Annotated in this window: 42 protein-coding genes, 1 tRNA gene and 1 riboswitch (1 of these 44 only partly in view); of the genes, 35 read left to right on the forward strand and 8 right to left on the reverse strand. The window is 53.8% G+C overall.

Annotation, left to right across the window (positions count from 1 at the left end; genetic code table 11):
• From HPY71_04230 to HPY71_04350, 25 genes are all read left to right on the forward strand, one after another.
• Positions 1-320 carry the final stretch of a glutamyl-tRNA reductase gene (locus tag HPY71_04230; GenBank protein NPV52714.1) on the forward strand. 1,075 nt of this gene lie to the left of the window's left edge, so 320 of the gene's 1,395 nt are visible here — the last part of the coding sequence; its start codon lies off the left edge, out of view; it ends in the stop codon at positions 318-320.
• Complete coding sequence (locus HPY71_04235) at positions 320-829, forward strand: bifunctional precorrin-2 dehydrogenase/sirohydrochlorin ferrochelatase (GenBank protein NPV52715.1); 510 nt, start codon at positions 320-322, stop codon at positions 827-829. The genes HPY71_04230 and HPY71_04235 overlap by 1 nt, the downstream gene beginning before the upstream one ends.
• Positions 789-1,727 (forward strand): hydroxymethylbilane synthase, encoded by a 939-nt coding sequence (gene hemC, locus HPY71_04240; GenBank protein NPV52716.1) that lies wholly within the window; start codon positions 789-791, stop codon positions 1,725-1,727. The genes HPY71_04235 and hemC overlap by 41 nt, the downstream gene beginning before the upstream one ends.
• Positions 1,728-1,744: 17 nt before the next feature.
• Positions 1,745-3,316 (forward strand): uroporphyrinogen-III C-methyltransferase, encoded by a 1,572-nt coding sequence (gene cobA, locus HPY71_04245; protein ID NPV52717.1) that lies wholly within the window; start codon positions 1,745-1,747, stop codon positions 3,314-3,316.
• The gene (gene hemB / locus HPY71_04250; GenBank protein ID NPV52718.1) at positions 3,309-4,280 is read left to right on the forward strand and encodes a porphobilinogen synthase; all 972 of its coding nucleotides are present in this window, start codon (positions 3,309-3,311) and stop codon (positions 4,278-4,280) included. Before cobA ends, hemB begins: the two co-directional genes overlap by 8 nt.
• A gap of 60 nt (positions 4,281-4,340) precedes the next feature.
• On the forward strand, positions 4,341-5,666 hold the full coding sequence (gene hemL / locus HPY71_04255; GenBank protein ID NPV52719.1) for a glutamate-1-semialdehyde 2,1-aminomutase: 1,326 nt from the start codon (positions 4,341-4,343) through the stop codon (positions 5,664-5,666).
• Between the two features lie 62 nt (positions 5,667-5,728).
• On the forward strand, positions 5,729-7,651 hold the full coding sequence (cbiD, locus tag HPY71_04260; protein ID NPV52720.1) for a cobalamin biosynthesis protein CbiD: 1,923 nt from the start codon (positions 5,729-5,731) through the stop codon (positions 7,649-7,651).
• A gap of 15 nt (positions 7,652-7,666) precedes the next feature.
• Complete coding sequence (gene cbiT, locus HPY71_04265) at positions 7,667-8,284, forward strand: precorrin-6Y C5,15-methyltransferase (decarboxylating) subunit CbiT (GenBank protein ID NPV52721.1); 618 nt, start codon at positions 7,667-7,669, stop codon at positions 8,282-8,284.
• Between the two features lie 43 nt (positions 8,285-8,327).
• A complete protein-coding gene (cobI, locus tag HPY71_04270; protein ID NPV52722.1) occupies positions 8,328-9,077 on the forward strand; it encodes a precorrin-2 C(20)-methyltransferase in 750 nt (249 codons plus the stop codon).
• 42 nt (positions 9,078-9,119) lie between these two features.
• A complete protein-coding gene (gene cobM / locus HPY71_04275) occupies positions 9,120-9,908 on the forward strand; it encodes a precorrin-4 C(11)-methyltransferase (protein NPV52723.1) in 789 nt (262 codons plus the stop codon).
• 27 nt (positions 9,909-9,935) lie between these two features.
• Positions 9,936-11,168 (forward strand): cobalt-precorrin 5A hydrolase, encoded by a 1,233-nt coding sequence (locus tag HPY71_04280; GenBank protein ID NPV52724.1) that lies wholly within the window; start codon positions 9,936-9,938, stop codon positions 11,166-11,168.
• Complete coding sequence (gene cobJ / locus HPY71_04285) at positions 11,165-11,848, forward strand: precorrin-3B C(17)-methyltransferase (protein NPV52725.1); 684 nt, start codon at positions 11,165-11,167, stop codon at positions 11,846-11,848. The genes HPY71_04280 and cobJ overlap by 4 nt, the downstream gene beginning before the upstream one ends.
• 26 nt (positions 11,849-11,874) lie before the next feature.
• Positions 11,875-12,732, forward strand: a complete 858-nt coding sequence (gene cobK / locus HPY71_04290; protein ID NPV52726.1) for a precorrin-6A reductase — start codon at positions 11,875-11,877, stop codon at positions 12,730-12,732.
• A gap of 37 nt (positions 12,733-12,769) precedes the next feature.
• Positions 12,770-13,402, forward strand: a complete 633-nt coding sequence (locus HPY71_04295) for a precorrin-8X methylmutase (GenBank protein ID NPV52727.1) — start codon at positions 12,770-12,772, stop codon at positions 13,400-13,402.
• A gap of 99 nt (positions 13,403-13,501) precedes the next feature.
• Positions 13,502-14,893: a cobyrinate a,c-diamide synthase gene (locus HPY71_04300; protein NPV52728.1), complete on the forward strand. Its 1,392-nt coding sequence runs from the start codon at positions 13,502-13,504 to the stop codon at positions 14,891-14,893.
• Between the two features lie 249 nt (positions 14,894-15,142).
• Positions 15,143-15,610, forward strand: coding sequence for a QueT transporter family protein (locus tag HPY71_04305; protein ID NPV52729.1), 468 nt, complete (start codon positions 15,143-15,145; stop codon positions 15,608-15,610).
• On the forward strand, positions 15,607-16,011 hold the full coding sequence (queF, locus tag HPY71_04310) for an NADPH-dependent 7-cyano-7-deazaguanine reductase QueF (protein ID NPV52730.1): 405 nt from the start codon (positions 15,607-15,609) through the stop codon (positions 16,009-16,011). Before HPY71_04305 ends, queF begins: the two co-directional genes overlap by 4 nt.
• Positions 16,012-16,256: 245 nt before the next feature.
• Positions 16,257-16,982, forward strand: coding sequence for a DtxR family transcriptional regulator (locus HPY71_04315; GenBank protein NPV52731.1), 726 nt, complete (start codon positions 16,257-16,259; stop codon positions 16,980-16,982).
• 82 nt (positions 16,983-17,064) lie between these two features.
• On the forward strand, positions 17,065-17,334 hold the full coding sequence (locus HPY71_04320) for a ferrous iron transport protein A (protein NPV52732.1): 270 nt from the start codon (positions 17,065-17,067) through the stop codon (positions 17,332-17,334).
• A 91-nt stretch (positions 17,335-17,425) separates the two neighbouring features.
• Positions 17,426-18,034, forward strand: a complete 609-nt coding sequence (locus tag HPY71_04325; protein NPV52733.1) for a GTP-binding protein — start codon at positions 17,426-17,428, stop codon at positions 18,032-18,034.
• A 260-nt stretch (positions 18,035-18,294) separates the two neighbouring features.
• The gene (locus HPY71_04330) at positions 18,295-19,212 is read left to right on the forward strand and encodes an aldo/keto reductase (GenBank protein NPV52734.1); all 918 of its coding nucleotides are present in this window, start codon (positions 18,295-18,297) and stop codon (positions 19,210-19,212) included.
• 515 nt (positions 19,213-19,727) lie between these two features.
• Complete coding sequence (locus HPY71_04335; protein ID NPV52735.1) at positions 19,728-20,255, forward strand: transcriptional repressor; 528 nt, start codon at positions 19,728-19,730, stop codon at positions 20,253-20,255.
• 64 nt (positions 20,256-20,319) lie between these two features.
• Entirely contained in the window at positions 20,320-20,493 is a 174-nt protein-coding gene (locus HPY71_04340) for a 4Fe-4S binding protein (protein ID NPV52736.1), read from the forward strand.
• Positions 20,494-20,697: 204 nt separating this feature from the next.
• On the forward strand, positions 20,698-22,830 hold the full coding sequence (locus HPY71_04345; GenBank protein NPV52737.1) for a ribonucleoside triphosphate reductase: 2,133 nt from the start codon (positions 20,698-20,700) through the stop codon (positions 22,828-22,830).
• 118 nt (positions 22,831-22,948) lie between these two features.
• The gene (locus tag HPY71_04350) at positions 22,949-23,641 is read left to right on the forward strand and encodes an anaerobic ribonucleoside-triphosphate reductase activating protein (GenBank protein NPV52738.1); all 693 of its coding nucleotides are present in this window, start codon (positions 22,949-22,951) and stop codon (positions 23,639-23,641) included.
• Positions 23,642-23,846: 205 nt separating this feature from the next.
• Here the strand turns inward: HPY71_04350 and HPY71_04355 are convergent, their stop codons facing one another.
• The 4 genes from HPY71_04355 to ribD are packed head-to-tail and all read right to left on the reverse strand — an operon-like array spanning position 23,847 to position 27,425.
• Positions 23,847-24,314, reverse strand: a complete 468-nt coding sequence (locus HPY71_04355) for a 6,7-dimethyl-8-ribityllumazine synthase (protein NPV52739.1) — start codon at positions 24,312-24,314, stop codon at positions 23,847-23,849.
• The gene (locus HPY71_04360; protein NPV52740.1) at positions 24,298-25,530 is read right to left on the reverse strand and encodes a bifunctional 3,4-dihydroxy-2-butanone-4-phosphate synthase/GTP cyclohydrolase II; all 1,233 of its coding nucleotides are present in this window, start codon (positions 25,528-25,530) and stop codon (positions 24,298-24,300) included. The genes HPY71_04355 and HPY71_04360 overlap by 17 nt, the downstream gene beginning before the upstream one ends.
• Before the next feature lie 16 nt (positions 25,531-25,546).
• Positions 25,547-26,233, reverse strand: a complete 687-nt coding sequence (locus HPY71_04365) for a riboflavin synthase (GenBank protein NPV52741.1) — start codon at positions 26,231-26,233, stop codon at positions 25,547-25,549.
• A 13-nt stretch (positions 26,234-26,246) separates the two neighbouring features.
• The gene (gene ribD, locus HPY71_04370) at positions 26,247-27,425 is read right to left on the reverse strand and encodes a bifunctional diaminohydroxyphosphoribosylaminopyrimidine deaminase/5-amino-6-(5-phosphoribosylamino)uracil reductase RibD (GenBank protein NPV52742.1); all 1,179 of its coding nucleotides are present in this window, start codon (positions 27,423-27,425) and stop codon (positions 26,247-26,249) included.
• A gap of 206 nt (positions 27,426-27,631) precedes the next feature.
• A riboswitch (FMN riboswitch) is annotated at positions 27,632-27,777 on the reverse strand.
• A gap of 214 nt (positions 27,778-27,991) precedes the next feature.
• Between ribD and scfB the strand changes: the two genes are divergently transcribed.
• The 3 genes from scfB (at position 27,992) to HPY71_04385 (ending at position 31,841) form a co-directional block, all read left to right on the forward strand.
• Positions 27,992-29,416 (forward strand): thioether cross-link-forming SCIFF peptide maturase, encoded by a 1,425-nt coding sequence (gene scfB, locus HPY71_04375; protein NPV52743.1) that lies wholly within the window; start codon positions 27,992-27,994, stop codon positions 29,414-29,416.
• A gap of 132 nt (positions 29,417-29,548) precedes the next feature.
• Positions 29,549-30,442 (forward strand): hypothetical protein, encoded by an 894-nt coding sequence (locus HPY71_04380; GenBank protein ID NPV52744.1) that lies wholly within the window; start codon positions 29,549-29,551, stop codon positions 30,440-30,442.
• Positions 30,443-30,530: 88 nt separating this feature from the next.
• Complete coding sequence (locus HPY71_04385; protein ID NPV52745.1) at positions 30,531-31,841, forward strand: glycosyltransferase family 4 protein; 1,311 nt, start codon at positions 30,531-30,533, stop codon at positions 31,839-31,841.
• On the opposite strand, the gene HPY71_04390 is transcribed toward HPY71_04385, so the two are convergent.
• Entirely contained in the window at positions 31,831-31,977 is a 147-nt protein-coding gene (locus tag HPY71_04390; GenBank protein NPV52746.1) for a hypothetical protein, read from the reverse strand. The genes HPY71_04385 and HPY71_04390 overlap by 11 nt on opposite strands.
• A gap of 7 nt (positions 31,978-31,984) precedes the next feature.
• On the opposite strand from HPY71_04390, the gene HPY71_04395 reads away from it, so the two are divergent.
• From HPY71_04395 to HPY71_04425, 7 genes are all read left to right on the forward strand, one after another.
• Entirely contained in the window at positions 31,985-34,222 is a 2,238-nt protein-coding gene (locus HPY71_04395) for a hypothetical protein (protein ID NPV52747.1), read from the forward strand.
• Between the two features lie 155 nt (positions 34,223-34,377).
• A tRNA-Pro gene (locus tag HPY71_04400) sits at positions 34,378-34,454 on the forward strand.
• Positions 34,455-34,814: 360 nt separating this feature from the next.
• The gene (locus HPY71_04405) at positions 34,815-35,186 is read left to right on the forward strand and encodes a TIGR04086 family membrane protein (protein ID NPV52748.1); all 372 of its coding nucleotides are present in this window, start codon (positions 34,815-34,817) and stop codon (positions 35,184-35,186) included.
• A gap of 629 nt (positions 35,187-35,815) precedes the next feature.
• The gene (locus HPY71_04410; GenBank protein NPV52749.1) at positions 35,816-36,187 is read left to right on the forward strand and encodes a hypothetical protein; all 372 of its coding nucleotides are present in this window, start codon (positions 35,816-35,818) and stop codon (positions 36,185-36,187) included.
• A gap of 358 nt (positions 36,188-36,545) precedes the next feature.
• Complete coding sequence (locus HPY71_04415) at positions 36,546-38,177, forward strand: extracellular solute-binding protein (GenBank protein NPV52750.1); 1,632 nt, start codon at positions 36,546-36,548, stop codon at positions 38,175-38,177.
• 93 nt (positions 38,178-38,270) lie between these two features.
• The gene (locus HPY71_04420; GenBank protein ID NPV52751.1) at positions 38,271-39,146 is read left to right on the forward strand and encodes a sugar ABC transporter permease; all 876 of its coding nucleotides are present in this window, start codon (positions 38,271-38,273) and stop codon (positions 39,144-39,146) included.
• Between the two features lie 68 nt (positions 39,147-39,214).
• Positions 39,215-40,087, forward strand: coding sequence for a carbohydrate ABC transporter permease (locus HPY71_04425; GenBank protein ID NPV52752.1), 873 nt, complete (start codon positions 39,215-39,217; stop codon positions 40,085-40,087).
• Positions 40,088-40,623: 536 nt separating this feature from the next.
• Here the strand turns inward: HPY71_04425 and HPY71_04430 are convergent.
• From HPY71_04430 to HPY71_04440, 3 genes are all read right to left on the reverse strand, one after another.
• Complete coding sequence (locus tag HPY71_04430) at positions 40,624-42,792, reverse strand: CoA-binding protein (protein NPV52753.1); 2,169 nt, start codon at positions 42,790-42,792, stop codon at positions 40,624-40,626.
• A 420-nt stretch (positions 42,793-43,212) separates the two neighbouring features.
• Positions 43,213-43,437 (reverse strand): zinc ribbon domain-containing protein, encoded by a 225-nt coding sequence (locus tag HPY71_04435; protein ID NPV52754.1) that lies wholly within the window; start codon positions 43,435-43,437, stop codon positions 43,213-43,215.
• 115 nt (positions 43,438-43,552) lie between these two features.
• Positions 43,553-45,070: a tetratricopeptide repeat protein gene (locus HPY71_04440; protein NPV52755.1), complete on the reverse strand. Its 1,518-nt coding sequence runs from the start codon at positions 45,068-45,070 to the stop codon at positions 43,553-43,555.
• Positions 45,071-45,485 lie beyond the last annotated feature (415 nt).

Consider the following 45,485-nt stretch of genomic DNA (forward strand, 5'->3'; position numbering starts at 1 on the left):
GGGAGGCAGTGGAAGAAGCCTGGCGGAAGCTTCCCCATCTTGGAATCAAAGAGAAGGAAATCATAAATGCAGTCACGATATCGATGATTAACAAGCTTCTCCATGGACCTATCATGGGGCTTAAAAACATATGGAACGCAAAAAGCCCCGGGAAGGAAGACGAGGGGGCATTGCTACATCTCGTCGCGAGACTTCTGGGCCTAAACCATATACACCTCGATGGCCCCCAGGTTAAAAAGCTAGAAACCGGGGTTGAAACCATGGAAGAGGCAAAAGAGAAAGAAGGTGGATCTCACTGGATAAGCGCTACCTCCCTTTAATGATGGATATCTACGAAAAGAAATGCGTAGTCATTGGGGGTGGGCGAGTTGCCGAGAGGAGGGTGAGGGCGCTTCTAGCGTGCCATGGCAAGGTCCACGTGATCAGCCCCGATATAACCGGAGAGTTTGAGAATTGGGTCCAATCGGGCAGGTTGACATGGGAGGCGCGGCGATATATGCCGGGGGATTGTCATGGCGCATTCCTGGTGCTTGCCTGCACCGACGACAGGAAAACTAATGGATTGGTTGCAAAAGAGGCGGGAGAAACAGGAGCCTTGGTTAATGTAGCAGATAGCCCGGATGAGTCGAACTTCATTTTCCCCTCCACAGTACGAAGAGGCGGGTTGACCTTTGCGATTTCAACAGAAGGCAAAAACCCTGCCCTTTGTCGAAGGATCCGGGAGCGGCTGGAGGATATCCTTGATACACAGTATGAGGCAATTTGGGAGATACTTCGGGATGCGGAGGATGAGCGTGAAAAGTCGAGTAATTATCGGCACAAGAGGTAGCAGACTGGCCCTGGCGCAGACGAAGCTGGTTGTGGACTTGCTCTCTCAGATCCATTCAATTGAATTCGTCCTTAAAGAGGTTACGACCAGCGCGGATAAAAATCCGGATGCGCCCCTCTATGAGATCGGCGGGGAGGGCGTGTTCGTCAAGGAGTTAGAAATTCAGCTGCTTTCGGGCGGCATAGATATGGCTGTGCACAGTTTGAAGGATTTGCCCGTCGATTTACCCCAGGGCTTGTTGATTGGAGCCGTTATTTCGAGAGGAGACCCTCTAGATGCGTTTGTGTCGTCCAGATATGAAAGCCTTGATGAATTGCCTCCGAGAGGCAAATTGGGAACCAGCAGCCCAAGGCGCATTGCACAGCTGCGGAGCCTTCGACCTGACCTCGAATTTATCCCCGTTCGGGGCAATATCGAGACTCGCCTTGCGAAGATGGAAAGCCTCGGATTGGACGGAATAATCCTCGCCGCTGCAGGCCTTGAAAGACTGGGCCTCGCACACCTGATAAGGGAGCGCATCCCCTTTGAAATCTGCATGCCCGCGCCCGGCCAGGGTGCATTGGCCATCGAAGTTCGGAGAGATGACCCGGCTCTTTTAGGGATCGTAGCCTCCCTCGATGACCCGATGGCGAGGGCCGCTACTACAGCGGAACGCTCCTTTCTTAAAACACTTGGAGGGGGTTGCCATGCTCCCATTGGGGCGTTCGGCTACGTTGAAAATGGGGAATTAACCTTACAGGGAGTTTTGGCTAGTCCAAATGGGCGAGATATTTTAAGGGGGAAGATAAAGGGCCGGATGGAGGAAAGAGAAAAATTGGGCCAGAGGTTGGCAAAAGAGCTATTGGAGTGCGGCGGTGTCAATATCCTGAAAGGCCTTGGAAAAATTCAACGAAGGTGAGTTCAATGAATTCGAGAATGGGCGAGAAGGGAATGGTCTACCTGGTTGGAGCTGGGCCAGGCGATGCTGGCTTGATAACGGTGAAAGGGCTTGAATGTATTCAACAAGCCCAGGTGATAGTCTACGACCGACTTGTTAACCCGCAGCTTTTAAACAGCGCCCCCGAAGAGGCTGAGCTGATATATGCGGGGAAAGGTCCGGGCTTGAAGGGTTTGAGCCAGGATGAAATCAATTCCCTATTGGTTGAGAAGGCCGCTGAGGGGAAGGTTGTTGTCCGGCTGAAAGGCGGTGATCCCTTTGTCTTCGGTAGAGGCGGGGAAGAGGCAGGGGTTTTGGCAGAGCATGGAATCCCATTTGAAGCCGTGCCCGGCGTGACGTCTGCCGTCGCTGTCCCAGCGTATTCCGGCATCCCGGTGACCGACCGGAGATACGCCTCTTCCGTTGCCATCTTCGCAGGGAGCGAAGCTTCGAACCGGAAAGAAACGCGCACCTACGAATGGCAGGCCACGGGGTCCGCAGATACCCTCGTGTTCCTAATGGGCATGGGCAATCTCGCGGAAATCGTCAAACGCTTGCAGGCAGACGGAAAAGACATCAATACACCCGTTGCCGTAATTCAAGGCGGGACGAGGGCGGAGCAAAGGACAATCGTAGGCAACCTGAATGACATCGTGGAGAAGGTCCGGAAGGCGGGATTCGGCCCCCCTGCTGTAATCGTGGTGGGGGAGGTCGCAAAACTTCGGGAACTCCTGAAATGGCGCGAAAAGAAGCCTCTTTTCGGCCTGCGGATACTTGTGACGCGCTCACGAGAACAGTCTTCCGAATTAAGCCGGCTTATAACCCAGCACGGGGGAGAGCCGCTTGAGTTTCCAACGATAAGAATCAGCGATCCTGAGGATTTGCAGCCCATGGATGATGCTATAGCAAGGATTGAAAGCTACGATTGGATTCTCTTTACAAGCGTTAATGGGGTCAGATGTTTTATGAGGCGTTTGCTTGTTTCGGGTAAAGACGTACGAATGCTTGGCAGCGTCCGCATTGGGGCCATCGGCCCTTCGACTGCGGAGGGTCTTGCGGCCTTTGGGCTGCGGCCCGATCTGGTGCCGAAAACCTATCGTGCCGAGAGTTTGGCATTGGAGCTGAAAGACGATCAGGTGCGTGGCCGTCGATTTCTCCTCCCTCGCGCCGCCGGGGCGCGAGAGGTTCTGCCACAAGCCTTGAGGTCGAGGGGGGCTATTGTGGATGAAGTCGCAGCATATCGCACAACTATCGAAAAAGAAAGCACGCTTAGAAAGGGACTACTTCCCGTCATTTCCATGATGCTTAGCCGGAGGGAGATTCATGTTATTACATTCACGAGTTCCTCCACGGTGAGGAATTTCATTGCATCTATAGGAGGGCAAGATGCAAAACGGCTCCTGGATGGCATAACCATCGCATGTATAGGACCGATAACTGCCGAAGCCGTCCAGGATTTCGGATTAGAGCCCGAGATTGTGGCCGCGGAACATACCATACCAGGGTTGGTTGAAGCCCTTGTTAAATGGGCAGAAGAGAGGAGGAAGTCTCGTGGGGTACCCAATGGTTAGGATGAGACGGCTTCGCGAGAAAGAAGGGATACGAAGGATGATCAGGGAAACCCATTTGACCCTGGATGACCTCGTATACCCGCTTTTCGTGGCGCCCGGCGAGCGTGTAAGAAAAGAAATACCCTCGATGCCGCGGAACCATCACATCTCCGTGGACTTGATCAGCGAGGAGGCGAAAACCCTTTATGATCTAGGGATCCCTGCCGTCATTCTCTTTGGATTACCGGAGACTAAGGACCCCTTTGGGAGCGAGGCATGGCATGAGGACGGGATAGTGCAGCGAGCTGTTCGGGCTATAAAGAAGGCCGTTTCCGACCTGGTCGTAATCACAGACGTCTGCCTGTGTCAGTATACCAGCACGGGGCACTGCGGACTTGTGGATAGCTCCGGGACCAGGATCGAAAATGACCCTTCCTGCGGGCTTTTGGCGGAGGTGGCCCTGTCTCATGCCCTCGCGGGTGCGGACATCGTCGCGCCGTCGGATATGATGGACGGGCGAGTCCAGGCGATCAGGAGGAAGCTGGACGATGCAGGTTTCCCCCATGTCCTGATTCTTTCCTATGCCGCCAAGTATGCCTCGAGCTTTTACGGCCCTTTCCGGGAGGCGGCGGATTCGGCCCCTCAATTTGGGGATCGCCGCTCGTATCAAATGGATCCCGCCAACAGCGACCAGGCTCTGCGTGAGGTGGAGCTGGATCTCGACGAGGGGGCGGATATTGTGATGGTCAAGCCCGCCCTGGCTTACGGGGATGTGATCCGCAGGGTCAAAGATAGGTTTCGGGTGCCGGTTGCCGCTTACAATGTAAGCGGGGAGTATGCCATGATAGAGGCGGCCGCCGAAAGAGGGTGGATAGATAGGAGATCGACCGTTTTGGAGGTATTGACCTCATTAAAAAGGGCAGGGGCGGATATCATTATTACCTACTATGCCAGGGATGTAGCACGATGGCTGCGCGACGGCTAAGAGATTTGAAATACCGGGGGGTGTTTTTGGCTTTAGTGAGGAATGAAGAGGGGAGACAAAATGGTGAATGAGAATGGGGGATTAAGCGCAAAATCCCGGTCGCTTGAGCTATACGCCGAGGCTGAGCGGTATATCCCAGGCGGCGTCAATAGCCCGGTAAGGGCGTACAAGGCTGTGGACATGCATCCTTTGTTCATAGATAGGGGAGAGGGTTCGAGAATCTATGATGTGGACGGGCATTCCTATATAGACTACGTTTGCTCCTGGGGGCCATTAATTTTGGGCCACGCTCATCCTAAGGTCGTGGAGGCCATTAAGAAGGCTGCCGAGAAAGGGACGAGTTACGGGGCGCCGACTGAGCTTGAAACCAGGCTTGCGAGGCTTATCGTTGAGGCTGTGCCGTCCATCGAAAGGGTGAGGATGGTCAATTCCGGGACTGAAGCGACGATGAGCGCATTGCGTGTGGCAAGAGGCTACACGGGACGAAACAAGATAATCAAGTTTGCAGGCTGCTATCACGGCCACGCTGACAGCCTCTTGGTAAGCGCTGGATCTGGGGCAATCACGCTGGGCATACCGGGGAGCGCTGGCGTAACGCAGAATGCAGTAAGGGATACTATCGTGCTCCCCTATAATGATCTCGCTCCTGTGGAAGAGGCCTTCAGTCAATTCGGGGAGGATATCGCTGCGGTCATTGTTGAGCCGATAGCAGGAAACATGGGGCTCGTCTTGCCGAAAATGGGCTACCTAGAAGGTCTGAGAAGGATAACGCGAGATCACGGTGCGTTGCTCATCTTCGACGAGGTCATTACGGGGTTCAGAGTCGCGCCTGGCGGGGCGCAGGAGCTTTACAACGTGGCACCTGACCTGACGTGTCTTGGAAAGATCATTGGTGGCGGCCTGCCAGTGGGGGCTTACGGAGGCAAGAAAGAGATCATGGGGGTTTTGGCTCCATCAGGCCCCGTATACCAGGCCGGAACCCTTTCGGGGAATCCCCTTGCAATGGCAGCAGGAATTGCTGTACTGGAGCTTTTGCAAGATAGACGCATATACGAGGAACTTGAAGGGAAAACATCATACCTCCTTAGCCAGATATCGGATTTTGCAAGCAAAAACGGCATACCTGTATATATAACTCGGGCTGGTTCCATGTTTTGCGTTTTCTTCACCCACGGCGAGGTCTTTGACTACGACACGGCCAAGACAGCTGATGTCCGGGCGTATAGCGACTTCTTTAAGATCATGCTCAAAGAAGGGATCTACCTTGCCTCTTCTCAGTTTGAGACCGCATTCTTGTCGGCAGCGCATTCTGAGGAGGATGTAGAGCGTACGGTAGCTGCCTATAAACGGGCATTGATCAAGGTCGCGGCCACCATGGGCCCCTAGCCACGGGCATTGACTTCGAGAAACACGGAAAGACCCCTAAAAAGGAAGGCTGGAGAAGAAGGATGCTCGAGCCAGTCAGACAAAATGGACGTCTTTTGAGGAGGGGCTACACCACCGGCACCTGTGCCGCCGCGGCTGCCAAGGCCGCGACCCGCATGCTCTTTGAAGGTTGCCCCCTCAAGGAGATAGAGGTGGCCCTTCCAGCAGGCAGCTCGCTTACACTGCACCTCATTGATGTCAAGATAGGGGACGGATACGCCATGTGTGGCGTGGTTAAGGACCCAGGGGATGATCCTGACGTGACAAGGGGGCTTACGATCTATGCCGAGGCGAAGCACGCTGAGGCTAAAGGATATGACAAAGGGCCCGGTGCGGGGAATGGCGTTAGCCACAAGATGGATGATAGTACTAGGGGGGGTGATAGCACCAGGATGGCCGATAGGATCCTCGTGCGGGCTGGCGAAGGAATAGGGATCGTCACAAAGCCGGGGCTCAAGGTGCCGGTGGGACAGCCGGCCATCAACCCGGTTCCGATGCGGATGATCGAGTCCGAGGTTAGCAAGGTTTTGCCGGAGGGAGAGGCCGTTGAGATAACCCTCAGCGTGCCGGGGGGCGCAGAGGTGGCGGCGAGGACCTTCAACCCGCGCCTGGGCATCATTGGGGGCATTTCGATCCTGGGCACAACCGGAATTGTCGAGCCGATGTCGGAGGAGGCTTTCCGAGAGTCCCTCGCCCTTGAGATCAGCCAGGCGGCCGCGAGCGGGCGAAAGACACTGGTTTTGGTGCCGGGTAAAACCGGCGAGAGGGCGGCCGTAGAGAAATTTGGCCTTCCCCATGATGCCGTCGTGGAGATGAGCAATTTCGTAGGTTTTATGTTAGAGGAGTGTGTGCGGCAAGGTATCAGCCACGTTCTTCTCTTGGGCCACCATGGTAAATTAGGGAAGGTATCTGCCGGCATCTTCAACACCCATAGCAGGGTCGCGGATTGCCGTCTTGAAGTGCTCGCAGTTCACGCTGCCCTCCTCGGCGCAAGCCGCCACGTTGTGGCGGCCGTAATGTCGTCGAACACGGCCGAGGCGGCGGTGGACATCTTGAGGGCAAATGGGCTTATGGAGGTTTTCAATGTCGTTGCCAAACGGGCAAGCGAGAGGGCGATGGAATTCACAGGCAACAAGTTGAGTGTGGGATGCGTGTTGTTGTCGCTCTCAGACGAGGTGCTCGGGTTCGATGAGAACGCCGGGGAAATGGCGGAAATGCTGGGGTGTCCGGGAGATGTCTTTTATAAGTATAAGGCACCGGCAAGGCCCGCGCGGGCAAACAACAAAACGACCAGGGGAAATGCCAAAAGGCCTCGTTGCGTTTACGTGATCGGGATCGGGCCGGGATACCGGGATTATCTCCTGCCTGTAGCGCGGCGGACGGCCGAGGAGTGCGATGTCCTGGTCGGCGGCAAAAGGGCCCTTGAGCTATTCAGCTACCTGGAGGGCAAGGAGAAAAGGGAGATCCGCGGCAATCTGGAAGAAGTTGCGACTTTCATTAACGAGAAACGGCAAACAGAGACAGTTGGGGTGTTGGCTTCCGGCGACCCTGGCCTATATAGCATCCTCGGTTTCCTCTGTGAATGGGTACCGAGGAATGAAATAGAGGTGATCCCCGGCGTAAGCTCCGTACAACTATGTTGCGCCCGGGCAAAGATCGCATGGAATGATTTGAAGGTTATAAGCCTTCATGGCCGGGGGCCTGACGGGCTCGTAGAGGCTATTTTGGCCAACCCGAAGGTGGCGATCTTGACCGATAACAGGTTTACGCCTCCGAGGATCGCAAGGTTTCTCTTGGAGAATGGGGTCGGGAACAGGAGGGTGATAGTCGCGGAGAACCTATCGTATCCAAAAGAGCGCCTGATAGATGGGAACCTTGAGACTCTCGCTCATGAACATAGCCTCGGCGGCAATTGTGTGATGGTGGTCGGGGATGTGGGGGATTGAGAGGGGTGGCATGAGATGCATCAGAGAATAGCGTGGCATTACTCTACGCCGGGCATCCCGGACGACTGGTTCATCCAGGGCGGGGTGCCAATGACCAAAGCCGAAGCGAGGACTATTACGCTTTCGAGGGCAAGATTAAAGAGGGATAGCATCATCTACGATATCGGGGCGGGGACGGGCTCCATTGCCGTTGAGGCGGCCCTTCTGGCCCCACAGGGCCAGGTTTTTGCCGTAGAGAGGAACCCGGAGGCAATAGGGTTAATCCGACAAAATGCGATCAGATTCGGCGCAGGGAATCTGGAGATCATTGAGGGAGAAGCCCCCGGGGCATTAAGCGACCTGTCCCCCGCTGATCGGATCATCATTGGAGGGAGCGGTGGACACCTGAGGGACATCCTGTGCGTTGCCAGGGAAAAGCTGCTGGACGGAGGGCGGCTCGTCATAAATTCCATAAGCCTTGAGACCTTCTGCACGAGCCTTGAGGCGCTACCCTGGGAGGGGCTTTGGATCGCGGATATCTGCTGCGTGACGGTGGCCAGGGTCGCCGGGATCGAGGAGGTAAGGATGTGGCAGGGCCTCAACCCCGTTTATATCATCACGGCAGTAAAGGGTAAAGAGGAGGCCCAAAGGTAGAGCATCCGCGCGGCGGAAATGGTGATGAAGAGGGGTGAGAGGAGTGAGAGGAAGGCTTTACGGCATCGGAGTAGGACCGGGAGACCCGGAACTCCTCACCATGAAGGCATACAGGATCTTGAGCGAGGTAGACGTGGTTGCATCGCCCGTATCCTCTCAAGATCGGGAGGGTATCGCGCTTTCAATTGTTGAAAAAGCTTTAGGCAGGCAAGTCAACCGGCTGGAGCTGGTCTTCCCCATGACCCGTGAAAAAAAGGAACTAGAGCTACATTGGGGGACGGCTGTAAGCAAGATGCTTGAGAAACTTGATGCAGGCCAGGACGTGGCGTTTGTTACGCTGGGCGACCCGCTCCTTTACAGCACTTATTGTTACGTGGTTCGGAGGCTGAGAGGATATCCTGATATTCAGATAACCACTATCCCCGGGATCACGTCATTTTCGGCGTGCACTGCAGCCTTCAACGTGCCCCTTGCCGAGGGTGATGAGACGGTGGCTATTCTGCCGGGTATGGGCGACCCCTCCCAACTTGAGGAGGCTCTCCGAAGCTTCGACAATATCATATTGATGAAGGCGGCAAGTAACTACGACCAGATAGTGAGGTTGCTCGCGGAGCTCGGGCTTTCTGGGAATTGCCTCTTTGCCAGCCGCCTGGGCCACGGAGACGAGCTCTTAAGTACCGATGTTGCTCATCTGGGTGGGCAAAAGAAGGATTACCTCTCGCTCATGGTCGTTAAGCGAAACCCTTATGACCTTCTCAAGAGTTCCAACGGCACGGCGACGGGCTGCGATTGAACATGAGAATCAGGGTAGGGGGAATCGGGGCAGGCGAGTTTCATGCAGGGGGGAATAAGGGAATTGAAAGCGAAGGTTTACTTCATCGGGGCAGGCCCGGGCGATCCTGATCTCTTGACGATAAAAGCCAAAAACATACTCGAGGCGGCGGATGTTGTCATCTACGCCGGCTCGCTGGTCAACCCCGAGATTCTTCGCTATGCCAGGAAGGATGCGAAGGTTTACAACAGTGCCGGGATGACCCTTGAGGAAATCGTGAGGGTGATGGCTGAAGCTGTCCGGGAAAGGAAGGTGGTGGCGAGACTCCATACAGGTGATCCCAGCCTTTACGGGGCCATACAGGAACAAATTGATTGGCTTGAGGAAGATGGCATCCTTTGTGAGGTTGTCCCCGGGGTAAGCTCAATGTCTGCTGCGGCTGCCTCCCTAAAGAGGGAGTACACCCTGCCGGGCGTCTCCCAGACGATGATTGTCACGAGGCTCTCGGGCAGGACATCGGTGCCCGGGGAAGAAAGGCTTTCATATCTTGCAAAACATGGGTCAAGCATGGTGATCTTCCTGAGCGTTCATATGATTAGGGAAGTCCTCGAACAATTGCGTGCAGGATACAGCCCTGAAACGCCTGTGGCGGTAGTTTACAAGGCCTCATGGCCCGATGAACAAATCATTCGCGGCAGATTGAAGGATATAGCGGAAAAGGTGGAGGCTGCCGGGGTTGGACGCACCGCATTGATCCTCGTGGGAGATTTTCTCGAGTGCAAGCATGACAAGTATGAGAGGTCGAAACTCTATGATGGGGATTTTGAGCATACCTTTAGGGGAAGAGTGTGAGGGGCGTTCTGGCTGAATTTCGGCTGAATGAAGAGGAATGCTGGTGTCATGGAGATAGACGGAAGAAAGCGGATAGGGGTTATAGCCTTAACCAAACATGGGGCAATGGTTGGGCGTCGGATTCTGGATTCCCTGGGAGAGGAGGATGCGGTGCTCTTCCTTCCAGGCAGGGCACGGGGGCCTTTTAATGATCCCCTACTTTTTAGCGACCTCTTTAGCGATTTTGAGATACGCCTCTTCGAAAAGGGGCTCCACCACCTGGTGGCGGAGGTTTTTGGGGGGACATACCGCGCTCTCATCTTCGTCATGGCGGTTGGTATCGTTGTGAGGGTGATTGCTCCCTACATCAAGGATAAGAGAACCGATCCCGCAGTAATTGTGGTAGATGAAGGGGGGCACTTTGCTATCAGCCTTCTCTCGGGACACCTGGGAGGCGCAAATGACCTGGCGCAAAAGGTCGCGAGGGGGATCGGAGCCATGCCCGTCATTACGACAGCTACCGACGTCTGGGGCAGGCCCGCTGTTGATGTTCTTGCCAAGAAATTCGCCATGGGAATCGAGCATTTTGAGGACCTCAAGCATATCAATGCCGCAATTGTGAACGACGAGGGTATACAGATCATAGTAGACTCCGGCCTGGAGCTTCCCCCTGAATGGAAAGGATGGGATATTACGAGATATGCCAATGTCAAGACTTTTTCCAATGGAGCCTTTGATGGGCCTATCTATGATGGGTCCATCTATGAGGGATCCTCAGTCCGGGCTTTGCCCAGGGTTATTATCACAAACAGGGTTGTAACCGGGTTGCCTCAGTTGCCTCAAAATCCTTACATCATCTTGCGCCCCAAAAACATAATCGTCGGGCTTGGCTGCCGGCGTGGGGCGAAAGGGGAGGCCATCATAGATGCGGTTTTGCGGGCTCTGGACAAGACGAGCCGAAGCGCGATGAGCATTAAGCATCTGGCCACTATCGACATAAAAAAGGATGAGCCGGGGCTTAAAGAGGCGGCCCGCCACTTCGATGTGCCGCTTCGAATCGTTGAAAAGGGAAGGATATTAGAATGTGAAAATGACTTTGCGACTTCGAAGTTCGTGAAGGAGAGGATAGGGGTGGGGAGCGTATGCGAGCCGGCTGCGGTCTTGAGCGGACGCCAGGCGAAATTAATCCTGCCGAAAACGATAATGAAAGGGATCACCGTGGCTGTGGCAGAGGAAGGATCGCTGTGGTGGGAATCGGGCCCGGAGACCTTGCCCACATGAGCTTTAGGGCGAAGGAAGCGATCGAGGATGCCGAAGTGGTCGTGGGATACCGGACTTACTTGGACCTTATTACGGAACTGATCGCTGGCAAGGAGGTTTTAGCCTCCGGAATGACCCAGGAGGTGGAGCGATGCAGGCAGGCGCTTGATCGTGCATTGCAAGGCAAGCGGATTGCCCTCGTGACCAGCGGCGACCCAGGTATCTATGGCATGGCCGGGCTTATCCTGGAGATGGTTCACAAGGAGGGGATGCGCCTTCCTGTAGAAATAATCCCGGGGATCACCGCAGCCCTAGCCGCAGCTGCCTCCCTTGGGGCTCCCCTGATGAACGACTTTGCGGCCATCAGTTTAAGCGACCTCATGACCCCCTGGGAGATAATCGAAAGGCGTCTTGCGGCTGCTGCTGAGGCTGACTTTGTTACAGTATTATATAATCCCAGGAGCTCCACACGTAGGGAGCAGCTAGCCAGGGCACGCGAGATTTTCTTAAGGTATAGGGACGAAAATACGCCGGTTGGTGTGGTTAGAAACTGCAAACGGGGCGACGAGGAGATAAATATCCATTGCCTGCGCGATTTCCTTGATTTAAGGATTGACATGTTAACCACAGTTATAATAGGTAATTCCACCACGTTCACCTTTGATAAATTCATGATTACGCCCAGGGGCTATCGCCTGTAAGTCGGGAAGAAAGGTTGTCGAGGGGCATGATTTGGGTTTTAGCAGGCACCAGAGATGGCAGGGAGATAGTGAACCTATTGTGCAAGAAAGGTTACCACGTCCTGGCGAGCACCGTTACTTCATATGGGGAGGCGCTAGTCAAGGGGGAATTCGCCGATAGAAGGGTCGACATGAACATGGAGATAGAAATGGATGCATCCGGGCCCTGTAATGGATGTAAGACCCTCATGGGCGCTCTGGACCTTCATGAAATGGTGCGGGTGATTCGGGAGGAGGGGGTCGATTGGGTTATTGATGCCACGCATCCCTTCGCCGAAGAGGTATCAAAGAATGCCCAGCGGGCGTGCAGGGAAACCGAGGCCAGGTATGTTCGTTTTGAAAGAGATAGGACTACCTTGCCGCTGGACGATGCACCTATGAGTGGCATGCTTATCAAGGTAAATACTGCCTCCGAGGCAGCCGAAAAAGCCGTAGAGTGTGGCGATGTTATTTTTTTAACCACAGGCAGTAAGACTCTGGATGTATTTGTCAAGCGGGCTTTTGAAAAGAAGAAACGAGTCATTGCAAGGGTGCTCCCTGATGCTGACGTTATTCGGAGATGTCTTGAATTGGGGCTCCTGCCGCGGGATATAGTCGCCATGCAGGGGCCATTCAGTAAAGAGCTGAATAAGGCCCTTCTTCAAGAATACAACGCCTCGGTTATGGTAACGAAGGAAAGTGGGCGGGTGGGTGGGACGGATACAAAGATAGCGGCAGCCCTGGAACTCGGGATACCAGTGGTTTTGATAGAAAGGCCCGAGGTGAATTATGAGCGCGTGATAACCAGCTACGAAGGGATCTTAAGCCTCCTGGGATATGGGGATTTCATGACGGGGAGTGTATAACGGCGGGTGTATAAAAGTTGAGGGGTGAGAACGGGTAATGAAACAAGTGATAAGCGAAGTCGGCGAACCAAGAGCAATCGAAGAGAGGAGTATGCAAATTATCGGGAAGCTTCTCGAGGGACGAGAATTGCCTCCCGGCGAGGAATCTGTGACAAAGCGTGTAGTTCATGCCACAGCCGACGTGGAATACGCAGATCTCTTACAGTTCCATCCGCATGCTGTCGGGGCCGGCCTTGAGGCTATCCGAGCAGGGTACAGCGTCGTGGCCGATGTTAACATGGTCAAAGCGGGCATCAACAGCGCAAAGCTCAGGGTCTATGGGGGTGAAGTTCGGTGCTTTGTCGCCGAGCCCAGAGTGGTAGAGGAGGCTCAAAGAAGGGGAGTGACCAGAGCAAGGGTGGCCATGCGGTTTGCCGCGGAAGATCCTGATAACAGGATTTATGTGATCGGCAATTCGCCTACGGCGCTTTTCGAGCTATGCGACCTCATAGCAAAGGGGAAGATCTCGCCCGCGTTGGTGATCGGGACCCCGGTCGGCTTCGTCGGAGCTGCCGAGTCGAAAGGATTGCTTACCACCCTCGAGATCCCTTATATAATTACGAGGGGACCCAAGGGGGGCAGTAGCGTGGCTGTTGCAATCTTTAATGCATTGCTCTATATGCTGAATTAGCTTTTATCTTTAACCTGATCTTTCGTAGCTACTCAATAGATATCTGAAAAACCCAGTGAAGTTTTGTAAACTAACTTAGGGAGGAGCACGGCCACTTTTATGGATATTCCTCGCATTGTTATCGCGGGCACCCACAGCGGTGTAGGCAAGACTACCATCTCGGTCGGTCTGATGGGCGCATTCAGGCAGAAGGGGTTTACCGTCCAGGGGTTCAAGGCGGGCCCTGATTTCATAGACCCGGGCTACCATACTGTTGTCACGGGCAGGATCTCCCGGAATCTAGACACCTGGATGGTGGATCCCAATGTGAATCTGGAGCTATTCCAAAAGGGAGCCACCGGGGCTGATATCTCAGTTATCGAAGGCGTAATGGGGCTCTACGATGGAGTAAGCGCTAGTGATGAGCGAGGGAGCACTGCCCATCTCAGTAAGGTATTGGCAAGCCCCGTCGTGCTGGTTGTAAACGCCGAGAGTCTGGCCCGCAGTGCAGCGGCTATTGTTTTGGGGTATATGCACTTCGATCCCGATGTAAGGATAGCAGGGGTGATCCTCAATCGGGTGGCAGGCCCGCGACATTACGAGATGGTCAGGGATGCCATTGAATCTAAATGCAGGATCCCAGTTGTGGGCTGGCTTAAACGAGACCAAGAACTCGAAATGCCGGAGCGCCATCTAGGGTTGGTGCCTGCGGGGGAGCGAGGCGATCTTTCGGACCTCTTTAAGAAGCTCGCAGCGAGGATAGCGGAGGGTATCGATCTCCAGGAGCTTATCAGGATAGCGAAGTCCGCTCCTAAACTTCAACCGGTTGAGTTCCCTCCAACATTATCCCCTATCCCAATTGGAGCCCGGGCAAATCCTGTGCGAATAGCAATCGCCAGGGACGAGGCTTTTTCATTCTACTATCAGGACAACCTTGACATGCTGTGCAGTCGAGGAGCTGAGCTTGTTGAATTCAGCCCCTTACGAGACCCAGGCCTGCCCTGTGACGTCGCTGGGATATACATCGGTGGAGGCTTCCCCGAGGTCTTCGCCGCCAGCCTCGCCGCCAACGAACACATGAAAGAGTGCATCCGGGCGGCAGATCGCCAGGGTATCCCGATCTATGCCGAGTGCGGCGGTCTAATGTATCTAAGCCAGGCCATTATTGATCTTGAGGGAAGAAGCTACCCGATGGTTGGCCTCCTCCCCGTGAAGGTGAAGATGCAAAAACGCCTGGCAGCGCTCGGATATGTAGAGGTGATTGCTAGGGAGGATAACATCCTTATGAATGCGGGGGAAAGGGCGCGGGGACACGAGTTTCACTACTCCGACCTGATCAAGGTCGATGTTGATCCAAGGATACATAGGGCTTACATATTTCAAGGGAAGAAAGAGGGAAGGGAGGAGGGGTTTGCCCGCGATAACCTCCTGACAGCATACACCCATCTGCATTTTGCCTCCAACCCTCGCCTTGTGGATAATTTTCTCAAAAGATGTAATCAAAAGGCGTAAAAGGCATAGTGGCGTTATGGGCGAGCATCAGGGTTGAGTTTCGCTGGCATCAGTAGTAAGGCCCCATTCGTCTTGTGAACGTGGAGAAAGACGAATATAATATTCTCGGTGGCGGGATGGTCGGATGCTACGTGTATGGGGCATCTACTTTTGGTACAGGAAGGAGTTGATGAGGTAGCCGAAATCGAGCAGACTAAGAGAGGGTAGACTAAATAACACAAGAGAGGATAAAGGTTCAGGAGGTGGGCCATGAAGAATCAGGTGAGGAAATTGGCGGAGGTAGGAGTGATCGCTGCCGTATATGCTGCGCTGGTATATCTGCTAGCGCCGATTTCTTTTGCACTCCTACAATTTCGGGTAGCCGAGGTGGTCAAATCCTTGGCTATCTTCAGAAAGCATACGATCTGGGCTATGGGAATCGGGGTAGCTGCTGCTAATCTTGCCAGCCCTTATGTCGGGATTTGGGAGCTGGCATGGATGCCAGCCATGAACCTCGTTGGCGGATACATTGCATGGTTTGTGGGCACCAAAACCACCCCATATGCTGGCGCGGCTTTTTTTGCTGCATGGATCTCCCTTGCAGTAGGTATTATGTTAAAAACAGTGTTAGGCTTGCCATTTTGGCCCACATTTGGCACTATCTTGGTTCCAGAGGCCATACTTGTAATAGGTGGGGTCCCCATTATGCGTTGGGTATCAGAGAGGATGAGTGACTGATGGATAAATATAGTCAAAAGCGTTTTGACGTGCTTAAAGAAGATGCCATAGACCGAGAAGCGCTGGAGGCGATAGATTACGCTTATCCTGGCAAAGAGATAGTCGTGGAGTATTTCACCGAGGAATTTACCTCAGTATGTCCTTGGTCGGGTTTGCCTGATTTCGGACGGCTCAGCATAAAATACGTGCCCGATAGGTTGCTAATTGAACTTAAATCCCTCAAGTATTACTTGCTTTCCTATAGGCAGGTGGGGATTTTGCAAGAACATGCGGTAAATCAAATCCTCCAGGACCTCGTGGTGATATGCCAGCCCATCAAGATGACGGTGGAAATGGAGTTTAGCCCACGAGGCGGCATTGGAACCAAGGTGACTGCTTCCTATGAGCGTAAGAAGGGGTAATGGAACGGAGCGCGTTTCGTAGACCGCCCGCCACTTATTTAAGTAGTTAGCAGGAAGAGGCAAAATTTCTTTTTAAAGGGCTTGACAGCCAGTGCTTGTCGATAGTATATTTATTGTGAAAGATTGAGAATGATTCTCAATATAACAGTTTATAATAGTTTATCTTTGGAACCGGTAAGGATTTTTGTTTCCCCATAAGTTAGGCATACCTAACTTATAATGCGTTTATTGAAGAAGGTGAGGGTGTGAGCGAGGCCTACGTCATATCTACGGCTATGCAGGATTACCTGGAAACTATTTTGGAACTTTCAGAGAAAAAGGGCTTGGTAAGGGTTACGGATATAGCCGCCAAATTAGGTATCGCCAAGGCCAGCGTGAATCAGGCTATCCACAGCTTGAAGGGCCTCAAGCTGGCAAGACATGAGCGATATGGCCCGATTGAGCTTACTTCGAAAGGCCGAGAACATGCAGTCAAGATTCGCCGCAGACACCAGCTTCTGCGTAAATTCCTGATCGAGGTCCTGGATGTTGATCCTAAAACTGCTGAAAAGGACGCTTGCTTGATGGAACACGTAATCAGCCCGGTAACGCTGGAGCGGCTGATAGAATTCCTGGAGACGATGAGCTCCTCAAAGGAGATGCTTACCAACGGCGAGGTCGAGGCCTCAAAGAAAGCCGAGAAAATAGCAACTGAAAAGGGGATTTTAAAAATGGGTGCGATCAATAAGACTAATGTTCCTGATGTTCGGGCGCTGAGCGAGCTCAAGCCGGGCACTAGAGGAAAGGTGATCCGCATCGTAGGCACAAGGGAAGTGCGGCGCCGAATCCTCGATATGGGCGTGGTCCCCGGAGCAAAGATAGTGATTGAAGGGGTGGCGCCGTTGGGCGATCCTATCGAGGTTATGGTGAAGGGTTATCATCTGAGCCTTCGCAAAAATGAAGCGGCGGATATTTTTGTTGAACTATTGTAATGCTCTGTGGATGCGTCCACGGGCCATAATATGTACTGGGTAACTATGGTGGGTTATAGCGAGATCGAGGTGTTTTTAGAGTATGGAAAATGGCGCGTTACCTCTTAGTTTTTTACCGACAGGTCGAGATGCTACCATCAAAGATGTCCTTGGTGGCTTCGGTCTCCGTCGAAAGCTAACGGAGCTGGGAGTTGTACGGGGGCGGCTCATTCGCGTTGTTCAGAATGATTTCGCCGGTCCGATAATTATTTCAGTGGGAGATGGCCGCCTGGCCCTTGGACGCGGGATGGCTCAAAAAATAATAGTGGAAGAGCTAAATGGCAAAAGAGCTGCATTTGATGATCCCAATTAGATAACTAATGAAATGCTGAGTAACATTCGTTTTAATTTTAATTCCTGGATTTCCCTAAATGGTTTATTGGGTTATTGTTTTTTGGGATACTATGTTAGGTCAGCCTAACAAATTTGCGTGGGAGGGAACACCTGTGGAAGCAAGGGCGAAGACGGGAACTGAGAAGGAGATTGTACTTGCTTTAGCTGGCAATCCAAATTCGGGAAAGACGAGCATATTCAATGATCTTACTGGTGCACGTCAGCATGTGGGGAACTGGCCTGGCGTTACGGTCGAAAAGAAGGAAGGAAGCCTTACCTACCAGGGCGAAACCATCCGTGTTGTGGATTTACCGGGGACTTATAGCCTTGGCGCTTATTCTGAGGATGAGCTGATAGCCCGGAACTTCATTCTTTTTGAAAGGCCTGATGTAGTGATCAATGTGGTTGATGCTTCAAACATTGAGCGCAACCTCTACCTGACTATCCAGATGTTGGAGATGGGTGCGAACGTCGTGATCGCCTTGAATATGTTCGATGAGGCGAAGGCGCGCAAAATCGAGATCGATGTAACAAGGCTCTCAGAGCTCTTGGGCGTACCCGTGGTGCCGACAGTAGCTACAAAAAATGAGGGAATTAAAGAGCTCATTTCTGAAACTGTAAAAAGAGCAAGGGAAGCTCGCCCCAAACCATTAAAAGTGAGTTACGGGGGGAAAATGTAGAATAAGAGTTACAAATAAAATGTAGAATAAATCAGGGTGTTAGAAAGTCGGACATGATTTTCGTGGCTTGATCTTCTAAGTGCATGCCTTCCATACGCGTGGGACTTCCGGAGTCAAAGGTCTCCCTGTCGGAAGAGATTCACTTCAGACTTGGAGGGGAGCGAAAGCCTGGTCGGGGGAGACCGGTTGACATGAGTTAACATGCATCGTTAAAGAGTGTTGAGTTTTCCGACCAGGCAAGGAATAATATGGGGACTCGAGTGATTCTCGGATCGAGTGGTCTTTCTGTCAGCCCTATATGTTTCGGTACATGGCAGCTATCTCCTAGGTTTTGGGGCGCACAATCGGAGGGAGAGATTATATCTGCAATACATCGGGCTTTCGAGGTGGGCGTCAATTTCTATGACACAGCAGATGCCTATGGAGATGGCCTTGCTGAGACTGTCCTTGGTAAAGCGGTCAAGGCATTACCTCGTGACCAGGTAATAGTGGCCACCAAGGTATATCATCATTTCTATCCCGATGGGCATAGGCATCCGGATCTTTCGCGCGACTATATCCTCAAGGAATGCGAGGCAAGCCTTCGTCGCCTGCAGATGGACTACATCGACCTCTATCAGTGCCATGCCTTTGATCTGATCACGCCACTGGAGGAAACCACCGATGCACTGGAAAAACTGAAAAAACAGGGCAAGATTCGTGCTTATGGGGTAAGCAACTTTACTGTTGAACAACTGCGCCTCGCGCGGAAGTATGGCGATTATGTAACCATCCAGCCTGATTATGATCTATTAAACACCCACATCGAGAAGGACCTTTTACCATATTGCCAATCAGAATCCATTGGGGTGTTGACATATAGTTCTTTACATCGGGGATTGCTGACCGGGAAATATAAGGGGACGGAAACCTTCACGGATCTTCGCGCCAAGGATCCGGATTTCCAGGGCGAACGATTCCGTGAATTAGCATCCCGTGTCGCAAGCCTTGCGCCCATCGCGGAGAAATACAGCATGACTATCACGCAGCTTGTTCTCACTGCCACGCTTATGCATCCAGGCATACATGTGGCAATTGTCGGAATCAAAAACTCGAATCAGATTGAAGAGGCGGCTGGAGCTATGGGGAAGACCCTTGATCGAGAAGATTACTGGCAGATCCGCAATATCTTAAGTTAAAGATAGAATTTGGGCTGTATTCTCCATGGTGGCAAATGTGGCAAGCTGATGGCATTGATTAGCTCGCCGCTGCTTTCAGCGCCCGACACCTGTCCTCCAAGAAGCACGCCTCATTCCCAACCATTGGTGGGCAAGCGATAGTTTCTGCTGAGTTTGAATTCGAGAGTTATTGCCGCTTTTCCAGGACTTACGGTGCTTGCGTGACGGGGCCTTTGAAATTTGGCATGGCCCTCGCGCCAAATTTCAACGAAGGCGCGCCGCAAGCGCGCCGTCCCCGGAACGCAACACCGTAAATCCTGGGACGTGCTGGTAAACTGGCGCAAATTAAGGAACTAGCACTTAGCATCGTTGAGAAGGAATTTTTTTATCAAAGTTATTGACATATGCCCAAAAATGTAGTTATATTATTAATGAACATATGATCGTTATCGATGTGATATAGGCAAACGACATCACGAGCTGAGCCAGTGCGATGGGATTGCTAGACAAAGATTAAGGGACTGAGGGACGTAAAGATGGCAAACATAATGGAAAAAGGTTTTTCGAACGAAGAATGGCGTCCCAAACCCCAACACGAAGGATTTCGAATTACACCACAGCGTCGAACGATAATGGAGGCGCTAAATAATCACCAGAGCGAACATCTAACTGCAGAAGAAATTTATCGCATCGTGCGTCGCCAGGGAGCAAAATTGGGGGTAGCTACCGTTTACCGGAACTTGGCCAAAATGGAGAAAATGGGGTTGGTAATCAAGATCAAGGCGGGCAGCAGCCCCGCCAAGTACGAAATTAATTCTATGCACATCTCGCCGCATTATCATTTGGTATGTTTAAGCTGCGGCAAAGTGCTTGAGGTGGATGGGACCCTGCCCGAGGATTTTCGAAAGGCTATCGCAAGGCACCAAAATTTCGAAATCGCCCACCATCCCCTTGTAGCCTTTGGCTATTGCGAAAAGTGTCGCTTGAAGCAGAATAACTTAAAAACCTTAAGGCGAAAGAACATCACATCGAATAAAAGGGTAGATATAGCAACGCGCCAATAGCACAAGGAGATAAACAAGAGATTTGGATTGAAGTTTATCATTAAATTAAGAGGGAGAGAGATAAATGGCTGCGGTGGTTGATCAAAAGAACTGCACAGGCTGTGGGCTTTGTGCGGAGGTCTGTCCGGTAGATGCTATCATTGTGGAAGACGTTGCTGAGGTCGATGCGGATAAATGCACTGAATGCGGATTCTGCGTGGATGAATGCCCTAATGAAGCCATAAAAATCATCAAATGAAAAGAAACCACGTGACCTAGAAGGAGAATTGTATGGTATGGAGAATAAATAATTAAACGCCTCAAACCCCAGCCTCCACGATGGCCTGGGGTTTTAATTCTTCACCCATTTCAGGACTCACACCTGTCTTCTTCTCATCGGCGACGGTGCCATGGGATCTTATTGAATGAGGCCGAACAGTATGGGAGAGGGGAACATCAGACTATGCTAAAGAAGATAATCAAGCGCGATGGCCGAGTAGTTGATTTCGACCAGGAGAGAATCATCAACGCCATCTTTAAGGCCGGCAAGGCAGTTGGCATCGAGGATAGGCGCCTGGCCGGCGAGCTCTCGAACGAGGTGGTCACGATCCTGGCCCATGAATTTGCCGAGCGGATACCGATGGTCGAGGATGTCCAGGATATCGTCGAGAGGGTCTTGATCGAACATGGGCAGACTAAGACCGCCAAGGCGTATATTCTCTACCGTAAACAACACGAAGAGCTCCGAGAGTTTCGTAACCTCCTCGTCAACGCCGAGAAGATGGTCGAGGAGTATGTCGGTGGCCAGGACTGGCAGATAAATGAAAACAGCAATATGAATTATTCCCTCCAGGGGCTTAACAACCATGTGATCTCGGCCGTGACCTCCAGGTACTGGCTTGAGAAAATCTACCCCGAAGAGATACGGGAGGCTCACAGGGGTGGCGACTTTCACATCCATGATCTCAGCCTCCTGGCCCCTTACTGTTGCGGCTGGAACATGGCCGATCTCCTGATGCAGGGGTTCGGTGGGGTGGCGCAGAAAATCGAAAGCGCCCCAGCCAGGCATTTCCGCACAGCCCTGGGCCAGGTGGTAAACTTCTTCTACACCCTTCAGGGCGAGGCTGCAGGCGCCCAGGCATTTGCCAACTTCGACACCTACCTTGCGCCCTTCATCGCCTTCGACGAGTTGACCTACAAGGAGGTCAAGCAGGCGCTCCAGGAATTCATCTTCAACCTAAACGTCCCGACCCGCGTAGGCTTTCAGACCCCGTTCGTGAATATCACCATGGACGTCGTAGTGCCCAAGATACTCGCCGAGGAGCCCGTCATCATCGGCGGCAAGCTGCAGGACGCCCAGTACAAGGACTTTCAGAAGGAAATGGACATGCTGAACACGGCCTTCTGCGAGGTCATGATGGAGGGCGACGCCCGGGGACGCATATTCAGCTTCCCCATCCCGACCTATAATGTCTCCGCGGACTTTGACTGGGACAGCCCTGTCATCACGCAGGTGATGGAGATGACGGCGAAATACGGCATCCCCTATTTCGCCAATTTCATCAACTCCGATCTCTCCCCTGAGGACGTCCGCAGCATGTGCTGCAGGCTTCGCATCGATAATCGTGAACTCTACAAGCGCGGCGGGGGATTATTTGGAGCGAATCCCCTCACGGGAGCCATTGGCGTGGTCACGCTCAATATGCCCAGGACCGGATATTTATCCAAATCAAAGAATGAATTCCTCGAACGGACCAGGAGGCTCATGGATCTGGCAAAGGAAAGCCTGCTGATCAAGAGGGGCGTCCTCGAACGAATGACGGAAGCGGGGCTCTATCCTTATTCGCGGCACTATTTGGGTTCAATTAAGGAACGCTTCGGCACTTACTGGCACAATCATTTCAATACGATCGGCCTTGTGGGCATGAACGAGGCCCTGCTGAATTTCATGGGGAGCGATATCACGACCCCCGGGGGCCATGCATTTGCCCTGGAGATCCTGGATTTCATGCGGAATGTGCTGGTGGGTTATCAAGAGGAAACGGGGCAGATGTTCAATTTGGAGGCCACTCCGGCGGAGGGGACGGCTTACAGGCTCGCCCGGATCGACAAAGAAGCCTACCCTGATATTATCACCGGGGGCAGCGAAGAACCTTACTATACAAATTCCACCCATCTCCCGGTCGGCTTTACATCCGATATCTTCGAGGCCCTTGATCTGCAGGAGGAGCTCCAGACGAGGTATACGGGAGGCACGGTTTTTCATGGATTCATCGGGGAACGAGTGGAGGATGTAAACACGCTCAAAAGGTTGCTCCAGAGGGTCATGTCCCGGTACAGGGTGCCGTATTTCACCATAACCCCGACCTTCAGTATCTGCCCTGATCATGGCTATGTTGCTGGCGAGCACCCGACATGCCCGGCGTGCGGAAAGCCTGCCGAGGTGTGGAGCAGGGTGGTGGGCTTCTACAGGCCCATTCAAAACTGGAATAAGGGCAAACGAAGCGAGTTTGCCGACCGGAAGGAATACGTCATTACATCAACGCCACCGGACGGCATGAGTCTTGCGAGAGCCCTGCCGGTTGCCGGTAAATAGGGAACATGAATGCTATAAACATGGCCCTGAAGAAAACATGACAATGAAGCCATGAAGAGACCATGAGGCTATAAAGATTATGAAGTTGAATTATGTAGACATGGATATGAAGATGGAGATGGAGATAAGGGGCATTCAAAAGGTCAGCCTGGTGGACTTCCCGGGGAACATCTGCATTACGATTTTCACAGGCGGATGCAACATGAGGTGCCCCTACTGCCATAACAGGGATCTGGTGCTGGGGGCGGGAAGCCTCCCCCGGATCCCGCAAGAAGAGATGCTGGCGCTCCTGGAGAGCAGGAGGGGCCTCGTGGACGGGGTCTGCATCACGGGCGGCGAGCCAACCCTGCAGGAGGGTCTCGGTGAATTCGCGGGCAAGATTAAGGACCTGGGCTTCAAGGTCAAACTCGATACCAACGGCACCAATCCTCGAATCCTTGACGAGTTGCTTAGTCAGGGCTTGCTCGACTATGTCGCTATGGACATCAAGGCGCCGCGAGATAAATACTGGGAGGTCGCCCGTTCCCGCGTAAATATGAGCGATATTGATGCCTCCATCAGGTTGATCCGGTCGAGCGAGATAGATTATGAGTTTAGAACCACGGTTGCTCCCGGCCTCATCACCGGAGAGGACCTGATTGAAATAGGCCAGTGGCTGCTGGGCGCCGGGAAGTATGTGCTGCAGCAATACGTGCCAGGGCCAACGCTCGATGAAGCCTTCGCTGACCGGCGCCCATACAGCGGCGATTGGCTTGAAAATATGGCTCGCAAATTGCGGCCTTTTTTCGAAAGGGTTGAGGTGAGAAAATAGCCTACGTAAAGCATCAGCCATTCCCACTTCCCAGGCCCGCCCGGCGGCGCCCCCTAAATATAGCTACCACAACAGGAGCCGAAACATGACTTTCCTTTCACCCCGTACTCGGATACCTGTGGATAGCATTCCCCCCCTTTGTCGGTGAATATGACCTTCCCCGGTTTCATTCCACCTCCTCAAGCGAACATGCTCCGCTCTCCTCCTACACCAGCTCCCGCAGGAGATTTGCCATCTCTATCGCCGAGAGGGCCGCATCCCATCCCTTGTTGCCGGCCTTTGTCCCCGCCCGCTCCAGGGACTGCTCTAGGTTATCGGTGGTCAGGACCCCAAAGGTGACGGGTATGCCTGTCTTGAGCGCGACCTGTGCTATCCCCTTTGCCGCCTCTGCCGCTACATATTCGAAATGAGGGGTGGCCCCCCTTATGACGGCACCGAGACAAATGACCGCGTCATATTTCTTGGATTCGGCCATTCTTTGGGCCACAAGGGGGATTTCGAAGGCCCCGGGTACCCAGGCAAGTTCTATGTCCTCGTCTGCAACGCCGTGCCTTGTGAGAGCATCCCTGGCGCCTTCCACGAGCTTTTTTACCACTAATTCGTTGAACCTGCTTGCGACGACCCCTATGCGTAACCCTTCACCGATGAGTTTCCCTTCATAGATTCTGGACATTGATTTTACCTCCCCAAATAGCCGGATTGATCAGGTGGCCGAGCTTCTCCCGTTTTGTCTCGAGGTAGCCTGCGTTGACCCCGTTCGGCGGGATCTCGATCGGCACCCTTTTGACTACCTCGATCCCATAATCTTCGAGTTCATTGATTTTATCGGGGTTGTTGGTCAAAAGACGAATAGCTGATAGGCCCAGATCCTTCAGTATCTGTGCGGCTGTCTCGTACGACCGCTCGTCCGCAGCAAATCCCAGCTCCTCGTTGGCCTCAACGGTATCCCTCCCCCGGTCCTGGAGCTCGTAGGCGCGCAGTTTATTCAGGAGCCCGATTCCCCTGCCTTCCTGCCGGAGGTAGAGCAGGACGCCGAGGCCTTCCCTTTCGATTAGTTCCAGAGCCCTCGCCAGCTGTTCTCCGCAGTCGCATCGCAAGGAGCCCAGGACATCTCCCGTGAGGCACTCTGAATGGATCCTCACGAGGACTCCCTTCTTGCCCTCGACGTCCCCTCTTACAAGGGCGAGGTGGCATTCCCTGTCCAGTAGAGATTCGTAAGCTATCACCCTGAAATCACCGAATCTCGTGGGAAGCGAGCTCACAGCTACTTTTCTTACGAGCTTCTCGTGTATCTTCCGGTATCTCACCAAGCTGGCGATAGTTACGATTCTCAGGCGGTGAAGACCGGCAAAGGCAACAAGCTCCGGAAGCCTCGCCATGGTCCCATCCTCGTTCATTATCTCGCAGATAACGCCGGCGGGGGAAAGGCCTGCAAGCCGGGCCAGATCCACGGCCGCCTCCGTATGGCCGGGCCTTGTGAGGACTCCGCCCTCCCTCGCCTCCAGGGGGAAAATATGGCCGGGTCTTGTGAGATCCTCGGGCCGCGTTTTGGGGTCAACAAGGGCCTTGACTGTCATGGCCCGTTCAAAAGCTGAAATCCCAGTAGTGACCCCCCTGGCATCCACCGAGACCATGAAGGCCGTGCCCATTTTCTCGGAGGTCTCCGCGACCATGGGCGGGATGCGGAGCTCTTGAAGCCGCTCCCGGGTCATCGCGACGCAGATGAGTCCGCGGCCATGCATGGCCATGAAATTGATGGCCGTCGGGGTGACGCATTCGGCAGCCATCACGAGGTCGCCCTCATTCTCCCTGTTTTCATCATCGCAGACTATCACCATCTTACCATCGCGGATATCTCTCAGGGCTTCATGGATACTATCGAAAATCATTGGATCACCTTCCTACTCAGTAACCAAGTTCGTGCAAGAAGTCCAGCGTAAGGGATGGAGACGCGCCTTCGTGCTGCTTGAGATACGGCTCCTTGAGATACGGCTCAAGGAGCTTTTCCACATATTTGCCTATTATGTCGGCTTCGAGATTGCACGGTTCGCCGACGCGTTTGGAGCCCAAAGCGGTAACGCTCGCGGTGTGAGGTATTATGGAAACGGTAAACCCCTCTGCGGCGCAGCTTGCGACGGTAAGGCTCACCCCATCTACGGCGACGGAACCCTTCTCTACAACGTAGCGCATCACGTTGGGAGGAGCCTTTATAGTGAAAAGGAAGCCCTCCTCTACGTCCTCGCGCTTCTCGAGATATCCGACCCCGTCCACGTGCCCTGTGACCAGGTGACCGCCGAGACGTCCGCCCAGCCTGAGGGAACGCTCGAGGTTTACTTTATCCCCCGGTGCAAGCCCCGCGAGAGCAGTTCTCCTCAAAGTCTCGGGCATCGCATATGCAAGAAAGCTCCTATTTCTGGTCAGCCGCGCTACGGTGAGGCAGGCGCCGTTTACTGCGATGCTCTCCCCTATCGTTAGCTCTGCGAAGTCAGAGCCCCCGGGGTCACCCAGGACTGCTATCTGAAGTTCCAAGGCCTCGCCCCTCCGGATGATGCCCTCGACCACGCCGGTGGATTCAATGATCCCGGTAAACATCAAGAATCACCTCCTATCCGTGACCATCAGTATCCGCGCAGTATCCGTGGCCATCAGTATTTAAATAGGCTTCGAGCAATATATCCCCGCGAAATCGTCTTACCCTGGAGATACTCAAGGTAGCACACCCGCCTATCGTACGAGCCCCCGTGCCTTCGACCCAGGTCATGGCATCCTTCCCACCGATGATTTTAGGAGCTATGAAGACCAGGACCTTATCTGCCAGCCCCTCCCCGAGGAGGGAGGCGTTGAGGCTTCCACCCCCTTCAACTAGGACCGAGGTTATCTCCTGTCTTCCCAGTTCAATTAAGACCTCCTTGATGTCCACGCGCCCTTCCTTCGGATCTGTTACTATGACCTTTGCTCCCAGATCCCTCAAGCTTTCAAGCCTCTCCGAAGGGGCGAGCGAGGTGGTAGCAACGATAGTGTCGCCAGGATTCTCCAGAAGTAGATTGGCGTCAAGCGGGATTCTGGCGTGGCTATCCAGGATAACCCTCAACGGATTCCGAGGCGCCCGCATCCGCCCCGGCCCCAGTCTTACGGTGAGCCGAGGGTTGTCGGCCAGGACGGTCCCGATGCCCACCATTATGGCGTCGTGATGCGCCCTAAGAATATGGACGTAGCGTCGTGCCTCCTCCCCCGTAATCCACCGGGAATCTCCGGTGTGAGTGGCGATCTTGCCATCGATGCTCATGACGGCTTTAATGGTGACGAAAGGAAGTTGGGTCCTCACGTATTTGATGAATACCTCGTTTAGCTTCCTCGCGTCCTCCTCCAGGACGCCGACGGTAACCTCGATTCCGGCTTCTCTCAAGCGTTGAAAGCCCTTCCCGCAGACGAGAGGGTTCGGGTCCTCCATAGAGCACACCACCCTGCCGATCCCCGCCTTGATGATAGCGTCCGTGCAGGGAGGCGTTCTGCCATAGTGACAGCAGGGTTCAAGCGTAACATAGAGCGTAGCTCCCCTGGCAAGCTCCCCTGCACGCCTCAAGGCGAACACCTCCGCGTGTGGTTCTCCGGCCATCGGGTGATAGCCCCGGCCCACGATTTGGTCGTCTTTCACAACAAGGGCCCCCACCATGGGATTGGGGGACGTTGCGCCCATTCCACGCCGTGCGAGCTTAAAGGCTATTCTCATATAGTGCTCGTCTAACCCTCCCGGATGTGCCGGGAGTTCCGGGGAGTTTTCCATATGATATACCGGATTCATCGAGTTTTCGCTCCTTACCTTCGACCCTTTTGTTTTCTGGGGCTTCGTCTCAACTGGGCTTGGTGAGAGGGGAACCCGGGGGAATTCGCCCGGCAAAGAATCCGCCCGGCAAAAAGTTGAAGCCCTGAGGCTCCCTCAGGGCTTATCGATGTCTATCTGAAAAACCACCGTCAAGAACGGCATATGCTTTTCACCCTCTTCCATCCAGACTTTCACTGTCGGCTTTGGCTTCTCACCAAATCAACCGCTCGCGCGGCTCGCGGGCTCGACACAGGCGTTATCTATACCGTGTCATACCGCCGATCGGGAATTTCACCCTGCCCTGAAGGCTTAATCTCATATTCAATTTAATTCTATAATAACATAATACTTATGTAGTTCACAAGGGTAATATCGATGTCTCGATGTCACTGATTGCAGTATATTTCCCCGGGGCATGCTGTAGTCTACAGCATGTTTTCTAAAGTTTATATCATAAATTAAGGACTTGGAAAATAGCTTTTGACATATGGCCGGAGGAGCTATATATTTTAATCTAGGTGATGAACATGGCTTCTTGGGTCGAGGACAAGGACTGGCATAGATTTCGCCTGGATGACCTCAGGCTGTTGCTGGACGTGGGCAGCGGGTCTCTCCACATGATTGACGAGATCACCTGGGATATCCTTGATTATTATGACCCCTGTGACCGCGGCGAAGGTGAGACAGAGCGGGAGGCGGTAATTGAAGCCCTCCAGGGGCGCTATCCCGTCGAGCAAATCCGCGATGCCCTGGCTGAATTGAACCAGCTACGGGCGGATGGGCTCATCGCCGCCGGTGACCCGCTGGGCAACGCCTACCGGCCAGCCGGGGATGCTATTGTCAAGGCCCTCTGCCTGATCATAACGGAGGCCTGCAATCTGCGGTGCAGGTACTGTTTTGCCGGGCGAGGAGAGCAGAGCCAGGCCAGCATGAGTGAGGCCGTGGCCAAGCGCAGCATTGATTTCCTACTGGAAAACTCGGGGAACAGGCGCCACTGCGAGGTCGACTTCTTCGGGGGAGAGCCCCTATTGAACTTTAAGACGGTCAAAGCCGCGGTTGAGTACGGCAGGCGCCAAGCGTCGAAATGCGGCAAAGAGCTGAAATTCACCCTTACGACCAACTGCGTGCTCCTGAATGATGAAGTTGCGGATTTTCTGAGGGAGCATGGTATCAGCGTTGTCCTGAGCCTTGATGGCCGGCGCGAGATCAATGATAACATGAGATTCTTCCCGGGCGGGCGGGGAACGTACGATATCATCTTGCCCAGGATAAAGGGTCTTCTCGCCTCCATTAATGGACTGGACTACTGGGTCCGCGGCACTTATACCCGGGAGAACCTGGATTTCGCCAGCGACGTGATGCACTTAGTGGATATCGGATTTCAAAGGATCTCTGTGGAGCCCGTTGTGGCTGCGGAGACTGCGGAGACAGAGGCTTTCAGCCTTCGAGGCGAGGATTTGCCTGCCATTGAGGCTGAATATGATAGACTGGCCCGGCTGTATTTGGAGTTGAAGCGACAGGGGAGGGGGTTTTCCTTCTTTCATTTCAATGTGGACCTCGATGGTGGGCCATGCATCTACAAGCGCCTTATAGGCTGCGGCGCCGGCAACGAATACCTGGCCGTATCGCCGGCGGGGGAGCTTTATCCCTGTCACCAGTTTGTAGGGCGCGGGAAGTATCTTATCGGGGACGTCTTCTCCGGCATCAGGGACCAGAATATCCGGCGAACGTTTAAGAACGCCCATATTTACAACAAACCTGAATGCAGCTCCTGCTGGGCCAGGTTTTACTGCGGCGGGGGCTGCCACGCCAATGCAGATCAGTTTCATGGGGACATCTTTCACCCCTATGAGGTGGGATGCGCTCTCATGAAGAAGCGGCTCGAGTGCGCCCTCCTGGTGCAGGCCGCTTCCACGCTAGACCAGATTGGGGCAATGTCGGAGCAGCAATAAGCAATATCGGAATAATAGCGGCGATGACCTTTTTACGGTCTTCAAGTTTACAGCTTTCGAGCCCATAAATGCGGCAAGAAAAGCGACAAGTAGACAAGTAAGAATGAGCCGAAAGGGAGGGCGCTGCCCATAATGTCCAGAGGGAAACAGGATGTATTATCCAGATTCGGTAAAGGTATTATATTATTTGATGGGGCCATGGGCACTATGTTGCTCGCGGCCGGCTTCCCGCCCGGGGAATGCCCCGAGAGGTGGAATGTAGATCATCCTGAAAAAGTAAAGGGCATTCATGAAATGTATCGTGAGGTCGGGGCGATGGTGCTGGAGACCAATACCTTTGGAGGCAACCGCAAAAAGCTTGACCGCTTCGAGCTCGGCGACCGCGTCAGGGAGTTCAACATCGCAGGGGCGAGGCTCGCACGTGAGGTGGCCGGGGAGAGCCTGCTGGTCGCCGGCTCCATGGGGCCAACCGGCGAATTCATGGAGCCCCTTGGAAGCCTCACACGGGGGCTTGCATTCGAGATATTCAGCGAGCAGGCGCGAGCCCTGGAAGAGGGCGGGGCTGATATCATCTGCATAGAGACCATGAGCGACCTGGATGAGGCGCAGGTGGCCCTGGATGCTGCAAAGGCTTCCACGCACCTGCCGGTCATGTGCCTCATGACCTTCGAAGCCTCGGGAAGAACGATAATGGGGGTATCGCCAGGGGATGCCGCTAGGGTTCTATCAACGAGAGGAGCCATAGCCCTGGGCGCGAATTGCTCCTCAGGTCCCGGGGATATGATTCGCGTAGTCAGGGAAATGGCGACGGTCACAGGGCTTCCCATAGCCGCAATACCAAACGCGGGCTTGCCGCAGCTCGTTGATGGGGCTACTGTCTACAGCGAGCAGCCTGAGAGCATGGCCGAGAGCATGATGAAGCTCATAGAGGCCGGGGCGAGTATAATTGGTGGTTGCTGTGGCACCACGCCTGAACACATTCGGGCTATGGCATCCCGTATGTCCAGGTATGGCGACCGGGCATGATCAGGCATAGCAATACAGCGATAATATATGATTATGATAATATATAGCGTTGTATAGCGATGGTGAAATAGGGGGCTGAGGAGCACTGGTGGGAAATGGGCTACCCGGCGAGCAGGTTGAACAGACTGAGAGTGAACGGACCGGGGGCGAGCGGATCAGGGTATTGTATGTCATGCGCCCTGCGGCCGGCGGCATGAAGCAGCACCTCCTGAACCTCGTTCGCGGGTTGGCCGGCTCCATGTCCGATTGTTATACACCCGCACCCGGTTGTGTAACCCCCGGTTGTATATATGATATCGCTGTAGCAGGGCCATGCGATGACGCGTCCTTGACCGCGGAGTTGCGAGATGCCGGTGCTGGGGTGTTTCATGTCCCTATCACGGGTCGGATTGATCCTATTCGCGACGCCAGGGCTATCTCACTGCTGCGGAAGCATGTGGCTGCGTTTAGGCCCCATATAGTCCACTGCCATGGCTTCAAGGCGGGGATTACAGGGCGCGCAGCGATCTCCCTTTCGCCTCGCCAAAAGCGACCCCTGATGGTCTATACAATCCACAATTCAGTGATAGAGAGAACGCGCGGGACTCCCGCGGGCGCCTTTTGCGCGTTCCTCGAATCTATGTTCGCAGGGCAGACTGACTGCGTAATAACGATCTCCGAGGCGCTTCGAAGAGACTACCTCTCAATAAGGGGGACGTGCCCGGAGAGGGTCGTATGTATCCCAAATGGCATAGACCTCTCGCGCTTCAACCACGACCCTGCTCCTGCGGATGGCCGCCCCGGGGAGGGCTCTAACCTCGGTGGCGTCGGCGATACCGTCGATAGCCAAATACGGGGCGTATGGATTGGCACCGTGGCCCGGCTCATCCCGGCCAAGGGTGTGGGTGTTTTCATCAAGGCCGCGCGGCAGCTAGTGGACCGCGGCCTGAACGCGACTTTCTTGATTGTAGGGGATGGGCCGCAGCGCCCGGAGCTCGAGACGCTGGCGGGAGACCTCGATATCCAATCCCGCGTCAGGTTTCTTGGGTTCAGGGATGACATTCCTGCTATCCTCGGGTCCCTGGATCTGTTCGTGTTGCCCACGCTTTCGGAGGGCATGTCGATAACCATCCTGGAGGCCATGGCTGCCGGCGTCCCGGTTGTCGCAAGCGACGTTGGGGGCGTTTCTGAGGTTGTGACTGATGGGGCGACAGGGTGGCTTACCACTCCAGGCGACGCTGCAGCCCTCGCCGGCGCAATGGAGACTGCTCTAAGTAACCCCGATAAGGCCCGGGCCATGGCCTCCCGGGCTCGCCTGGAGGTCAAGGAGAATTTTGACCTGCGCACGATGCTCCAGCGTACAGACAGGCTTTATAGGGACCTGTTAACCTCGAAAGGACGGGCGTGTTTCAGATCATGACCATCATCACCCTAACTAGAAACAGAACCAGAAATGGAAGCTCATTTTCAGGCCCTATCTTTTCAACCCCTACCTTGCTGGCATCGCTGGCATCCTGCATCCTGGCGCTCTGCCTCTTTTGGGGATGCCTTCTCACCCCCGCTGTGGGGATGGGGATCGCGGGCGGCGCCAAGGTGGTGCTCGTTCTTCTCGATGGGACAGCCCTTGACGAGTGGTCCGTGCCGGGCCTGCCGAATTTCCAGCGCATCCTCGGCCGGGGGGCCATCGGTTTGATGAATACACGGACCTCGAGGGCCACCATACCAAGAAATACTTACATAACCATCGGGGCCGGAACGCGTGCCCAGGGATCGGCACTCTCCGAGCTCGGGTTCAACAGATCTGAGAATTACGAAGGAGCGCGCGCCGTTGAAGTCTACATGCGCAATACCGGTATGGACCCTGGCAGTGCCGCCATTGTCCATCCTTATGTTGCCGATCTTATACGCGTCAATAGCCGGGAATACTACACGATAGAGCCGGGGGCGCTCGGCGAAGCGATTCGCGGAAGCGGTCTACGCGTCGCAGTTCTTGGTTGCTCAGATAGCGTGGATGAGCTCGCCCGGCCTGCAGTCTCCCTCGCCATGGACAAGAGCGGCCAGGTAGACCTCGGGGATGTGGGGCACAAGATGACGAAAAAGGATGTGAAGTTCCCCGGAGGGGTCAGGGATGACATTGATGTCCTGGCGGAACGCTTCAAGGGGGTTTATGCTGACGCAAGCCTCATCGTCGTCGACCTTGGTGACGCGGCCAGGGTTGAGCGTTTTAGAAACAACCTGACCGATGAGATGGTAGCGTATTATAAGCGGGCTGCGCTCCTGGCTGCCGATGATTTCCTCGCCAGGGTGCTATCCCTTGTCAATCTCGACAAAGACCTCCTGATACTCGCCTCGCCAACACCGCCGGCCTCGGTCTTTAAAACAACAAACGCGCTCAGTCCCATCGTCTGTCTCGGACCTGGTATGGACCACGGATTCTTGACGTCAGGGACCACGCACCAGCGCGGGATTGTGACCAATATCGATATAGCCCCCACCATCCTGGCTTTCCTCGGGATCAAGGCGCCGTACTCCATGCTAGGGCGTCCCATCTACAGCTTGCCTCTAGCACCCCCGCCTGGCTCGCCGATGGGCCGCCCGGAAGCTGCAACCCCTTATTCATCCGGATCCAACGGATCCAGACTCTCCCCGCCGGCCGGGGCCGCCCGGGAGAGGGTGGTGGATATGATGCTTGATCTCGAGCACAGGCTCACGCTCGACTATGGCCAGAGAGCCCCGCTGTCAAAGGCTTTTGTGGTCTTTCAGATACTTTCCATAATAGCGGTGCTGAGCCTGATATTGCTGAGGTACCGCCTCCCGGCCTATGCTATCTATTGCGGCCAGATTCTCCTTCTTACGATAGTGAGCGTCCCCCTTGCTATGCTCCTCACTTCGCAGCTTCCCGATGTGAGTATAATCGGGAGGGCGCTGCAAATAGCGGCGATAGCGCTAATAATCGCCCTGGCATGCCGGTGGATTGGGCGGGATGAGTTCACTCCATTTGTCGTGGCAGGGCTCGCCACTGCAATAGTGCTGATCGCTGATACGTTTCGTGGCGCCCGACTTATTCAGGGCTCGGTGCTCAGCTACGATGTGATCGGCGGGGCGCGATACTACGGCATCGGAAACGAATACATGGGCATCCTCATAGGGGCATCGATAATCGGGCTGGCTGCCTTCCTGGACCAGCGGCGCATAACGCCTCGATCCCGGTCATGGCCCTTGGCCAGGTGGTTGGTCATATCCGTTTTCGCGCTGGCCACGTTTGTGCTCGCGATGCCTTCGCTCGGCGCCAACCTCGGGGGCACCATATCGGCAGTGGCTGCCTTTGGGGCTTCATATATAGGGTTTACAGGGAGGCGCGTTACGGCCCGTCACATCCTGGGATTGATGGTTGCGGGACTCGTTGTGACCGTCGGATTATCCCTTTTCGATTCGCTGGTAAGAGGGGCGAGCGAGTCGCACTGGGGCAAGACTGTAGATGTTATTGCCGGCGGAGGTGTATCCGAGCTGGGGAGGATTATGATGAGGAAGATATCAATGAACCTGAAGCTCATACGCTATACCATCTGGACCAGGGTGCTGTTGAGCTTCATACTCGTATTCTCGGTGCTGGTGGTGCGCCCGGTCGGCCTGCTGGTATCCTTGTGGCAGCGCAACCCCGCATTCACCCGGGGTTTTACCGGGTGCCTTGTCGGTTGCGTAGTTGCCTTCGCTGTAAATGACTCTGGCGTGGTGGCTGCCGCGACTACTATACTTTTTCCCTCAATGTTTCTTTTATACCTGGCGCTGACGCAAAGATAGGCGGGTTCGCAGATCAGCGATCAGCCATCGTGTCAGCGGCTACCGATGCGGCATGGCGAGCGTGCGGCGTGCATGCGTCAGCTCTGAAGCGTGCGAGCGTGCGAGAGTTTTATTGACATTCAACCGGTATTCAGGTATACTATAATCGTTGCAGTCGGGGCATGGCGCAGGTTGGTAGCGCGCTTGGTTCGGGACTAAGAGGTCGGCGGTTCGAGTCCGCCTGCCCCGACCATTTTTGTTACGATACAGTGTCGTATATTCCCCTGCATTCTATGACCTTTCATTGTGACCTTTCATATGGACTATTAACCCCGGTAGCCTTCGCCATGCTAACCTTGTCCCTGGCCTTTCCCGTTAATACCTTTCCATCAGCTCCATATTAATATCCCTCAATTGATGCGCCATGCATATTATTATGAAGTAATGGATGAAGTAATGGGTATGCATATCACGCTACACACGACAAGTATGGGAATTAGAATCATACAGGCATATATAATCATGTAGTGAATATCCTTGGGTACAGGAAGAGGGTCCACCCCTGTGGTTCACCCCCGTCTGATATATTCTCTCGCCCCGGGAGGTGAGGGGTATGTTTATTCCCGCAGTCTTCTCCGGCCTCCTGTATGCATGGGTTGTTCTCGCCCTTGGATGCCTCTTTGCGGCCATCGCCTCTCTCCTGCTTGACCTCAACCAGGGCATCATGCCAATGATTCTAACGTGGATTAGCTACGCCGCTGTCATAATTGGGGGGTTGGTGGCGGGCAGGAGGTATAAGCGCCGCGGCATCATAGTCGGTGGCGTCGTCGGCCTGGCGTACGTTCTCCTGATCCTGGCCATAGGATCAGCGGGTGGGGGAGGTATGGAGGGAATCTCCACTATAGAAGCCCTTGAGCGCCTGGCCTTTTCTATAGCGGCCGGGGCCCTGGGTGGCATTCTAGGCGTTAACCTTGGCGCTTCCTGAGTTACGCCCCGGGTTTTATTATAGCGTCACCCCGGGTTTTGTAACGTTATTGCGGCTTCGTAGCATTAAATATATCGGAAACATATCGGGTTCGGGGAATAGGCCCTGGAGATTGGAGATTAAATCTGGTACAATATTTCCTACCCGTGCTCGAAATAATATATATGAAGGATCAGGGCGTAAGATCCAGTTCGAAATGGGTGGGGTAAAAAAAGCATTGCCTATCATTTGAACCCCGGCAAGAAGGATTTTATGGGGCGATGTCGAAACAAATAAATCAAGGGAAGGACAGCGTGGAAGGGGCGGTCAGCTTTGAATGGGTTTGGCGCAGTGAGGAAGGTGGGATTCCTCGGCTCCACGGGGGGGCGCGGTGGAGAGTTCTGGATAGACTGGGCACAAGTCGGTCTGACGACAATGTGCCCAGTTTCTCATTTTTGGGGTTTCTTGTTAAGAGATGAAGAGATGGGACCGGGAATCCCGGATTGGCGACCCGAGATAACCTGGGTTGAAGACCCGAGGTAATTGAAACTGAAATAGATTAGAACAGATTGATATGTCATGAAAGGACAAAGGATAGAGGATAGAGGATAAATGACGGCCCGGGAGGGCGTGAAGGAGGAGGATGCAATATGGTCGAGCTTACGAGCGAGGATGTTATAAGGGGCCTCAAGCGGCTCAAGAGCCTCGCCAAGCAGGACATCCTCGCAAGCAGCCTGACAAAGAACCCCGTTTTCTGGTCGAAACATGCAGGCGCCCGTAAAGAAAAATATGAAGAGTTGATAGCTCTGGTGGAAAAACACGGCGTCTCCGGCGCATGTGAAATCGCGGCTCGACAATACTCCGAGCTGCCAGTTGCTGGTGTCGCTAATGGCGGTAACAACGAGGCCCCTCCAGAGGTGATAGGACAGGGACAGGCTCTGAGGCTCTTCTTTAACACCCTGGGGATGGATGAAAGCTCGCTGCATGAGATCAAACGAAAGGTTCAGGGAGGGAGCAGTTAGATTTAGGTTCCTGAAGTGGCCAGCTCATGGCCAGAGTCGCCGCACCCCGGGCTGCTCTGGCCATGAGCTGGTTCTGGCCCGTTAATACGAAGTATTTCCTCTGGTATAGTTGTTTTATATTATTACTCTTAATATTTTGAATTTACTTTAATTAAGAGGATTTCCATCGTGGGTGTAGAATATAAATAATCTGGTTAACTGCTAGAACTAGATGATCTAGATATGGAGAGGAGGTGACCCCAAAAGGGGGGGCGTATAAAAGAGGGCTTGGCCTAGCCCAGGCAGCTAGTCCACCAGCGGGTATCAAGTTAAACTCAGGATAACTCAGGATCAGGAGGTGCCATCAAGAATGATGAGAATGCGAAATCTTGGTATTCTGGTGATTGCCGGCTTCGCCATTCTGGCACTTGCGTTACCTGTATTTGCTGAGCAATATGTGACCTGGGGAAAGGATGGAAGCTGCGTTCTAACCACCCTTGACGGCGAAAAGATCGAATTCGCACCTGGCGAGCTTGGAACCTTATTTGGCCCCGGCAAGCAGCCATTCAAGGGCAAGAAGATCGCCATAACCGTTAACGCAGCCGGTCCGAAAGGTGGCATATGCGGCCCGCTTTACAGGTTCAGGCCGGCGTGGGAAGAGCTTACAGGCGCGAAGCTGGATATTGTCGAGATACCATTCGCCGAGCATTACACGAAGGTCATGAACGATCTTAGGCTGGGGATCGGCCAATATGATGGGTTTATGACCGGGTCGTTCTGGTATGGAGACCTAGTCGGCGGCAACTATATAATCCCCGTAGATGATTATATAAAAGACCCACGGTTCCCGAAGTGGGATCCAAACTCTATGCCCAACTCTCTACGGACCCTGTACAGCTGGGGTGGCAAGATGTACGGGGTCTTAAACGATGCTGATGGCCAGGTCCTGTACTACCGGAAAGACATCCTCACGGACGCGAAATGGCGTGAGGCGTTCAAAAAAGAATACAAGTACGACCTGCCCGTCCCACCCAAGACATGGGACCAGGTCCTAGATATCGCCAAATTCTTTAATGGCAAGGACTGGAACAAAGATGGTGAACCCGATTCCGGCATAGTCCTTCACCCGAAGGTCGGGGAGCAGGGCATGTTCCATTTCATGTCTCTCTCGGCCCCGTTTGTATATCTGCCTGGGCCAAAGGTTGATAAGGCACATAATCTCTACTGGTTTGACCCCGAAACGATGGAGCCCCTCATTAATAGCCCCGGCCACGTGAAAGCCCTGGAATTCCTGCTCGAGCTCGCAAAGACCGGGCCTAAGGCCCAGGTCGGGTGGAGCCTCGGCGAGGCGTGGGACTACTTCCTGCGTGGCAAGTCCATATTCGTGTTCTCCTGGGGTGACGTCGGGGCTCTGGTCCAGGATACGAGCAGGTCAAAGGTAAAAGGGAAGATCGGCGCGTCCATTCTGCCCGGGTGCTATGAGGTCTACGATCGCTCCAAGGGCAAGTTCGTGAAGCTCGACAAGCCCAATATCGTCGGCAATACCACAGGCGGGAGTTGGCACGGTGTCATCTCGAGGCTTTCCAAAAACCCCGACGTTGTCTACAGTCTCCTTGCGTTGCATGCGACTAAACCTGTAAGCCTGTGGAACGCCAGCCGCGGGTGGACTGGGGTTGATCCAGGGTATAAATATCAATTCCTGCCGCCCGAGGGCACGGCCAATCTAAAGGATTACCTGGCTGAAGGCTGGAGTGAAAACGATATACGGGAGTACCTCAAGGCTTACCACGACAACTTCTATGCAGAGCATGTTGTGACATACCTCAGAATACCCGGAGCCTTTGAGTATTTTACAACCCTCGATCAAAACCTGTCAGCGGCTATGAGCGGCCAGCTTACACCCAAGGCCGCGCTTGACAAGACGGCGAAACAATGGGATGAGATTACAGATAGGCTCGGCCGGGCCCAGCAGCTCAAGCTCTACCAGGAGGCAATAGGTTACAAGAAGTAGAGCGGGGGAGCGTGGTAGGGAAGGGTAGGTATAACAGGATATAGAGCGGCTTGCGACATGGTGGGTCTGGAGGTTGGCTTGTTCTAGACCCACATGTCGCAAGCTGAAGGGGGTGTCAGGGCCTTGTGGAAGAGCAAGATTAAATTCGCCTTTCTGATTCCTGCGGTAGTATGGGTCCTCATATTCACCATCTTCCCTCTAATCTACTCACTGAGGATGAGCTTTTTCAATATCCGGATCGGGCAAGGCGATGTTTTCATCGGCCTCACCAATTTCGCCAGGGTTTTCACAAATGAACAGGCACGGAGCGCGGCGCTTGTCACCTTAAAAATCGTCGTCGTAGCGGTCGCCGTGGAGCTCGTGCTGGGCCTTGCGCTCGCTGTCTTATTCAACCGCGTCATGCCCGCAAGAGGGCTGCTGCGCACCATCCTCACGATGCCGCTTTTCGCTACGCCGATAGCCATAGGTTATCTCTTTTTCACCATCTTCTATGAAGAAGGTGGGCTCATAAACGGCTTGATACCCTGGAAAGTCCCATGGCTCTCGGACCCCGGGCTGGCCGCTCTCTCCATATCCATGGTGGACATATGGCAGTGGACCCCGTTCTGTTTTCTTGTGTTCCTTGCTGCGTTGCAGGGTCTTTCCGATGAATTGTACGAAGCGGCCATGATCGAGGCGTCCTCAGGTTGGCAGATATTCCGCTATATCACCCTGCCACTCATTCAACCAACGATCGTCATAGTCCTGCTTCTCAGGCTCGCGGAGGCATTGAAGCTCTTCGATATACCTTTCAGCCTCACAGGAGGTGGCCCGGGCACGGCTACTCAGGTTTACTCGCTCTTCACATACAGGACGGGACTGCGCTTTTTCGACCTCGGGTTCGCATCCGCCCTCTCATATGTGATGTTGGTTGTGGTCATGATAATCGTGAGCTTCTTCTTCAGGCACCTGCGGCAGATATACGACTGATTTTAGCCTACGACTGATGACCGACTCGAGTTAATCTATTTATATTATAAATCTACTCATTTGAAGGGATGAAGGGAAAGGAGGACGGGGGGTTGAGCAGCACACGCAGGCGAACTAAAAGCGTTATTATCCTGATTTTGGCCATCGCTGCTGCATTGTGGGCCTTTATGCCGTTTTACTGGGCGCTGAGCACGAGCCTGAGGAGCCCTCTCGAGACATTTACAGTAGCGGGCCTCGGGGTGCCATTCGTCCAGTTCAAGCCGACGCTCGCCAACTGGATCGACCAGTTATCTATAGGCGAGACGCAGCGAGCCCTCGTGAACAGCACCATCGTCGCAGTATTCTCGACCATCATCGCTTTGATCCTGGGCATCCCGGCCGCGTATGCCCTGGCGAGGTTCCGGTTCTTTACCATAAAGAATAGGGATATTACGGTATGGTTCCTTTCCCAGAGGGTGCTGCCGCCCGTTGTGACGGTGATCCCATTTTTTCTGATGATGCGCTCGGCAAGGCTCCTGGATACCAGGACGGCTCTCATCCTTGCAAATGCCACGTTCATTCTCCCCTTTGTCGTTGTGATTATGCGCCAGACGTTTGCGGATTTGCCCCTGGAGCTCGAGGAGTCCGCCCTTGTCGACGGGGCAACCCATCTCAGCATTTTGAGGAATATATCCTTGCCGCTGGCGGCACCCGCGATCGCCGCTACAGCCCTGATTATATTGGCCTTTACCTGGAATGAATTCCTTTTTGCGCTCACCATCGGGAGCCGGCAGGCCGTCACAATACCCGTCCACATGGCGGGCGCAGTGGATACCCGCGGGGTCCAGTTCTGGTTCATGGCCGTCCGGGCGCTCGTTGCCATGCTGCCGCCAACGTTGCTTGCGCTCTTTGCCCAGCGCTATATTGTCCGGGGTCTCACGCTGGGAGCGCTCAAAGGCTAGCTCCCCAAGCATGCGTAGTGACAACTTTCTTGGCAGGTCACGCGCAGGAGTGCCAAATTTATGGGCAGGTACTCGCTCATCTTGCCAATATTCTTGGCAGTTTGCCCCGGTCAAAGGTGAAAGTGCCAATATTCTTGGCAGGTCGCGCGTAAAAGTGCCAAGATTCTAGGCAGTTTTGCCGCACTCAGGGGTTAGCCTGCCTAATTTCTTGGTAGAGTGGGGGCGGGCCTGCCAAATTCCTTGGCAGGGGGGTGGGGGGTGGGGCATCCTGCCAAGTTTCTTTGCAGGCGCCGTGTGGCGCCTGCGTCTGGAATTTATTTTACGTCGCATAATAGATATTATGTTAACTAAAAATCGAAGAGGCCCAAAAAGGACCAGAAAAAGGCCCGGGAATGAGTCGCTGGTCAAGCATGTAACCTGAACCACCTGAACCAGTTAGTTTAAGTTCATTTCCCGGGCCTGTCCGTCTTCCTAATTGTGTTCCTCAATGTACAACGTTGCTTTCCAAATTGACAAATTTGGATTGACAAATTTGGTTACTGCGCTACCGCGCTGCCCGGCATTACACTGTCCACCACTTCCTGCTTCCTCGTCTCCTTTGAAGGCGCCAGCATGATCTTCACATCAAGTGCCGACAGGCCCTTCTCATAGGCGAATACAGGATTGATATCTAGCTCGGCGATCTCGGGGAAATCCAGAGTGAGCTGGGCGATCCTGGCTATGGCGTCAACCAGGGCGTCCATATCCGCCGGAGCCTCTCCACGAAATCCGCGCAACAGCGTATATGCCTTTGTCTCCTTGATCATATCCTCGATCTGCCGTCTCGTAAGCTTATAGGCCATCCGGAATGATACATCCTTCAGGAGGTTGACGTAGATGCCGCCCATGCCGAACATGATCATCGGACCGAACTGCGGATCACGTGACATCCCTATGATCATCTCGCGCCCCGGAGGCATCATTTTCTGCACCTCGATGCCTGAAATCTGTGCATTCGGCATCTTGATCCGCACCGTTGAAATGATCTCGTTGAAATTCCTGCGGATGTCATCAGCTGATCTGATGTTGAGCTTGACGCCGCCCAGGTCCGTCTTGTGCTGGATTTTGGGGGCCGCTAGCTTCAGTACGACCGGATATCCCATTTTCTCAGCGGCTTTTACAGCCTCTTCGACCGTCGTAGCCAGAACAGACGGAGCCGCCGGAATTCCATATGCATCAGCCACCTGTGCGGCCTCGCTCCCGATCAGATTGGTGCGCGAATCCTCCCGGACCGACGCGAAGATGGCGGCAACACGCTCCCTGTCCGGTGCGGGCCTCAAAGCCCGTTCCCTACCCTCTTTTTCAATTTGCTTCCTTAAAATGGAATATTTAGTAATTCCATCTAGAGCGTTAACGGCCGGCTCGGGGAACGGGAAGGTCGCGATGCCAGATTTCTCGAGATAGTCGACAGCACCTCCCACGAGCTCTCCGCCCATAAATGAGGCCAGGACCGGCTTCCCAGGATGTCTTGAGCGAATACCCACAAGAGCCTCAGCGGTCTCTTCAGGTTGAGTAACAGTTTGGGGGGTGAGCAAAACCAGCACGCTATCGACGTTTTCATCAGACATAATGTGCTCCATCGCATAGGCATAGCGGTCAGCACGAGCATCCCCGATAACATCCACCGGGTTATGAATATTGGCCGTTTCAGGAAGCCCAACCTTCAAAGCCTCTGTCACCCTATTGGAGAATTGGGCCATGGTCAGGGCAGAGGCTTCAATATTGTCGGTAGTTATGATGCCTGGCCCGCCAGCGTTGGTCAGGATGGCTACCCTGTTACCTCTGGGGAGCGGCTGGCTCGTAAATGTCGCCGCGAGCGAGAACAGATCATCGAGCTTTTTGACGCGCATTACATTGCACTGTTTAAATACGGTTTCATAGACGCGGTCGTTCCCGGCAAGAGAACCTGTATGTGACGATGCGGCCCGGGCCCCCGCCGCGCTCGTGCCCGATTTAAAGACGATTACAGGCTTTACCTGGCTGGCAGCGCGCGCGACGTCCATGAAGCGCTGGCCCCCTGTGATGCTCTCGATATAGCAGATAATAACCTTTGTATCAGGATCGCCGGCAAGATAATCTATAAAATCGGTCTCATCAAGACCAGCCTTATTGCCAAGGCTTATAAACTTGCTGAATCCCAGGCCTCGCGTAACGCTCCAGTCCAGAATCGCAGAGCCAAGCGCCCCGCTCTGAGAGATGAAGGCAATATCCCCCGACAGGGCAAACTTGGGAGCAAAAGAGGCATCCAGGGGCGTCCGTGTGTCCATAACGCCGAGGCAGTTCGGCCCAACCAGCATCATAGAGTAGCGATTGCAGATCTCGGCGAGCTCCCGCTCCAGCTTGGCACCGGCAGACCCCGTTTCTTTGAACCCAGCCGTAATGACGATCAGGCTCCGGACGCCGCTCTTACCGCACTCCTCTGCAGCGGCTAGGACGCCGGAAGTCGGTATAACTATAATCGCCAGTTCGGCCTTTACCTCAGAGATACTTGGGTAGCAGCGCAAACCGGCGATTTCAGTTTCTTTAGGGTTAATGGGGTATATGTCCCCCTTGAACCCGCTGTTTATCACATTTTTTAAGATCGAATTGCCTACCTTACCTTCAACCTTTGAAGCACCAATCACAGCAACGGATTTTGGCCGAAAAAGCGTGCGCAAATCAGCCATAATCTACAGATCATCTCCTCAAAACGTGGTCGATATCGTCAGCGATAGTCAGTGTATGATTTAATTCCCTCTCTGGTTTGAAAATAAACCGCGGGCGAGGCCCTCACCAGCTCGGGCCCGTAACAGCACCCCCCTCCCCTAATATAAATAAAACACGCGAAGATACATTAAACACCGAAAAATATTAAGCTAAGAAAACAAGCGGATTATGGTAAAACCAGGGAAAATTGAAAACAAGAACCGGCACAGGCATGCATAATAATCCCCCCTTCCCCCATGATAATCTGGGGGCTTTCACAGAGAGAAAACCTGGACGCCGCGCCACGTTTACATGTTTATCATTCATTGTTTATATAGAATTTTGGCCGCTACTATGGTAACATAGAAGGCTAACGCATGTCAAGGGAAAGAAAATGCTCCCTAATGCCCGCAGGTGCTGCAACTCCCGCCCCCACAGGAGGTGCACCCTCCACTTGAAATTGAGCTGCTCTTGAAGCTCGAACCGCTGTTGTATCCGAAGGTTGAAAGCAGTTTCTTGACATTCGCTGCGCCGCACCTAGGGCACTTTACGCCTTCGGCGCTGCCTGTTACCAGCTCCTCAAACCTTGCCCCGCATGATACACATGAGAATTCATATAAAGCCAAGTGCATCAACCCCTTGTTCTACGTTGCTCTGCGTTGTTCTACGTTCTCGACCTACATTCCTTCGAACCGCGACAACTATATACTGTAAATACTGTAATTACACTATTTCATTATACTACTTCTTATTGATCTTTGAAAGCATCTCCCTGGCCTTCTGGTTCCGCGGATCAGCTTCGAGCGCCCTTCGCAGTTCAGAGCGGGCATCATCGGTCATGTTTTTGGCGTTGTATGCAACGGCAAGATGGTAGTGGGCTATTGATAGCATATCCGGCGCAAAGTCCGTCTCAAACAGCAGGGCCCTCCTCAAAGTCCTGATAGCATCATCCAGCGAGCCTTTTTTGTAATATGCCCAGCCAAGGCTATCCATGAAGACCGGGTTCGCAGGCTCGAGGCTGATCGCCCTTTCCAGGAGGTTTATAGCGCCATCGACGTCCTTCCCCGAATCAGCATACAAGAAGCCGAGATTATTATAGGCGGTGGCATTCTGAGGTTCGGCAGTGATCACCGTCTTGAACTGTTTTTCAGCATCTTCGAATCTTCCGAGCTCCATGTAGGCGAGGCCCAAATTATTACGTGCCAAAGTGTGTGCTGGCTCGAGCTCTATGACGCGCTTAAAGGCCTCCACCGCCTTTTCGTAATGTCTCTTTTCCATGAGCGACAGGCCTTCCTTGAATTTCGCCCTCATCTCATCGATCTCTTTCACCTTGAATATGTCATCTTTCACCCCGATATTTACCTTCACGTCCCGTACCACCTGGATGAGCTCGCCGTCCCTCGTCTGAAAGACGGCCTTTGCGGGGAGCCACAACCCCCTGGCCGCCCGCGTCATTGTAATGGTCCCGAGGCGATTGCCATCAACGCCGAGCACCATCATGGAATACTCCCTATCGCCCGGCTTGAGTGCCGCGCCGCCGGACCCGGATTCAGATGACGAGGCCTTGAGAAACGCCCGTATCCCAAAGAGTCTAGCAATCTCGCCTTGAAGTATTGCAGCATCATCCGCCGCAACCCAGAGCTTCTCCCGGGCCTCACTCCCGCTACGTGCGCCCGCGCCGGAGGAGTCGAAGGGCAGTGAATCGGTCGGCATGGTCAAAATGAAGCACTCCCGGCCGAGGATGTTATCGGACCCGACGTATTCCAGATTGCTGATCTTGCTCGCGTCCTGCACCACAAATCTTAGGCTGAACATCAGCAGGTCGAGCATTGATATATCGAGGTCCTTCATGAGCCTCGGCCTGCCACCCTTCGGGATTAATATCCTATCGCCCCCCGAGAGGATTATGCGATCTCCGACCCGGTCGCTGCCGGCGCCTCCAGCGCTCTGCGCGCCTGCGGGGGCGTCTGGTTGCATGTATTCTATGAAGAATCGCCCGGGCTTCTTGAATGTTATATGCAGGCTTATGACCTTGCTCACACCATTCTCGGTATATGTGTTGACGAAGACAGCCTTGAAGTCCTTTATATCCCTGGTCGCTGCCTCTATATTTGATATGATCTGGTCGCGGGATGGCCCGGCCGCCGAGGCTCCTATCCCCAGAAATACTGCAATCCCCATCCCAGTCAGTATTGCCGCAGCCATAAGCCTAAAGACAGGAGAACGCAGGCGATTTCGAATCAAATGCCCAACGCCCATATCTCAATACCCCCTCAACATTGCGGTGCAGGACTCCGCTATCACCCTCCCTTGTTATTCTGCGCCATGCCCTTAAATTCCTCTTCCTTTTTCCTACGGTTTCTTTATCCGCAGGTTTTTCTTTAATTTTTATCTGCATCTGTATCTGTATCTGTGCCTTATCTTATCTTATCTTATCTGCTCTGCTCTGCTCTGCTCCTTGTATGCTTTCTCTATGCTTCCTCATTAGGTCCTCACGATTCACGGCCCCACCCTCCTCGCGCCTCGCATCCTCGCACTCGCGCGCTCGCCAGGGTTCCGTCAAAGTTCCACCAATATCTGGCTCCAACTGGCTGCAAAATTTGGATCTGGCTTTTCCCGCCGTCATAGTGTATCATTAGTGTATGAGCAATTCAGAGTTGGCTTCCCTAGTTGT

This window comes from Bacillota bacterium (genome assembly GCA_013178125.1).
Lineage (GTDB): Bacteria > Bacillota > SHA-98 > Ch115 > JABLXJ01 > JABLXL01.

What these genes read in the sequence shown, in the direction of transcription:
- HPY71_04235 (NPV52715.1), top strand. Translation starts at nt 320, where the DNA reads ATGATGGATATCTACGAAAAGAAATGCGTAGTCATTGGGGGTGGGCGA.
- hemC (NPV52716.1), top strand. Translation starts at nt 789, where the DNA reads ATGAGCGTGAAAAGTCGAGTAATTATCGGCACAAGAGGTAGCAGACTG.
- cobA (NPV52717.1), top strand. Translation starts at nt 1,745, where the DNA reads ATGGGCGAGAAGGGAATGGTCTACCTGGTTGGAGCTGGGCCAGGCGAT.
- hemB (NPV52718.1), top strand. Translation starts at nt 3,309, where the DNA reads ATGGTTAGGATGAGACGGCTTCGCGAGAAAGAAGGGATACGAAGGATG.
- hemL (NPV52719.1), top strand. Translation starts at nt 4,341, where the DNA reads ATGGTGAATGAGAATGGGGGATTAAGCGCAAAATCCCGGTCGCTTGAG.
- cbiD (NPV52720.1), top strand. Translation starts at nt 5,729, where the DNA reads ATGCTCGAGCCAGTCAGACAAAATGGACGTCTTTTGAGGAGGGGCTAC.
- cbiT (NPV52721.1), top strand. Translation starts at nt 7,667, where the DNA reads ATGCATCAGAGAATAGCGTGGCATTACTCTACGCCGGGCATCCCGGAC.
- cobM (NPV52723.1), top strand. Translation starts at nt 9,120, where the DNA reads ATGCAGGGGGGAATAAGGGAATTGAAAGCGAAGGTTTACTTCATCGGG.
- HPY71_04280 (NPV52724.1), top strand. Translation starts at nt 9,936, where the DNA reads ATGAAGAGGAATGCTGGTGTCATGGAGATAGACGGAAGAAAGCGGATA.
- cobJ (NPV52725.1), top strand. Translation starts at nt 11,165, where the DNA reads ATGAGCTTTAGGGCGAAGGAAGCGATCGAGGATGCCGAAGTGGTCGTG.
- cobK (NPV52726.1), top strand. Translation starts at nt 11,875, where the DNA reads ATGATTTGGGTTTTAGCAGGCACCAGAGATGGCAGGGAGATAGTGAAC.
- HPY71_04295 (NPV52727.1), top strand. Translation starts at nt 12,770, where the DNA reads ATGAAACAAGTGATAAGCGAAGTCGGCGAACCAAGAGCAATCGAAGAG.
- HPY71_04300 (NPV52728.1), top strand. Translation starts at nt 13,502, where the DNA reads ATGGATATTCCTCGCATTGTTATCGCGGGCACCCACAGCGGTGTAGGC.
- HPY71_04305 (NPV52729.1), top strand. Translation starts at nt 15,143, where the DNA reads ATGAAGAATCAGGTGAGGAAATTGGCGGAGGTAGGAGTGATCGCTGCC.
- HPY71_04320 (NPV52732.1), top strand. Translation starts at nt 17,065, where the DNA reads ATGGAAAATGGCGCGTTACCTCTTAGTTTTTTACCGACAGGTCGAGAT.
- HPY71_04325 (NPV52733.1), top strand. Translation starts at nt 17,426, where the DNA reads ATGTTAGGTCAGCCTAACAAATTTGCGTGGGAGGGAACACCTGTGGAA.
- HPY71_04335 (NPV52735.1), top strand. Translation starts at nt 19,728, where the DNA reads ATGGCAAACATAATGGAAAAAGGTTTTTCGAACGAAGAATGGCGTCCC.
- HPY71_04340 (NPV52736.1), top strand. Translation starts at nt 20,320, where the DNA reads ATGGCTGCGGTGGTTGATCAAAAGAACTGCACAGGCTGTGGGCTTTGT.
- HPY71_04345 (NPV52737.1), top strand. Translation starts at nt 20,698, where the DNA reads ATGCTAAAGAAGATAATCAAGCGCGATGGCCGAGTAGTTGATTTCGAC.
- HPY71_04350 (NPV52738.1), top strand. Translation starts at nt 22,949, where the DNA reads ATGGAGATAAGGGGCATTCAAAAGGTCAGCCTGGTGGACTTCCCGGGG.
- HPY71_04355 (NPV52739.1), bottom strand. Translation starts at nt 24,314, where the DNA reads ATGTCCAGAATCTATGAAGGGAAACTCATCGGTGAAGGGTTACGCATA.
- HPY71_04360 (NPV52740.1), bottom strand. Translation starts at nt 25,530, where the DNA reads ATGATTTTCGATAGTATCCATGAAGCCCTGAGAGATATCCGCGATGGT.
- HPY71_04365 (NPV52741.1), bottom strand. Translation starts at nt 26,233, where the DNA reads ATGTTTACCGGGATCATTGAATCCACCGGCGTGGTCGAGGGCATCATC.
- ribD (NPV52742.1), bottom strand. Translation starts at nt 27,425, where the DNA reads ATGGAAAACTCCCCGGAACTCCCGGCACATCCGGGAGGGTTAGACGAG.
- scfB (NPV52743.1), top strand. Translation starts at nt 27,992, where the DNA reads ATGGCTTCTTGGGTCGAGGACAAGGACTGGCATAGATTTCGCCTGGAT.
- HPY71_04380 (NPV52744.1), top strand. Translation starts at nt 29,549, where the DNA reads ATGTCCAGAGGGAAACAGGATGTATTATCCAGATTCGGTAAAGGTATT.
- HPY71_04405 (NPV52748.1), top strand. Translation starts at nt 34,815, where the DNA reads ATGTTTATTCCCGCAGTCTTCTCCGGCCTCCTGTATGCATGGGTTGTT.
- HPY71_04410 (NPV52749.1), top strand. Translation starts at nt 35,816, where the DNA reads ATGGTCGAGCTTACGAGCGAGGATGTTATAAGGGGCCTCAAGCGGCTC.
- HPY71_04415 (NPV52750.1), top strand. Translation starts at nt 36,546, where the DNA reads ATGCGAAATCTTGGTATTCTGGTGATTGCCGGCTTCGCCATTCTGGCA.
- HPY71_04420 (NPV52751.1), top strand. Translation starts at nt 38,271, where the DNA reads ATGTCGCAAGCTGAAGGGGGTGTCAGGGCCTTGTGGAAGAGCAAGATT.
- HPY71_04425 (NPV52752.1), top strand. Translation starts at nt 39,215, where the DNA reads ATGAAGGGAAAGGAGGACGGGGGGTTGAGCAGCACACGCAGGCGAACT.
- HPY71_04430 (NPV52753.1), bottom strand. Translation starts at nt 42,792, where the DNA reads ATGGCTGATTTGCGCACGCTTTTTCGGCCAAAATCCGTTGCTGTGATT.
- HPY71_04440 (NPV52755.1), bottom strand. Translation starts at nt 45,070, where the DNA reads ATGGGCGTTGGGCATTTGATTCGAAATCGCCTGCGTTCTCCTGTCTTT.